The sequence below is a fragment of the Phocaeicola coprocola DSM 17136 genome (genome assembly GCF_000154845.1).
GTDB lineage: Bacteria > Bacteroidota > Bacteroidia > Bacteroidales > Bacteroidaceae > Phocaeicola > Phocaeicola coprocola.
Window position 1 is genome coordinate 1 of sequence record NZ_DS981511.1, and the last position, 43,748, is coordinate 43,748.

Annotated in this window: 34 protein-coding genes and 3 pseudogenes; 14 read left to right on the top strand and 23 right to left on the bottom strand. The window is 40.0% G+C overall.

Annotated elements, in window-relative coordinates:
• Positions 1-128 precede the first annotated feature (128 nt).
• Entirely contained in the window at positions 129-644 is a 516-nt protein-coding gene (locus tag BACCOP_RS18150) for an ATP-binding protein (protein ID WP_007567395.1), read from the top strand.
• A 64-nt stretch (positions 645-708) separates the two neighbouring features.
• Here the strand turns inward: BACCOP_RS18150 and BACCOP_RS18155 are convergent.
• The 8 genes and pseudogenes from BACCOP_RS18155 to BACCOP_RS18190 all read right to left on the bottom strand — a co-directional run.
• Positions 709-969 (bottom strand): annotated as a pseudogene (locus BACCOP_RS18155) (hypothetical protein); the annotation flags it as partial.
• Complete coding sequence (locus BACCOP_RS18160; protein ID WP_007571703.1) at positions 969-1,868, bottom strand: relaxase/mobilization nuclease domain-containing protein; 900 nt, start codon at positions 1,866-1,868, stop codon at positions 969-971. The gene BACCOP_RS18160 and the pseudogene BACCOP_RS18155, both read right to left, overlap by 1 nt.
• A complete protein-coding gene (locus BACCOP_RS18165) occupies positions 1,852-2,220 on the bottom strand; it encodes a MobC family plasmid mobilization relaxosome protein (RefSeq protein ID WP_007571706.1) in 369 nt (122 codons plus the stop codon). Before BACCOP_RS18165 ends, BACCOP_RS18160 begins: the two co-directional genes overlap by 17 nt.
• Positions 2,221-2,322: 102 nt before the next feature.
• Positions 2,323-4,122 carry a DUF3987 domain-containing protein gene (locus tag BACCOP_RS18170; RefSeq protein WP_040312248.1) on the bottom strand — a complete coding sequence of 600 codons (1,800 nt, stop codon included), beginning with the start codon at positions 4,120-4,122 and terminating at the stop codon, positions 2,323-2,325.
• A pseudogene (locus BACCOP_RS18175) lies at positions 4,073-4,670 on the bottom strand (BT4734/BF3469 family protein). The gene BACCOP_RS18170 and the pseudogene BACCOP_RS18175 overlap by 50 nt, the downstream one beginning before the upstream one ends.
• Positions 4,667-5,020, bottom strand: a complete 354-nt coding sequence (mads1, locus tag BACCOP_RS18180) for a methylation-associated defense system helix-turn-helix domain-containing protein MAD1 (RefSeq protein WP_007571711.1) — start codon at positions 5,018-5,020, stop codon at positions 4,667-4,669. The pseudogene BACCOP_RS18175 and the gene mads1 overlap by 4 nt, the downstream one beginning before the upstream one ends.
• Before the next feature lie 312 nt (positions 5,021-5,332).
• Positions 5,333-6,595: a site-specific integrase gene (locus BACCOP_RS18185; protein ID WP_007571713.1), complete on the bottom strand. Its 1,263-nt coding sequence runs from the start codon at positions 6,593-6,595 to the stop codon at positions 5,333-5,335.
• Positions 6,592-7,137, bottom strand: coding sequence for a helix-turn-helix domain-containing protein (locus BACCOP_RS18190; protein WP_007571716.1), 546 nt, complete (start codon positions 7,135-7,137; stop codon positions 6,592-6,594). The genes BACCOP_RS18185 and BACCOP_RS18190 overlap by 4 nt, the downstream gene beginning before the upstream one ends.
• A 541-nt stretch (positions 7,138-7,678) precedes the next feature.
• Between BACCOP_RS18190 and BACCOP_RS18195 the strand changes: the two genes are divergently transcribed.
• The gene (locus BACCOP_RS18195; RefSeq protein ID WP_007571720.1) at positions 7,679-8,434 is read left to right on the top strand and encodes a hypothetical protein; all 756 of its coding nucleotides are present in this window, start codon (positions 7,679-7,681) and stop codon (positions 8,432-8,434) included.
• Between the two features lie 35 nt (positions 8,435-8,469).
• On the opposite strand, the gene BACCOP_RS18200 is transcribed toward BACCOP_RS18195, so the two are convergent.
• Entirely contained in the window at positions 8,470-11,367 is a 2,898-nt protein-coding gene (locus BACCOP_RS18200; protein ID WP_040312250.1) for a TOTE conflict system archaeo-eukaryotic primase domain-containing protein, read from the bottom strand.
• A gap of 152 nt (positions 11,368-11,519) precedes the next feature.
• The gene (locus BACCOP_RS18205; protein WP_007565353.1) at positions 11,520-12,650 is read right to left on the bottom strand and encodes an ISAs1 family transposase; all 1,131 of its coding nucleotides are present in this window, start codon (positions 12,648-12,650) and stop codon (positions 11,520-11,522) included.
• Between the two features lie 363 nt (positions 12,651-13,013).
• On the opposite strand from BACCOP_RS18205, the gene BACCOP_RS18210 reads away from it, so the two are divergent.
• The 5 genes from BACCOP_RS18210 to BACCOP_RS18230 all read left to right on the top strand — a co-directional run bounded on the left by BACCOP_RS18210 (position 13,014) and on the right by BACCOP_RS18230 (position 20,060).
• Complete coding sequence (locus BACCOP_RS18210; RefSeq protein ID WP_007571724.1) at positions 13,014-13,220, top strand: helix-turn-helix domain-containing protein; 207 nt, start codon at positions 13,014-13,016, stop codon at positions 13,218-13,220.
• A 62-nt stretch (positions 13,221-13,282) separates the two neighbouring features.
• Complete coding sequence (locus BACCOP_RS18215; protein WP_007571726.1) at positions 13,283-15,988, top strand: type I restriction endonuclease subunit R; 2,706 nt, start codon at positions 13,283-13,285, stop codon at positions 15,986-15,988.
• A gap of 4 nt (positions 15,989-15,992) precedes the next feature.
• Positions 15,993-17,426 (top strand): type I restriction-modification system subunit M, encoded by a 1,434-nt coding sequence (locus tag BACCOP_RS18220; protein WP_007571728.1) that lies wholly within the window; start codon positions 15,993-15,995, stop codon positions 17,424-17,426.
• A gap of 5 nt (positions 17,427-17,431) precedes the next feature.
• Positions 17,432-18,592, top strand: a complete 1,161-nt coding sequence (locus BACCOP_RS18225; RefSeq protein ID WP_007571730.1) for a PDDEXK nuclease domain-containing protein — start codon at positions 17,432-17,434, stop codon at positions 18,590-18,592.
• Positions 18,593-18,653: 61 nt separating this feature from the next.
• A complete protein-coding gene (locus BACCOP_RS18230; RefSeq protein ID WP_007571732.1) occupies positions 18,654-20,060 on the top strand; it encodes a restriction endonuclease subunit S in 1,407 nt (468 codons plus the stop codon).
• A gap of 30 nt (positions 20,061-20,090) precedes the next feature.
• On the opposite strand, the gene BACCOP_RS18235 is transcribed toward BACCOP_RS18230, so the two are convergent.
• Positions 20,091-20,894 (bottom strand): tyrosine-type recombinase/integrase, encoded by an 804-nt coding sequence (locus tag BACCOP_RS18235; RefSeq protein WP_007571734.1) that lies wholly within the window; start codon positions 20,892-20,894, stop codon positions 20,091-20,093.
• A 6-nt stretch (positions 20,895-20,900) separates the two neighbouring features.
• Here BACCOP_RS18235 and BACCOP_RS18240 point away from each other — a divergent pair, with 6 nt between their 5' ends.
• On the top strand, positions 20,901-21,458 hold the full coding sequence (locus tag BACCOP_RS18240; protein WP_007571736.1) for a restriction endonuclease subunit S: 558 nt from the start codon (positions 20,901-20,903) through the stop codon (positions 21,456-21,458).
• Here the strand turns inward: BACCOP_RS18240 and BACCOP_RS18245 are convergent.
• A complete protein-coding gene (locus BACCOP_RS18245; RefSeq protein ID WP_235776978.1) occupies positions 21,453-21,884 on the bottom strand; it encodes a restriction endonuclease subunit S in 432 nt (143 codons plus the stop codon). The genes BACCOP_RS18240 and BACCOP_RS18245 overlap by 6 nt on opposite strands.
• 101 nt (positions 21,885-21,985) lie before the next feature.
• Between BACCOP_RS18245 and BACCOP_RS18250 the strand changes: the two genes are divergently transcribed.
• Positions 21,986-22,789, top strand: a complete 804-nt coding sequence (locus BACCOP_RS18250; protein WP_007571734.1) for a tyrosine-type recombinase/integrase — start codon at positions 21,986-21,988, stop codon at positions 22,787-22,789.
• A gap of 30 nt (positions 22,790-22,819) precedes the next feature.
• Here the strand turns inward: BACCOP_RS18250 and BACCOP_RS18255 are convergent, their stop codons facing one another.
• From BACCOP_RS18255 to dnaK, 10 genes are all read right to left on the bottom strand, one after another.
• Positions 22,820-23,977: a restriction endonuclease subunit S gene (locus tag BACCOP_RS18255; RefSeq protein ID WP_227994745.1), complete on the bottom strand. Its 1,158-nt coding sequence runs from the start codon at positions 23,975-23,977 to the stop codon at positions 22,820-22,822.
• A 136-nt stretch (positions 23,978-24,113) separates the two neighbouring features.
• Positions 24,114-25,661 (bottom strand): MobV family relaxase, encoded by a 1,548-nt coding sequence (mobV, locus tag BACCOP_RS18260; protein ID WP_007571745.1) that lies wholly within the window; start codon positions 25,659-25,661, stop codon positions 24,114-24,116.
• A gap of 149 nt (positions 25,662-25,810) precedes the next feature.
• On the bottom strand, positions 25,811-26,824 hold the full coding sequence (locus tag BACCOP_RS18265) for a DUF6371 domain-containing protein (protein ID WP_007571747.1): 1,014 nt from the start codon (positions 26,822-26,824) through the stop codon (positions 25,811-25,813).
• A 115-nt stretch (positions 26,825-26,939) separates the two neighbouring features.
• Positions 26,940-28,310, bottom strand: a complete 1,371-nt coding sequence (locus BACCOP_RS18270) for a DUF3987 domain-containing protein (protein ID WP_007571750.1) — start codon at positions 28,308-28,310, stop codon at positions 26,940-26,942.
• Positions 28,310-28,669 carry a helix-turn-helix domain-containing protein gene (locus BACCOP_RS18275; protein WP_007571751.1) on the bottom strand — a complete coding sequence of 120 codons (360 nt, stop codon included), beginning with the start codon at positions 28,667-28,669 and terminating at the stop codon, positions 28,310-28,312. Before BACCOP_RS18275 ends, BACCOP_RS18270 begins: the two co-directional genes overlap by 1 nt.
• A gap of 293 nt (positions 28,670-28,962) precedes the next feature.
• Positions 28,963-30,219 (bottom strand): site-specific integrase, encoded by a 1,257-nt coding sequence (locus tag BACCOP_RS18280; protein ID WP_007571752.1) that lies wholly within the window; start codon positions 30,217-30,219, stop codon positions 28,963-28,965.
• Between the two features lie 30 nt (positions 30,220-30,249).
• Entirely contained in the window at positions 30,250-31,974 is a 1,725-nt protein-coding gene (locus BACCOP_RS18285) for an ATP-binding protein (protein ID WP_007571753.1), read from the bottom strand.
• A gap of 3 nt (positions 31,975-31,977) precedes the next feature.
• Positions 31,978-32,997 carry an SIR2 family protein gene (locus BACCOP_RS18290; RefSeq protein WP_224262865.1) on the bottom strand — a complete coding sequence of 340 codons (1,020 nt, stop codon included), beginning with the start codon at positions 32,995-32,997 and terminating at the stop codon, positions 31,978-31,980.
• 131 nt (positions 32,998-33,128) lie between these two features.
• Positions 33,129-33,689 (bottom strand): helix-turn-helix domain-containing protein, encoded by a 561-nt coding sequence (locus BACCOP_RS18295; protein WP_007571755.1) that lies wholly within the window; start codon positions 33,687-33,689, stop codon positions 33,129-33,131.
• Positions 33,690-33,906: 217 nt separating this feature from the next.
• On the bottom strand, positions 33,907-35,814 hold the full coding sequence (gene dnaK, locus BACCOP_RS18300) for a molecular chaperone DnaK (RefSeq protein WP_007571756.1): 1,908 nt from the start codon (positions 35,812-35,814) through the stop codon (positions 33,907-33,909).
• 580 nt (positions 35,815-36,394) lie between these two features.
• On the opposite strand from dnaK, the gene BACCOP_RS21250 reads away from it, so the two are divergent.
• The 5 genes from BACCOP_RS21250 (at position 36,395) to BACCOP_RS18320 (ending at position 42,907) form a co-directional block, all read left to right on the top strand.
• Positions 36,395-36,925, top strand: coding sequence for an efflux RND transporter periplasmic adaptor subunit (locus BACCOP_RS21250; protein WP_007571758.1), 531 nt, complete (start codon positions 36,395-36,397; stop codon positions 36,923-36,925).
• 53 nt (positions 36,926-36,978) lie between these two features.
• Positions 36,979-37,434, top strand: a complete 456-nt coding sequence (locus tag BACCOP_RS21255; protein WP_007571759.1) for an efflux RND transporter periplasmic adaptor subunit — start codon at positions 36,979-36,981, stop codon at positions 37,432-37,434.
• 12 nt (positions 37,435-37,446) lie between these two features.
• Entirely contained in the window at positions 37,447-40,473 is a 3,027-nt protein-coding gene (locus tag BACCOP_RS18310; RefSeq protein ID WP_007571760.1) for an efflux RND transporter permease subunit, read from the top strand.
• A gap of 63 nt (positions 40,474-40,536) precedes the next feature.
• Positions 40,537-41,838 carry a TolC family protein gene (locus BACCOP_RS18315; protein ID WP_007571761.1) on the top strand — a complete coding sequence of 434 codons (1,302 nt, stop codon included), beginning with the start codon at positions 40,537-40,539 and terminating at the stop codon, positions 41,836-41,838.
• A gap of 13 nt (positions 41,839-41,851) precedes the next feature.
• Positions 41,852-42,907, top strand: a complete 1,056-nt coding sequence (locus tag BACCOP_RS18320; protein ID WP_040312252.1) for a sensor histidine kinase — start codon at positions 41,852-41,854, stop codon at positions 42,905-42,907.
• A 90-nt stretch (positions 42,908-42,997) separates the two neighbouring features.
• Here the strand turns inward: BACCOP_RS18320 and BACCOP_RS18325 are convergent.
• Positions 42,998-43,748: pseudogene (locus BACCOP_RS18325) on the bottom strand (IS66 family transposase); the annotation flags it as partial.

Here is a 43,748-nt window from a genome sequence, read left to right on the forward strand (position 1 = left end):
GGAAGAAACACATCAGTTGGACAAGCTACCCTGCGTGAAGCATGCAGATCATGCTCAGTACGACGTGACACGAGAGGGACACGCATCCAGCGTCTATAAAGAATGCCGGCTTCCGTCTGAGAGCCTCGATGGAAGAACTTGAAACGGACACGGCAAGGGGCATACAGACCTGCTCTGCAGCCGACCTTGCAACCGGAAATTACATCACGGGCGGAATGACGGTCATCATTACCGGACCGGCAGGAACCGGGAAGTCCTACTTTGCCTGTGCCCTGGGTGACAGGGCATGCAGGAACGGCCGGAAGGTACTGTACTTCACGATGAACATGCTCATCGAGAACCTGAAGCTTGCACATCTGGAAGGACGGGAAACAAACTTCTTCCGGAAGCTGAACGCACATGACCTGCTGATTATCGATGACTTTGGGATGGTCAAGCTGGACGGCCAGATACAGCATGACTTTGAACAGATCATAGATGACCGGTACAACCGGAAGGCACTCATCCTGGCCAGCCAGCTTCCCGTTGCAGACTGGTATGATGTGTTCCAAAGCGAGCTCATTGCGGAAGCCTGTCTGGACAGAATCGTGCATAAGGCAATAAAATTTGACCTTAAAGGAGAGAGCCTAAGAAAGAAGTATTAACTTTGCCAACAACACTGAATACTAACTGGGGACTGAACGGATATCACCGGAAATGCTGAACGGGTATCCGCCGGAATATGCATGAAAATGGCAATGTATCCGGCTGTTGATTCCAAATGTGTTTCTTCACTACTGACAGTGCATCGTTCCAGCAAGTACAGAAGCTTTTGGCAACTCCATTATAAATGGTCTTTTCATCCAAATCCACCTTTATATGTTGCTCCGGTTGGTTTGGAGTTACATTCTGCCTATTAACGCATTCCTTCAATTCATTGATACTTTGACGCAAATTTGCGAGATTTGCTGCTACTACATCTTCTTTCATTATCTTCTACGTTTTGAAGGTTTATAAAAAGGTTCGTTTCTTTGTTTATCCTTATCTTTATCATCCCGCCATCCCTGTTCGTTACTGGTTCCTCCGCCAGCACTAGGAACAATTGTTTGATGAGGTTGCACTATAAGTTCTGTTGCCACATTACCCAATGTTGCACAAAGACGGTTAAAACTTAGATCTGAATCAAGTTTAGAACCGGCAATGCTAAATTCATCCATACAAAAGGATATACCACGAATATTATCAGAGTTTTCTGCACGATTAAAACGTACATCTATTCCCTTTTCTTTGAGCATACGGAAAAAGTCATGCCATGAGCGAGATGCTGCTAAAGCATCAAGAGTTGAGGAACGAAGATTATACTTACGTAATTGATGAGGGCGCAAACGACTCTTGTTTCTGGCTTTGCTATTTTTAGGAGCAAAGTACAGTCCATATTGTTTAGTCAAAGTCCGACATACTTTAGTATTACGTATTCTTTCGTTGCTGTCAGAGATAAGATTACCGTCATTGTCTATCCGATTGAACACCAAATGACAATGAGGATGTTTCGTGTCGTGATGCCGGGCTATGATATATTGAGTATTGCGAATCCCCATTTGTTCCATCCATTTCTTGGCAATCTCCACCATAAGTTTATCTCCTTCTTCATTATCGGGAAAACGGTTAATGTCCTGCGAAGAAAAAGCAAGTGATACGTGTTTCACCGGATTTTTTACTTTCGGACGCATGGACGCTTGTATCTGAAAAGAATCGGCTATGGTTTTATTACTGATGGCACAGACACCTTCGTGTGCTAAAAGTATGGCACATTTCTTCTTGTTCTTTTGGTCATTGGCGTAATTTACTATTCCTCCGAAATCTGCTCTTGTTTTAATCTTCGCTATCATGGCTATTGTTCTTTACTTGAGTGATAATTCTACCGACTTCTGATATGATTGAAAAGCATTGTTGTTTGACTGCTTCTAAACCATAAGTGTGCATCTGATGGGCAATCTGATTGACATTATTAGCGATGCCGGAAAGATCACGGATTGCCGATACCATTTCAGGACTGATACGTTGACAGATCTGACAATCCATTGCCGCCTGATGGCAAAATTCATTGACAGACAATCCTGCCTGTTCCGCTTTGGATTGGATATAGATATAGTCGTTCTCGGTAAACATTACCCGAAAACATTTGGTACGTTTCTGATAGTTCGCCAACTTAGGGCGACCGCCAAGTTTCTTCTCCTTCATATTTATCTTAACTTTCAATGTTCATGAATTGATTTTTTGAGAGTGGCTGTTCCATCCGCTTGCCGCATAGGTTTTAGTGACACTAAAACACAAACTTGCCACTCAAAAAATCTTCCTATATTTCCCCTGCTCTATTCGGCATAGCTTGCCATCTTTGATAAAGGCTTCTATCCACTTGTTTGCAGTACTTCCATTTTCACCCAAAGCTAAAACTGCCGCATCATAATCCTTCTTTGTGAAAGTATCGGGTAACATATTATAAAGGGTATTCCTTCGTGCATAAACGCCAGTCTCTTGCGAAGCGGTATAGAATCGTTTGGACTGATTTCCTGATAAATTCTGATAAATGAATACGGCATGATAAAGTAAGGTTTCGCACATATTCATGGCTATAGAATAGTCATGGCAAACCAATCGCTCTGCCCCGTCAAGTAAGGAAGAATTACGATGTACATTCTCCAAATTCCGGACAGCGGTCAACACCATCATTATACGATAAGCAATCAGTCCCATCCGTCTGACTACTCCCTGCATCTTGTTATCCACTTCGTCACAACACTCCTCATTCACACGACTGAGATATTCAATAAAGTGTTCCTGCAAATCGGAGGGAAGGGAAAAAGAATAATTTCCCTGCCGTACAAATTCCTCATGCAGATGGCAGAATTTATCTCCCAATAGTTTGAACATTGAATTTTTAGATTGAGAAATATCGCTTGTAGCAAACACATTTCTTATACCTCGCTTGAAGCGGATGATATAGAAACAAAAGCGACTCATCAATCCGTTCTCTGCATCAGGTATCAATCTTCTTACCTGTTCGGGAGTTCCAGCCAAAGCTACGGAAACTCTCGGATTGGCTACTTCACAATACTCCCTGTCCTTGCGCCGGCTCAAACTGACCAATTCATGATGGAATGCCTTTCGCAACACATCGGAATAATTGCCATAGTCCGACTTCAATGTTTGGCTTAACGTGTCGCCCTCCGACTCAAACAATAGTCCAACTCCGTCATTATCTCCCAATATCTTCAAGAAAGAGCTTGCGCTGCTATTGGCAGGAATGACAAGCATACGCATGGGCGGCTCGGCTGGCATAGTCATTCCATTATCTTTCTTACCTTTGATATAAGCATTCATCGCTTCTTTATATTCCTGTTCCAATCGCTTTGAGAGTTCATGTAAATTGCGATTAATGGGTACTACCAGTTCTCTGCATAGGGTCAATGCCCCTTTTCCCATGCCTGCATCTGCCACAACAAACAGATATAGATTCGGATAAACAATGCGTTCATCGTACACACCACAAACATTATAAAAGCAAACCGACAAACACACAATAGTTCCAATCAATATCGTGTCACGGTCATCCACCGAAATGGAATTGTTGACAATCTCATTTAGAAAAGGAGGAAGATGCTCAAACACACATTCAGGAAATGCAGGAAGTTCTTCCTCTGACTTTATCCATTTGCCCGTTTTGCCATTTTGGATATTTGGCAAAATGGATAAATGTTCTTTGTTGGATGGAGCCAATGAGATTCCGGCTTGATTTGCCAAATGGAAGAAAGAACGGATAGTAATACCTTGCCCTTTGGATTGCAGACAATGCGTATATTGTTTGTCTGTTTCTTCCCTTTGATAGGTAGGGTAAAACCTGCTGATGCGATGATAATACTCCCGTCCGTTCTCTCCCAATCCATCAACAAGTGCAAAGCCCAATTCCACCCAATCTTTATAGTTGGGTGCTATATCAATGCCACGTTGTTCTATCTCCCGAACAACACTTTCTACATCGTCTTTTACCTTATTATATATAGGAGCAATATCAGGCGTATGTATTTGCTGTATTTCAGAAGGGACATTCTCCCAATCTTGGGCGGAAAATATTTTCTTCGACATCATCTTTGTATTTAGGGTTAATATATGCTTGTGGGTCGTGGGGTAAAAAGCATGAACGAGCCACATCACTGCCGGACATATCCACTGATGGCAAACCTGTTGCTTTGATACAGTTGGCGACAGCCTTGAAGTATCGGGAATGTTCCCAGCCCTTCAAGTCAACAGGTATTATCCACTTCAATCCACTACCAGATGGGCTGACAAATAACAGTTCCGTATTGAAATACTCATGATTGAGTAATTGCTGTTTTAACTCCACGATATTCCACATGGTCGAAATCCAAACACATCAATCCTGAGTGCATAATCAGTTCCTTCTCATTCCGTTTGCGGAATAATCCCGAAAAAGTACAATAGTCGAAATGAGTGGCTTTGTATCTTTTGGATTCGGGAGAAGATCGCATCGAACGCAGAGACTCGGTTTGTGGTTGCGCATAATGCCCGATGACATAGCGATACACATCCACAATGCCTACCGCCCTTATCGGTTCGATGTTTTGAATGGGCTTGCGAAAGAACGAAAAGCAATAATCTGTCGTTCCCATCATCTGATAATCTTTTTAGATTCGACAAATCGTCTGGCTTCTTCCATTAAGTCGACTTGGGTCTTGTGCGATTTGTTCTTCAACCAATCGTCAATCTCCGATTGCAGGAAAGCCAAAGCCTTATTTATTTTATGTACGGGAATCTGTTTGGTAGATACCCATCCATAAACTGTCTGTTTGGCTGGATGTGATGGCAGATAAGCACAAAGTTCATCTATATCCATCCATTTGGGTGAATTACTTGCCTGCTCATGTTGCAAGGCATTTACTTTGGATTGTAGTACTTCTACGGACTCAATCAGGTAGGACAACGCATTTGGCATTTCCTCCAATGAATTTACTTTATAAGCCATTTTCTTCGTATTAAAGTTGATGCCGCAAAAGTATAGGGATGTTTATGAGTGCTAAATAGGTGCTTGAAAGCCACCAACAAGCCACTTATTTGCCACCGACGGATTTAATTTTCATTAACCTAAGGATTGGTTGAAAGAGATAATAAAATGGAGAAAAAACATTATTGACACTAATAATATCATCCCTGAGAACGCCTATACTACAAGATACCCCTCAAAAAGGCGATGCTTCATGAGGGGTAAACGGTGGTGAATTTATCGTTGATATTATATAAGTCGCTGGTGCTCAATGGTGGAAATATCCACTATAACCTATAAAGCCAAATTTTCTATATGCAGCGTATTGGCAGCTTTCTCTTTTTGTTCATTTACGATATGCGTATAAATCTGCGTGGTTTTGACGTTTGTATGTCCCATCAAAGACTTGATGGTATATATGTCAACACCATTTTCCAACAATAGCGAAGCGTAGCTATGCCTGCCGCAATGGAAGGTGATATGTTTCTTGATGCCGGATGCTTCTATCCAAGCTTTCAATGGACGGGAAATCCAAGAGGCATCTGTCAATCCCTCAAAAACGAGTGCTTCATCATTACTTGGGCGTTCACCACATAGCTGAAGGGCTTGTTGGATGACTGGCTTATAATCAGGTCGTTTTGTTTTTTGCTGAATCACAATCGCTTGCCATGTACCTTTGCTTGTCTGTTGAATCTGTTTCCATTTCAATGCCTGAATATCGCTATGTCGCAATCCGGTGAGAATAGAGAACAAGAACGCGCGTTTCAATACATCATCTTTACATGGGGTATCAACCAACATTTGCACTTCATTCATAGTAAGTGCAACACGAGGTGTCTCTATGTTTGTTATTCCTTTTACTTTTGCGCTGATGTCAACCGTCAGATATTCATCAACGAACGCCTGCTTCAATCCGGCTTTGAGGATGGAGAAATAGGTGGATGCCGTATTCTGTGAGATAGTTCCTTTCTTATTGCCTCCCATCGGGGCACGTAACAGGAACATTTTGATGTCTTCAAGTAGTTTTACGGAAATCGTCTTAAACGGGATCGGGTTACCTTGCGAATAGATTTTCAATAATTCTCCCACACGGGTCCAGTTGACAATGATTGAATTAGAGCTATTGGGATGCCGTTTGCTGATGATGCGATTGAAGTACTTGATAAAGTCCTGTTCGCTTCGTTCATTTTGTGCCGCGATTTCGTTTTCCTTATCAGTGTAGAGGACTGCACTGTCATATTCGTGTTGGCGTAACTTACGCACATTGTCGGCATAGATACAAGCCTCTTGGTCTATCGTTGAACGGCATTGGATGATTCCATTCAAATCACGCTTAGGCTTATAGTTGAATGTTCCATCCGGCAAGATACGTGCAATGGACGACTTGTCCCAAACAGGTGTGGATATAGTCCGGTTAATAGATTCCACCACACGGCTTGCCCGTTTAGAACCTCTCTTGTAAACCGGGTACGACTCTATAATCAGACACCACTCTTCTTTGTAATTCGACCTTCTGAGCTTGACGGTCACTTTGGTATTAGGTAATGCTTTCTTCATAACGACTTATATAATTTATCAATTTCAGATTTGGGAACATAAACATAATTACCAATTTGGCGTGTAGGAATAGAATGACGGCGTATGTGCTTAAAGACACTGCTGTCATTGATATGGAACTTTTTGGCAATCTCTCCGATAGTGTAACAGTCTTTGGGTTCAAAGGACAATGCTTCCTTTTTTCTCTTTCTACTGCCAGCCTTTGTTTTGAAGTGTTCATCCATATACTGCCGACTAAGGCGTGTCAGACGCTGACCAAAATTGTATGATGGTATCAAGCCCTTCCGTATCATACGATAAAGTACATCTTTGCTAATACCGTAAATCAGCATAGACTCTTTAACTGTCAGATACCCCTTGTTGGATGGTATTCGCCTGACTAATGCTTGACGTATTGCCTCTTTCTCTTTTGCGATTTGCCTTTTCTTGTATGCCCTCTTGGAACAAGTTGGACAACAATACTTTGACATCAATGTGGGAGGAGTAAAGATTTTACCACACTCCTCACAACTTCTTTGAATGGTGTAATTTCCTCTTGGCATATTCTTCTCGTTATAAATGGTTTATATCAATCTAAGTTGTACCTTATCGCCAAATAAGACGTGTCGCAAATATGTCGCAAATAAGAGATAAAAAAGCCCATAGAAAACGCATAGCAACCATGAACCCCATAAACGCAAAAAGCGTGCAACTCATTGAGCTGCACGCTTTTGCTTATTGTTTATTATTTGTTTACTTATCGGAATCATTTAACTTCCTCAAAGATAATCATTACTGAATATCAATACATTATATATTGCTTGGTACAGATATGATTACTTTGCTCCAGTTACTACATATTTAAGCCTTAGAAAAAGCAGAAAAACCGCCACAGGAAAACTTTAACTTAGTTTAACTATGCTATTTTGTGTGATTTCTGTTTTCTCTTGTTTTCAAATAGTCTTGGATATTTTCTCTTGTTATGGTTTTGCTTTCAAAAATCACTGATTACTATGTGATTGCAAAAATACACCTACGATTTGTCTATCGTTTTTTATGAAAATCTATTGTACCTTTGCATAGGGAAAATAAACAATAATAGGTATGAAGCAAAAACAAGATATACTTCACTCTCTGATAATCGAGGTTACTATGGTGCTATTAGCTTCAATGATAGCGTTTCAAGTATGCAATATGCTTGGAATACGAATGAGTTTGATTCCATTAGTTATGGTCATCGGATATGTCATACAAAAACTACTACACCATCTTTGCATTATCTTAGCAAGGTATCTTGTTGATGCAATTCCTCCATCATTGCTAATATCTGTCAAAAAGTGTGTGAGTAAAAAGACACAGCCTTTAGCGTATTCACCTACCTCAAACAATGAAGAAGTCCAGAAAAAGCGACTGGAGCTATTTCATTATGAATACCAACGTGAGCAACAACAATACCAATGGCAAAAAGAAAGAGAAGAAGATGAAAAATTGAATGCTATCCTGAGATACACACGAGATACATTTAAACGGTTTGATTTGGAGGAAATAGAGATTTACCAAATATGCGAATCTGTCCGCTATTTTGCAATTAACCGTCAAGTGCTTTCTGCAACCGAAATTCATATCAAGAAGCGCACGTCCCTCACTCAAATCTCGTTGAAGAACTTTGCTTGGAATATCGCTTTTCAATATAATATAGGTAGAGATATGACTACATCATTTGTAATGGCGACATTTGCAGAGTGGTTTGCCAATTCCACATTTGATACTGTTAGAAAGAATCTGCGTACAACCACAGGACGGCATAAGATTGAAATAGACGAAAATATTTTGGCAAAGTACAATGTGCAGACCCATTAGCAAAATTAAATTTATGCATGTTTCGCATAATAAGATTAGGCCAACCCCTTATCATATATGACATTCAATAGTTCGTTTGCTAGTTTGGTATCTGAAATTTTAATGATACTGTCTTCTTCTGTTGAATATCCAAGAACATTAACACTACCATACCAGATGGCCGTTTTATCAATGATACAGGCGCATAACGATAGTTTTGGAACAATCCTTATGAATAACCCTTGATTCTTTAGATACTCGGTTTGTTCGTTCTCGGTTGTTGTAAAAATAGCAACATCAATACCATTTGCCTGAAGTTCAAGCAAGTTTTTTATAAGCGCGTTCCGCTCTACACGGTAAAGTCTTGGAGATGATATTACAACAGATTGATTTGAGCTTTTCATTTCTTGAACAATGGGATAACGGAACGTATTCCCATTGAAGATTTGCCCTTCACACGATGATAAATGCAAGTCCTCAGTCGCATCAAATAAAGTCGATACTTCTTTCGTAAGAACACGATAACCAATGGCTGAATATCCCTTTAGCCGTTTACGATACATACTTTCGCACACAGGTTCGTGTATGTCAATATAATCATAAATGCGAACATCTGTTTTACCTTCATTCTCTCTATGCAATCGACCTGCATATTGGGCAACCAATCCTTTCCACGAAATAGGAAGAGCAAGAAATAGTGTATCAAGCCTTGGATAATCAAAGCCCTCTCCTACATATTTTCCTGTAGCGACTATTACAAGAGGAGCGTCCCGTGGAATATCCTGTAGTTTTTGTATAATTTCACGTTTATGTTTGCTCGTACCCTCTCCTGTAAGTTTTATAACATTAGCTACTTGTGGTTCAAGCATTTTCGTAATCAACTCGACATGAGAAGTTCTACTTGTCAGTATAATTGGTGTACGACCTGAGGCTACTGCGTTAAGAACATCTTCTATGATGAGATTATTTCGCATCTCAGATTCCGCAAGTGATTGTGAGAGTGCCGTAAATGTATGTTTGTCGTCTGTAACGGGTCGATACGAAGTAAACCTCGGCACAAGATAACGTTGAAACGATTGTTTTTGTATCTGTGCCTTAGCATCAACTGAAAATCGAATCGGGCCACATTGCATAAAAATAATTGGCTGTAGTCCGTCTTTGCGAATTGGAGTGGCAGTAAGCCCATAAACATAATGAGCCGTAACGTGTTTTAGAACATTTTCAAAAGTTATTGAAGATACATGATGACATTCATCAACAATAACCATTCCGTAATCTTGTACAAAAGACTTGACTTCACCATCTTCAAAGCAAGATTGCATAAGAGCCACATCAACAACTCCATGCAATGTATTTGAAGTTGAATCAAGACTTCCGACTGGAGAAAAGACTTTCTTTCTACCACGTTTCTTAGGTACGTTATCCTCTATGAAATCAATATCAAGAAATTCAGAAAGGCGTTCGTGCCATTGCATAAGCAATGCTTTAGAATGTACCAAGATAAGTGTATTTATCTTTCTTTGGGCAATCAATGCTGCCGCTGTAACAGTCTTTCCAAAAGCGGTTGTTGCCGACAATACTCCATTTGTATGGGGCATAAGTGAATTAATGGCTTCTAACTGCTCATCACGTTCTTTACCCTTAAAGGCTATCGCAATAGATTTGCCATGGTTGGTTTTATCAATTATTTCATAATCAATACTTAGAGAAGACAACATGGCTATTATAGCCTCTTCGCACCCCCGAGGCATAACAAGAAACTCATCATTGAAATCAGCGCGACAGATAATGCGAGGAATGTTATATGTTGAAATACGCATTGCCTGCTTACTGTAAAAATCAGGATTCTTGAAGGCGGCAAATCGCTTCAACTGATTAATCACCTTGCTGGAAATTGAACTTAATGGGATATAAATATTGTCGGATTTGTTGATTTTAAGTTTACTATCAAAGTCTGTCCGTGCGACTTCTTGTACAATAGGTATTTCCCAAGGCTTTGCTTCCGAAGATGTGGCTAATGCTCCAAAATCCTCTTGTTGATGTTCAACCAACAATCTATCCACGACACATTCGTCAATTCTCTTGACATTGTACAAATATGCCCATTGGTCTTTGAATGGAAGAAATTTATCATCAACAAAAACGCTGTTTCCCACTTTTCTTGCTCCACCTTGTAATGGTAGTGCTATTAGATTTCCAAATCCTCCTTCCGGTATTCTATCTTGGTTTGGAAAGAAACGGTCGTATGAATCAAAAGAAATTCTTCCATTCCGCTTCATAGCTTCCGTAAGAATGATATTACCAAACCGTCTCACTTTAATAGCTGGAATCGCATCAGTGAAGAAGACCCATACATGTGCTCCATTTCCAGACCTTGAACGCTCAATGCTACATGGGACATTCCAATCTCGACAAACAGAAACGAATGCCAACACATCATCCTTATATCCGTGAGTGCAGTTTTTGTCATCAAAATCAGCGCACAGAAAAGAGCATTTATTATCCGGAGTAATGACATACAGGCCGATAACATCACATCCGTTTTCGTCTTTACCTTCCAAATGACGATATATGTCTTGGTTTGTCAATGACGCAAAATTACGGTTGGGACATTCCGTACATTTATGTTTTTTCTTGTCGCATATTCCTCTACGCCATTCGTTGATACAGACTGGTTGATAGCCACCTTTTTCTGTGGTTTTGCTGAACCATCGTCGTGCAAATACATCATCCCTTCCTTTGAAAAAGCTATGGAATAATTCTATTTTCTCATCAAGAGAGAAATATACAGGAGGAAATGAGATAGAAGAGAATACTGATTCCTCATCCATTCTGTTTGTAGTAGAATAGGCAATGCCGTATTGCCGAAGGATTGATTTCAATTCTTCGTTTTCCGCAAGAAGGCTGTCGTATTTTCTGACAAGTGTGTCGTATTTCTCCTTAAAGTTATCCATCATACGCTTAGAGATTCTTTTGACACTCACGGCTCTTTCATTTAAGCTTAGATAAAGGCACATAATTCCCCCACCCACTTCTTATGGGAAGTAGGGATTTTGTTATGATTGATACCCAAAACGTTACGAATCCTCTGAAATTACAAATTATCTCATTTTTGATCCAGCATATGTATCATTGCGGTAAAGTCCAAAGAAAGTTCTCTAATAAGTTCGGCCGTTCCCTTAGCCTTGTCGGAGAGCTTTTTCCTTTTACCTTTCCATATAGAAAGTATTGCCAGTACTATCCTCTGTATCGTGTCAAGGTTTCTGGCGGACCTTGCACTATTCCGCCTGATGAAGTCCTGCCTCAGGTTGCGGTCAAGGTCCCAGTGCATGCTTTCTATTGCCCAATGCATTCTGGCTATTGTACTCAGCCGCCTGGCACTTCCGTGAAAACTGGAGACATAGAACCTCCTCTCGGAAGATTTCTGACCATCAGATTTTCTCTCCGTTGCAGTCCGTATTTCGACAACCGTCAGATTTCCATTCCACTTTTTCCTGTCCGTAATCAGGTCATTTCCACGAAAGATACGGCATACTCTGGTCTCTATTCTGCCATGTTCAAGAAAAGGGCCTTCCGAATATACATCCACAGGCTCTGCAAGTTCGACATTGTCCTCAACCCCATATCGCAGAGTTCTCTGGTTTGCCTTCAGCTCGATAAGGAAATCACCGCCTTTTTCCCGGATTTTATCTATGATGGCTTTCTGGAAGGACATGGCGTCTGCCGTAACTATGCATCCTGACACATCCACCTTGTCCAACAGTTTGGGTACGGAAGTTATCTCGTTGCTTTTTTCTTCACACATGTCCGTGGCAAGGGTGAAACCTCCTTCAAGGGAATAGGCGGATACGATGTCGGGGGTGCGTCCGTTTTCAAGTACCGTCCCTCTCATTGCCTTGCCGTCAATACAGAGGATGTCTCCGGCACAACCGACAAGCTCATCATGGAAGGTGGAGGTAAATTCAGACATCCGCTCAGACATGGCTTCATCATCAATATGTTTGAATATACGGCAGAGCGTAGGTTCAGAAGGCACACCGTCCAACAAAATTCCTAAAGAGCGGAAGCGTTTCAGATTACGCTCGCCGAATCTGATTATATCCGGTCTTGTCATACACTTGCCCAGCCGTCCGAGTATTACAAGGAGAAGAATATCTTCCAGCTTGTATTTGTAGTTTCCCTTGTCTGTCCTGCGGTAATCCGGCACTGATTTCACAAATTCTTTCAGATGTTTCATTATGCTGCCACGACGGCAGAATGCATGTTTCTTTTTTATATATTAGACATGCAAAATGTTGCATATCAGCAAAATAAATCTTATTTTCGCATAGCGAAAATTAAGGCGGAAATCAAAAAACGACCTCTGTCGCATTTGATTTCCGCCTACAAAAATAATTTTATATGAACGATAAAAAGAAACACCGGAAGCGGTGCTTCCTGCATCGCTGTGCGCAAAAATAATGGTTTTTCGGAGAATAACAAGGATTATAGAGGTTGTTTTAAATGAAAGAGCCGTGGTTGACACTTACAAAAATACGAAAAAGGACCCAGACTATTGAATATAATTCACTATATTTGCAGAATAAAATTACATCTAAGAATGAAGCTAAATAGAATAAAGGCAGTCTTGACAGACAAAGGTATCTCGCAGACATGGCTAGCCAAACAACTTGACAAAAGTTTTAGCATGGTTAATGCCTATGCTTGTAATAGAATCCAGCCCAATTTGGATACGTTACAGCAGATTGCGGAAATACTTCAAGTGGATTTAAAAGAATTGATAACGGACAAAAACGAACGTCAATAGCGTTTGTCGTTATCAATTATTTTTACACTACAACTTCTGATAATATAAAAATATAGGAATATATGACACCGGAAGAAAAAGCTCGAATTAAAATTGACCAATGGCTGACCGAAGCCGGTTGGAAAGTTATAAACCGAGAAGAATATGAACCGACTTGTACGGCTGTAGCCATAAGGGAAGGATTGCTAAAAGGTAATCTTGAAGCCGATTATTTCCTTTTTATAAATGGAAAGGCTGTTGGTGTGCTTGAAGCCAAGCGTGAAGAAACGGACGCTTTCTCGGCAAAAGTGTGTGAGCAAGCTGCACTATATGCTAAAAGTGTACCCAATATCTACCAAACGTATCAGAAGCCATTACCCTTTATCTTTACCTCCAACGGCAAGGAATTATATTTCTGTGATTTTCGCGAAAAGGATGCTTGTTTCATCCAAATAATGACTATACCCACACCGCACGAACTGGTTAAGAAGTTGGGAATAAATGATTATTTTGCCGGACTACCTACTCTGCGCAAAAAAGGGTTGCGTAATTGCCAATATGAAGCCGTTACAGAACTGGAGAAAAGTTTTCGCACAGGTCAAAATCGTGCATTGATGGTTCTTGCCACAGGTGCAGGTAAAACATATACGGCTTGCCTTGCTGCATATCGTATGTTGTCATACACTCCTATGCGCAGAATCTTGTTCCTTGTGGATAGGAACAATCTTGGAAAACAAGCTGAAGGAGAGTTTGGCACATTCCGATTGACTGAAAACGGTGATGCTTTCAACACAATATTCACTGTCAACCGTCTTCGTTCTGCTTCCATTCCTGCTGATAGCAATGTAGTTATATCAACCATACAACGCCTTTTCTCTTTCTTGAAAGGAGAAGCCATAGAAGATACGGATGATGATGACGACAACGAACTAACGGAAGAAGTCGCCTTGCCTGATAATCCGAATTTGCCCCACGATTACTTTGACATGATTATCATAGATGAGTGCCACCGCTCTATCTATGGAAACTGGCGCAAGGTACTCGAATACTTTGACACGGCAAAACTAGTGGGACTGACGGCAACCCCTATTCCAGAAACAATAGCATTCTTCAATAACAATCGTATCGTCAACTATACTTTGGAAAAGAGTATTGTGGACGGTGTAAATGTGGATTGCCGTGTATATCGCATCAAGACAGAAGCTACCGAAAACGGTGGAGCTATATTGGAAGGAGAAAAAGTAAAAGAGGAGACTCGCTATACAGGAGAGATAAAAACAATCAGCAACAAAGAGACAAAGACCTACACCAATAAAGAACTGAACCGAAGCATTATCAACCCGGCACAAATCAAACTAATACTCTCCACTTATCGTGATGCGGTCTATACCGAGATGTTCAACGACCCACAGCGTGAACCAAATATGGACTATCTGCCCAAGACTTTGATATTTGCTCTCAACGAAGCCCATGCCACCAACATAGTGCAGATAGCGAAAGAAGTGTTTGGACGTACTGATGACCGTTTCGTTCAGAAAATCACTTATTCGGCAGGAGATAGCAATGAACTGATACGACAATTCCGAAACGATAAGGATTTCCGTATTGCCGTGACTTGCACATTGGTTGCAACAGGTACGGACGTAAAACCGCTGGAGGTGGTGATGTTTATGCGTGATGTAGAGTCCCAATCTCTTTATGTTCAGATGAAAGGTCGTGGCGTGCGTACCATCGGAGATGAGCAGCTACGCAATGTTACTCCAAATGCCTTTAGCAAGGATTGCTTTTACTTGGTGGATGCTGTGGGTGTTACAGAACACGAAAAGACTGTCCCTACAGCAACTGATGAGCCTACGACAAAGACCATTACCCTCAAAGAATTATTGGAACGGATTAGTCATGGTTATATCCCCGATGAATATCTGAAACGGCTTGCAGCAACACTTGCCCGAATCTATAACAGAGCTGATAATTCTCAACGAAAAGAGTTTGAGAACTTGGCTCACGGTGATATGAAGGAATTGTCGGCAAGAATCTACACTGCGCTTGAAAACGACACACTTCCTCCTTTTATAAATGCAAATGAACCCAATAGCGAACGCAAAGGATTGGTTTCTCCACTTGCAAATCATGCGGATGCCAGAAGATATTTGCTTATCCTTGCTGCCGGATTTGTCAATACATTGATGCCGGGCGAGGACACGCTTATCTCAAAAGGTTTCTCCGTAGAAGAAGCAAAAAGTACGACGGAGGCATTCGAGGAGTTCTGCAAAGAACATAGTGACGAGATAGAAGCTTTACGCATTATATATAATAATGAAGGAGAGCCAATCACTTATTCAATGTTGAAGGACTTGGAGAATAAACTCAAAATGGCGAATAACCATTTTACGTCCAAACAACTTTGGAACTCCTATGCCATAGTCAATCCAGCGGTTGTAAGACGTTCCACAACAAAGGAAGAAAGTGATGCCCTGACCAATATCATACAGTTGGTTCGTTTCGCTTACCATCAGATTGAAAAATTGGATAGCGTGGTTACCACCTCCAAGCAATACTTCAACTTGTGGCTGGGACAAACGCAACGTAACATAACAGACAAACAGCGAGAAGTAATCAGCCGCATTGTAGATTATATTGCATCCAATGGAGCTTGCACTATTAGAGACATCCGAGAGGACGATGCAACCCAAGCGGCTCAAATGATACGAGCCTTTGGTAATATGCAGAAGGCAGACGAGGCTTTGCACTCACTTTACACATTTGTAGTTTTAAGAAAATCAGCATAATATAATGGCAACAAATAACGCAACAGAGCAGTCGCTCACAAAAAAGGTTTGGAATTTGGCAACAACCCTTGCCGGACAAGGCATCGGCTTCACCGACTATATCACCCAACTGACCTATCTTCTGCTTTTGAAGATGGATGCCGAGAATGTAGAAATGTTTGGAGAGGAATCAGCTATACCCACCGGTTATCAGTGGATGGACTTAATCTCTCTTGACGGATTGGATCTGGTCAAGCAGTATGAAGATACGCTAAAGCAGCTCAGCGAACAAGAAAACCTAATTGGCACAATTTATACCAAAGCCCAAAACAAGATTGACAAGCCCGTTTATCTCAAAAAGGTTATCTCGATGATTGATGAAGAGCAGTGGCTCATCATGGATGGAGATGTAAAGGGTGCTATCTATGAAAGCATTTTGGAGAAGAATGGTCAGGATAAGAAGAGCGGAGCCGGGCAATACTTTACGCCTCGTCCATTGATTAAGGCAATGGTAGATTGCATCGCTCCACAAATGGGCGAAACGGTTTGTGATCCGGCTTGTGGTACTGGAGGTTTCCTGCTGACGGCATACGACTATATGAAAGATCAATCCGCCAACAAGGAAAAGCGTGACTTTCTGCGTAACAAAGCTTTGCATGGAGTAGACAATACACCATTAGTTGTAACGCTTGCTTCCATGAACCTCTATCTGCATGGTGTCGGTACAGACCGAAGCCCGATTGTATGCGAGGATTCTTTGGAGAAAGAGCCTTCCACGCTTGTTGATGTGATTCTTGCCAACCCTCCTTTCGGCACTCGTCCGGCAGGTTCGGTAGATATTAACCGTCCCGATTTCTATGTCGAGACAAAGAATAACCAGTTGAATTTCCTCCAGCACATGATGCTGATGCTCAAAACAGGAGGACGTGCTGCGGTGGTATTACCCGATAATGTTCTTTTTGAAGCCGGAGCAGGTGAAACTATCCGCAAACGCTTGTTACAGGATTTCAATCTTCACACCATCCTGCGCCTACCCACCGGTATTTTCTATGCTCAGGGAGTGAAAGCCAACGTATTGTTCTTTACAAAGGGGCAACCCACTAAAGAGGTTTGGTTCTATGACTATCGTACCGATGTGAAGCACACTTTGGCAACCAATAAATTGGAACGACATCACTTGGATGATTTCATTTCCTGCTACAATTCCGGTAACTTAGCCGAACGAAAAGAAACATACGATGCCGAGAATAATCCACAAGGGCGTTGGCGCAAATATGCTGTGGACGAACTATTGGCTCGCGACAAAACCAGTCTCGACATCACTTGGATTCGTCAAGGTGGCGAAGTGGACGACCGCTCATTATCGGAACTAATGGATGAGATAAAGGAGAAAAGCGATACTATCAGCAATGCCGTGGCAGAGCTGCAAAAGTTATTGGTAAATATAGAGGAGGACTAAATTTTATGGGCAAAGACATCATCACAAACAATCAAGAAATAAACAACTTGTTTCAAAAAGTTGTTGACCTTATCACTCAGGCAAGGAAACGTGTGGCGACAACAGTCAATATCGCTGAAGTCTATACAAAATTCCATATTGGCCAATATATAGTAGAATATGAACAAAAGGGAGAGATTAGAGCTGAATACGGAAAGACTGTACTGAAAGAACTCTCTAAACGTCTGACTGACAGATTAGGAGACGGTTGGGGATATTCAACTTTAAAAAACATCAAACAGTTCTATTTAGTTTATGCGAAAAGGCTAAACACTGTCGAGCCAATTGAAAACAGCAAACTTAGGTTGCAAAATGAGGAAAGGAAATACGATCAAGATTTAGTGCAGGATAAAAAGGACAAACACTGTTTAGCCTTTTCAGAAGAATCATTTACTCTTTCGTGGTCACACTATCTAATATTGATGCGTATAACAGACCCAATGGCTCGAAGATTCTATGAAATTGAGTGCCGACAACAAGATTGGAGTGTGCGACAACTCAGCCGGCAAGTGGCATCTTCGCTTTACGAACGTCTTGCGCTCTCACGTAACAAAGACGAGGTGATGCGGTTGGCACAGGAGGGACAAACCCTTGAAAAGCCATCTGACATTATCAAGAACCCCATTACATTAGAGTTTCTTGGTCTAAAGCCTGATGCTGTATACTCGGAAACTAAACTAGAGAATGCCATTATCAGCAAGATGCAGCAATTCCTATTGGAACTTGGCAAGGGATTTCTTTTTGAGGCTCGTCAAAAGAGATTTACATTTGATGAACAACATTTCTATGTTGACTTAGTGTTCTACAATCGCTTGCTACAATGTTATGTGCTTATAGACTTGAAGATAGAGAGACTTACCCATCAAGACTTAGGACAGATGCAGATGTATGTCAATTATTACGATCGCCACGTCAAACAAGATTTTGAAAAGCCGACAATTGGCATCCTGCTGTGTAAGGAGAAAAACGATGCACTTGTGGAACTTACCTTACCCAAAGATGCCAATATATACGCCTCGGCATATCAGCTCTATCTCCCTAACAAAGCTCTATTGCAGGCCAAGGTAAAGGAGTGGATTGAAGAGTTTGAAGAGAGTGAAGAAGAGAAACAAATAAACAAAAACTAATTGTGCAGCCAAGAACTGCACAAACTGTCCAACCAAAAATTGGACAAATAGATTAACTGGTATGGATACTAAGAAATTACGTCAAAAGATACTCGACCTTGCCATTCATGGTAAACTCGTCCCTCAAGACCCGAATGATGAGCCTGCATCTGTTCTCCTTGAACGTATCAAGGCAGAAAAGGAGCGACTGATAAAAGAGGGTAAAATTAAAAAGAGCAAAAAGTCTACAAAGGCTTCTGATACGCCCCATTATGAGAATGTACCGTTTGAGGTGCCGGAATCGTGGGTGTGGTGTAAATTCCAAGATTGCATGGATGTTCGTGACGGAACTCATGATTCACCTAAATATACTCAAGAAGGCTACCCTTTAATCACTAGTAAAGATTTTAAGAACGGACAATTTGACTTTTCAAAAACCAGATATATCTCAGAAGTAGATTATAAAAATATTATCAAACGCTCAAAAGTTGATATTGGAGACATATTGTACTCTATGATAGGAGGAAATATCGGAAGTATGATTTACATACAGCATGATAATTATTTTGACATGGCAATAAAAAATGTTGCTCTTTTTAAGCCTTATCAAAATAGCGACATTAGTACAAAATATATCGCTTATTTCTTAGAATCAAAAATAAAAGAGTATCAAGCAATAGCTATTGGTGGTGCGCAACCTTTTGTTGGATTAGATATTTTTAGGAACACTCTTGTACCATTACCTCCACTTGCAGAGCAACATCGCATTATAACAGAAATAGAGAAATGGCTTGCTTTGATAGACCAAATAGAACAAGGCAAAGTCGACTTACAGACCATCATCAAACAAACCAAAAGTAAAATTCTTGACCTTGCCATTCACGGAAAGCTCGTACCGCAAGACCCGAACGACGAGCCAGCCATTAAACTCTTGAAACGCATAAATCCCGACTTCACACCTTGTGATAACGGGCATAGTAGGAAGTTACCACAAGGATGGGCGTATTGTCAACTTAGTAATGTACTTAAAATCACAATGGGGCAATCCCCTAAAGGAGATTCATTAAATAATAAAAGAGGTATAGAATTTCATCAAGGGAAAATATGTTTTTCAGATAAATTTCTTTTAGAGTCTGGTATATTTACAAATGAGCCCACAAAAATAGCAGAACCTAATTCCATCTTATTATGTGTTCGAGCCCCAGTTGGAGTTGTGAATATAACAAAAAATCAAATATGTATTGGGCGTGGATTATGTGCTTTAACCCCTTTTGAAGGTAATGTGGATTTTTATTTCTATTTACTTCAAACCTTGCAAGATAGCTTTGATAATCAATCAACAGGGACTACGTTTAAAGCAATATCAGGAGAGATAATAAGAAATGAGAATATTATTTTACCGCCTCTTGCAGAGCAACAACGCATAGTTCAAAAAATAGAAGAATTATTTCATGTCTTTGACAACATTCAAAACGCCTTAGAAGTGTAATCCAATACACTTCTAAGGGTTGGTGTGATTTTACCAGTTCACCACCTTATCTACAATCTTCTGTTGCTCACTGGCTGTTCTACGAAGATAGATACGAGTAGTTTCTATGCTTTCATGCCCCATAAGGTCGGCAAGTAGAGCAAGGTCGTTAAAGCGGTCAAGAAAGTTCTTGGCAAAACGATGACGGAATGAATGAGGATAAACTACCTCCTTGTTCATTCCATATTTTTCAGCAAAATGCTTGAGTTGAGAAGCGATTCCACGAGTAGTAATACGCTGTCCGAAACGGTTCAGGAAGATATAGCCCGATGTCAAGCCTTGACTTTTCAACCACTTTTCTGCTTCTGTCCGTAAATTCTTGGGGATGTATAGCCGTCGAATCTTTCCACCTTTACTATACAAATCAAGATAGCCCACTTTGATGTGTTCCGCTTTGATGTGGAGTAATTCACTAACACGTGCTCCGGTGGCAGCCATAAACCACACAATAAAATACCACTCCTCATAACCATCAGCTTTAAGCCGTGCTTTGAGAAATTTGTAATCGGCATCGCTGATTACATTTTCCAAAAAGTTCTTTTGTTGCACCTTTACGAACTTCACTTTTAGTTTTTCTTGTTTCGTAAACTCCAAGAACTTATTGATACCTTGCAATCTCAGGTTCACAGTCTGCGGCTTGAAGTTCTCTACCAAATACCCCTTGTATGCCAAAAGGTTCTTCTTGTTTACTTCTCCATAATGGTTGAGGAAATACTGCACCGTCCACACATAAGAGGTGACGGTGTTCTTGGCAAGATTAGTTTTTGCCAAATAATTTTTGAATTTTGTTACCATATTACATTGATTTATAATGAATACAGTAACAATATAGCAGAACGTATCGGGCATTATACGCAGTTGCCTGATGGATGGACTGCTTGTAGGCTTGAACAAGTAGCAGACATATTGGATAATTTACGAAAACCGATTAATTCTAGTGAACGAGATTCACGTATAAGGAATAGGCAAATCGATGAATTGTACCCTTATTATGGTGCGACAGGTCAAGTTGGACTGATAGACGACTATATTATAAATGGCAATTATTTATTGCTTGGTGAAGATGGTGCACCATTCCTTGATAAAAATGCAATTAAGGCATATTCTATTAGTGGAAAAAGCTGGGTAAATAATCATGCTCATATCCTATCTCCTAAAATTGATTTTGAATTTCTACAGTACTCACTTAATCAAATTGATTATTCTGAATACGTAAATGGAAGTACACGCTTGAAACTTACGCAAACCGATATGCGTTCTATTAAAATAATGCTACCCCCATTAGCAGAACAAAAACGAATTAAGTCTAAAATACAGATTTTGTTTTCTCAATTGGATTTGATGATGGAGAGTCTATAAACTTTCCATTATCAAATCTAAAGACATAAACGCTTTAGTTATAGCCTTTATAATCTTTTGTTGTTCCTTGTAAGGTGGAATAGGAACTTCGATAGCTTTAAATATTTTCTTGTTCAAGTGAGGAATGGCAGACCCAACCTTACTTTCTCTCAAGATTTTCCTATGCAAGTTGATAACTTGTAGTACATATTCTTCGTTCATATTTTCGTTGATACGCAACTGCTTGAAAGTACTACCTTGATAGCCGTCAATCGAACTCCGGAAAACCTCACCAGAGTTCTCGCCATCAACTAGAATCAAGAGAGTGTTTGCAGTTACAAACTTGCCGGAAAGCAAAGACTTTGCCTCCCGTTCTCCACGCAAAAATTTTACATCAAGATTGATTCGTTTAATGCCACTTTGCTTTTCTCCATCTGTTAATTGCATAAAGTTTGCATAGATGCAATTTGCCATCCATCAGGCAACTGCGTATAATGCCCGATACGTTCTGCTATATTGTTACTGTATTCATTATAAATCAATGTAATATGGTAACAAAATTCAAAAATTATTTGGCAAAAACTAATCTTGCCAAGAACACCGTCACCTCTTATGTGTGGACGGTGCAGTATTTCCTCAACCATTATGGAGAAGTAAACAAGAAGAACCTTTTGGCATACAAGGGGTATTTGGTAGAGAACTTCAAGCCGCAGACTGTGAACCTGAGATTGCAAGGTATCAATAAGTTCTTGGAGTTTACGAAACAAGAAAAACTAAAAGTGAAGTTCGTAAAGGTGCAACAAAAGAACTTTTTGGAAAATGTAATCAGCGATGCCGATTACAAATTTCTCAAAGCACGGCTTAAAGCTGATGGTTATGAGGAGTGGTATTTTATTGTGTGGTTTATGGCTGCCACCGGAGCACGTGTTAGTGAATTACTCCACATCAAAGCGGAACACATCAAAGTGGGCTATCTTGATTTGTATAGTAAAGGTGGAAAGATTCGACGGCTATACATCCCCAAGAATTTACGGACAGAAGCAGAAAAGTGGTTGAAAAGTCAAGGCTTGACATCGGGCTATATCTTCCTGAACCGTTTCGGACAGCGTATTACTACTCGTGGAATCGCTTCTCAACTCAAGCATTTTGCTGAAAAATATGGAATGAACAAGGAGGTAGTTTATCCTCATTCATTCCGTCATCGTTTTGCCAAGAACTTTCTTGACCGCTTTAACGACCTTGCTCTACTTGCCGACCTTATGGGGCATGAAAGCATAGAAACTACTCGTATCTATCTTCGTAGAACAGCCAGTGAGCAACAGAAGATTGTAGATAAGGTGGTGAACTGGTAAAATCACACCAACCCTTAGAAGTGTATTGGATTACACTTCTAAGGCGTTTTGAATGTTGTCAAAGACATGAAATAATTCTTCTATTTTTTGAACTATGCGTTGTTGCTCTGCAAGAGGCGGTAAAATAATATTCTCATTTCTTATTATCTCTCCTGATATTGCTTTAAACGTAGTCCCTGTTGATTGATTATCAAAGCTATCTTGCAAGGTTTGAAGTAAATAGAAATAAAAATCCACATTACCTTCAAAAGGGGTTAAAGCACATAATCCACGCCCAATACATATTTGATTTTTTGTTATATTCACAACTCCAACTGGGGCTCGAACACATAATAAGATGGAATTAGGTTCTGCTATTTTTGTGGGCTCATTTGTAAATATACCAGACTCTAAAAGAAATTTATCTGAAAAACATATTTTCCCTTGATGAAATTCTATACCTCTTTTATTATTTAATGAATCTCCTTTAGGGGATTGCCCCATTGTGATTTTAAGTACATTACTAAGTTGACAATACGCCCATCCTTGTGGTAACTTCCTACTATGCCCGTTATCACAAGTGATTTCTGCCTTCGAGTTGATGCGTTTGAGCAGTTCTGAGGCAGGTTCATCGTTTGGGTCTTGTGGTACGAGTTTGCCGTGAATGGCAAGGTCAAGAATCTTACTCTTGGCTTGCTTGATGGTTGCCTGCAAATCTTCCTTTCCACTTTCTATAACGTCAATCAAAGAGAACCAGTGTTCAATTTCTTTCACAATACGCTTTTGCTCAGCAAGAGGTGGCAATGGAATCATGCCATTACAAGCATCTGTTGTACTCAAGCGTGGCATCTTAACACCATATCCACATTGTTGCGTATAGTCAAGAAAATATGCCGAACGCAGTACATGATTAAGATAATATGAAGAAACATTACAGTATGAATTGAATGGCATTATTTCAGTTGTACAATATCCTGATTGTGGTGCGACCAAGACCTTATTCAGATATGTGCGTAATTTAGAGTATAGGATATCTCCTTTGTTGAATCTGTGCCGTACTCCTTTAATACTTCTTTTTGATCTAGAAAGTGTTTGAATGATTTTTGCTGTATCCTTTTCTAAATCTTCAAGTTCTAAAACCCAGTCGTCATCGGTTATGCTATCAACGGAAACATTATTACATTCGCCATAATTACTAATTTCTCCCAAAGTTGTCCACACCCACGAACTTGGTACCTCAAACGGTACGTTCTCATAATGGGGCGTATGTATTGTACATAATGAGTTAAAAACATTTAATGTGTTGCAACTTTAGTTTTTAATTACAGCACATCAAATAGGACGTTTATCTTCTCCTATAACTTTTCTTTTTATTCTGAATCTTAACCATTCCTATCGCAAACATCAGACACCTTCTTCGATAGGCTTCTTCCTCTTCATCGGGTTGACGACCATCCCATCGGATATCAGATGAAGAGTCACCTCCTCCAGAAGATACACTGATAGGAGTTCCACCTGCTAAAGCATCCGCTATGGCGAATATCTTTGACCGGAGTGATGGATTCGACAGTTGGTCAAGTATGGTGTCCAATATTGATTTTAACTCATCGTTGTTCTTTGAAAGTTGTTCGACATCCCTTTTTAACCGATAAAATTCCCCATACTCTGCCAATACATTTTGCTGTGCAGTCTTCACTTGTCTCTCCGCTTCATTTCTATAGAGAGCCTCTATTTGGCGGACGATCGAATTGAAACGCTTGGCTATTTCCTGATTCTGTTTCTCAATCCATTTGTCCGTAATAAACAGAGGATATTTCCCCGAAATACAAGGTGGATCAAAATCAATTTTGTAGTTTCTGAAAGGCTGTATTACAGAGCCAGCTTTTTCAAGGTCTTGGGTCAGTTTGTTCAATTCCTGCTCTTTTGTATGGAGTTTGTCAGCCTTGTCTTCAAGTTTGGATTGGTATTCTGAAATCTGTTTCTGTATATCCGCCTTTTGAAATTTGTATTCTTCAAGAGCTATTTTACCGGAAGCCAGTTCCTTGTCAATCTGTTCAAGTTGAGATTTAGACTTGAATATTTGCGATTCCAGTCTGTGTATCATAGTCTGTAATCCCTTAACCGCTTTCTCCGCCTGTTTTGCCTCTTTTGATAGCTTACGAATATAATCGCGTTTGTTCAAATGCTGCACATTGCGCCCATATATGCTGTCTCCTCGTTCAAGTCCGTATTTACTTCCGACCTCCTCATACAGCGATGTGTGCATTTCTTTCAATATCTGCCCATATTCAAACCTGTTCTTTCCGAACTTTGCAGACCACATGACACACTCACGACCGCTTTTAGGCCGGATACCGACTGGCACAACTAAAGCATGAATATGCGGGCTGCTCTCGTCAAGGTGAACCTGAAAGCCGACAATGTTTTCCTGACCATATCTTCGGGAACACCAATCATAAACATCCTTCGCCCAAAGTTCTATTTCCTCGCAGCGGTGCAGATGGCTGTTGTCTGATCCTTTCTCTAAATTGACGGTCTGATTGCCAAAAGCCATCTCAAGTGTACGTTCATGATTGCCGCCAAAGACAAATTTGGCGCAACAGTTCGGTTGAATCTTACTGTCCGGTTTGAATGGCTTCCAACCTAATTCCAACAATCGTTCCTGCAAACGGAGTTCAAGAGACTTCTCTTGATACCCCAACGGATGTATTTTGCCATCGGGACCAATCTCAAAATTCAGCCTCATTCTGGTCTTGTCATAATTGTTGGTAGGGTCTTGATTTTTACAATCGACCTTATCTTCGTTCCAACGCCTTTCGTTCTCGTTGGCTTCTGATGTGCCAAATGATTTGGCAGCTTCAACGTGCATTGCTTGTTTTATATCAGTATTCATAATCTCGTTTTTATACGTATTTCTAATAATTGGAGCTTGCTCCTGTGCCTATTCACATAGTGTGGCAGTAGCCGGATTTTATTGCTATCAGGCAAAAAGTCCTTATTGTGTTATGGACTTTCTATAAGTGACCGGAACAAGTTCCTTCGTTATTCAATAAGTTCTAACCCCAATTCATCAATGAGCGTCTGCAAAGCCGGATTGCGCTGTATCATCTTTGAAAGAATCATTTGTGGTGTATCGGTCATCAAGAGGAAATCGGCAATGTCCAATCCTTTCTTTCGTTGTTCATCAGTAGCGCATTGTTCTAATGTGTCACTCATTATAACCTTTGAGCAAACGGAGAAGAGCATAGCCATCTTGGATTGCCAAATCTCTTTTGCTCCTAAGTCCGGACACAACATTACCGTCCGACCTTTTAATACACCAACCGCATCTGCTTTGAAGCAGCCGTGCATTCCACCAGTAGCCAGCCATATAAATTCCGGCATATAATGAGTGGCTATCAAAGCAGACTTCTCACTCTCTACTATAGCAATCGGTTTGGCAGGATTATCAGACAACAGATGCTCACCAAACAAACATTGCTTTAGATTGTAGTCGACAAGGTTCAACTCGGTATGTACCCAACTTACATAACTTCTCGGCTCTTTTGTCCGATGTCCTGTTGTTGAATCATACAACATTATCTTTCCGGTTCGCACGTAGCCTTGCCTATCAATCTGCCAGTAGACAGTAGAGCCGCCCCATTTTTTTGATGTGCCAACACGATATAAATGGAATATTCGCTTTGTTTCATCCTTGCCCAATATACCTACCAGATAAATGTACAAAGGATTCATTGTGTAATTGGTAAGTGTTCGCTCCATTAGTTCTTTATCAATAAAGGAAGTAGGTGGCAATGAATGTGGCTGTGGCTTAGCATGTTCAATGCCATAATTGGAACCTTTTTCTATCAGCGTTGGATTATCCTTGAAATAATCAGAGGGCGTATAATGGTATTTGCACGACTGCTCATGGTCGCATCTGCCTACATAGTCAGGAAACGAAACTTCCCCTTGAGTATCAACGTAACGTATAAAACATTGTTTCTTTCCACACTGAGGACATGAAAGTTTAGAGCCTCGCTTATATTTTTGAAGGGTAAATCGGTATTCATTCATGCTTGATATTTTTTATAATTGCAGTCCGTGCAGTTTGCAGTTCTTGCAGTTTTGCAGGAAAACGGATGATACGAAAGTGCAAACTGCAACAACTGCAAGATGCAATGGGGATAGGTTATTGCAGTTTCTCATATTCCCCTCTCTTAATTTTCTTGATTATCTTATTCGTGGTAAGGCTGACCAAAGAATACATTACAGAGCGTTCGGAAAGCCCCACTTCTTTTCCTGCTTGAATGGCATCGGCAGTTGTGAATGTTGCAGAAAGACAATCAAGCAATTCTTTCTTTTGTGGTTCAATGCCCTCTACCAACATATATTTCTGAATGTCGGCATAACAACTTTCAAAGTAATCGCTTAATGCAATAGCTGATTTGATTGAATCGATGTCCACAAAATCTTTATGAACCTCACCACAAGCCCAGCGGAAGATTTGCATAACCAAAGCCAATCGTGCTGTAATCATCGGAGCTTTCATTATTCTGCTATCCACCAAGCCGTCATCTTGGATTTGATTGACTGCATGAATAGCATCATTGCGCCAATTGGTAAAATAGGCTTTTGCTTCCGAAGAAAAGTCCAAAATGTCAGGAACTATTTCGCCATCCTCATTTACTATAAAAGGCAAACTCATCACTTTGTTGATGATATTTTCCCACATAGACGAGTATTTGTCAAAAGTGGTAAAAGCGTTTTCTTCATCTTGCCAATCTGATATTTCCTGTGAAGACGGATAAACAAAAATTATTCTATCAATCAACCCATTGTCCTTATAGCCTTTATCTGTAAGTTCGTGCATTCGGGTGGTCTGCATCGTACCTACCATATTTATAAAAGGATGCTCTATGTGAATAGGTATGGGCATACTGCATCTGGAAATGTCTAAAGGTTTTCCGCTGAATGCAGTCAATAACTGTTCAATAAGTTGCCCTTTGCTGTATTGATTCACAGCATTGAACATTCCCATAATTTCATCCACATATACCACAATACCACGCTGGTTGTCATCAAGCGCACGCATTAAAGCTTCTGGGGTAAAGTCGGATATTATGGTTCTTCGCAAAATCGGTTTTTCTGGCAATGGAGTGCAATTTTCCTTCTTCCCTTTGTTGTCCTCTACCATATTATTATATTGCTCCATATCAGACTTGAATTGTTTGACAGCTTTGGCATCATGCTTGCGAATTGGGCGAAAAGCAAAGTCTAACGGGGGAGTTTTGCCCATTCCGGGGCGGCCAACCAATATCATATAGAGGGCAGGATTACTTATCCAGCCACCACGAATACGGATATTGACAGCATTACCGATGGCTGTTGAAATTGCCGCCAAAAGAGAAGCCATCATATATTCAATGGAATAATTCTCTTGTCGTGCCAATGCCAATACCATATCCTGAATTTTAGCAGGAAAAGCATTCAAAGGAATCTTGTCTTCAAGTATCCCTCCAAATTCCATTCTGATTGCATTGCATAAATCGAGTGAATCCATTAGAATCGGTTGTTTCTTTTAGACTTTATGAATCGGGCAGCTTCGTCCTCCAAGTCTTTTTCGGACTTTACCTTGCCATCTCGAAGCCACGCATCAATCTTCGATTTTAGAAACATGATACGTTTACCTCTTTTATGAAATGGGATTTGGTGGCAGCTTGTCCATCCATATACTGTTTGCTCTGCCGGATGACTGGGAATATAATCGCACAACTCCTTTAAGTTCATCCATTGCTCGGTTGGAATACTCGGACTTTGAGTGTTGAGACCGTCAATCTTAGAATCCAGTTCATTCAATTTATCCATCATCCACGACATTGCCTTGGGTAAATCTTCAAAAGTAATGTTCTTTTCACTCATACTGCTATCTGATTTATGTTTGATTTTTCGGCAAAGTAATCGTGATTTAGCATACTGATTTTATGATGGACTGTGTCACATAAAGAAACAGCAGCGAAACAGAAATACCATAAGGAATATGTATTGATTATCAATGCAAATGATGAAAAACGTCAGTAGTAGTTTTTTATGGTAATGTACCCAATCATAAGGAAATCATTAGGTGGTCATAATAACAGCTCATAGGTAAAAACAAAAAGCCACCCACGCAGAATCTACGCAGATGGCTATGCCTATCAAGTGGGACAACACTTTTATTCCGTTTGTGATAAAGCTAATTTGATAGTTTCTGTTGCTTTCTCCTTTTTCTCATCTACAACCTTGGCATACACTTGAGTGGTTCGTACATTGGTATGCCCCAACATTTTGCTAACGGTATAAATGTCCGTTCCTCCAGCCAGTTGAAGGGTAGCGTAGCTGTGCCTAAAGCAATGGAAGGTAATGTGCTTGGTAATTCCGGCAGCTTCAACCCATTTTTTAACAGGGCGATTTATCCATGATGGGTCAGGTAATCCGGCAAACACTAATAATTCTCCTTCTTTTTGCTCTCCGCAAAGATTATATGCTTGCTCTGAAATTGGCATATACTCAACACCTTTTGTCTTTTGTTGCGTAAAGTTCAGCCGATAACCACCATTGAATTGTTCCACCTCCGACCATTTCAATTTCTGAATGTCGCAATGTCGGATTCCTGTTAATGCTGAAAAGAGTGCGGCTCGTTTCAATAATGGGTCACACGGAGTTTGTGCCAGTCGGTTCAACTCTTCTATTGTCAGGTATTCTCTGCGACTCTCCCTTTCCTGAATGCCTTTGACTTTCGCTGCAATATCAATAGTCAGATAGCCATCTATAAAGGCTTGTTTCAATCCTGCCTTGAAAATTGAGAAGTATGTTGATGCTGTATTTTGAGAAATTGTACCTCGTTTAGTACCACCTTGCGGTGCGTTCATTATGAATTGACGGAACGATTCAACCAGCTTTAAGTCTATCTGCGAAAAGAGAATGGTATCACTTTTTGCAAATATCTTCAGTAACTCATGTACTCGCCTCCAATTGACAATAATAGAATCGGAACTATGGGCATGTCTTGTTCGTTGCACATGGTCGAAGTACTCAATAAAATTACTTCGGGAGCGTTCCAACTGCTCCGCCTGTTCTGCATCGGTATCGGCATATAAAGCTGCATTGTCGTATTCCTTTTGTCTTAGGCTTCTGACTTTATCGGCATAGATACATGATTCTTGGTCTATTTGCGACTTGCATTGAATAACACCGTTTAAATCTCGCTTCGGCTTATAAGTAGTTTTGCCTTCGGCATTAGTCCTTGCATTGCGTGATTTATCCCAAATAGGTGTTGTAATGGTACGATTGAGATATTCACGCACTCTTTGTGGCGTATGTTTTCCAGATTGGAATACAGGATAAGATTCCACATAAAGATACCATTCATCACGATATTCAGACTTGCGGAGCTTTACCGACACACGTGTATTAACTAATGCTTTCTTCATCGCTTCATATCCTTGACATAGTAATTACTTTCACTTAGATTGTTTAATCATATTGCATATAGCTTCTGACAAATCTTGATCAGAATTATCTTTCCCCCAAATACTCCAGAAAGGAACTGTTTGACTTGATGGTTTGATTGAAGGTTCATTTATTTTTACTCTAGACGGTAATAATGTAGCATCACCAACAATAATTGCTTCTGCGATGTCAAGCAAAGAAAGATTGTCGGCAATATTACCAAGATTATCTGGTAGTAGTCGTTTAATCACATTTTGATCATCCACATTTGTAAGTCGAAGACTAATAAAATTATTACATTGGCTTAGTACTGTACGATTTACTTCTGAAGGTCTTTGACTGATTATCACAAGACCAACTCCATATTTTCGTCCTTCCTTCGCTATTCGTTCAAAACTTTTCAAACCTATTTCTGCAACAGCATCTTGTGAAATAGATTGCTGAACATATAAGTGTGCTTCATCACATAATAGTGCTATTGGATGACGATGTTCCATTGAACTCCATTGTTGAACAGTAAATACAATTCTTGCCAATAGACCAATTACTAAAGGAAGTACATCTGATGGTACTTCTGACATATCTATAACCTTGACCCCACCATCAGCCTTCATCAGAACTCTGGCGAAATCTTTGAGCCAATTTTGCGATTTTTCTTCTGTTTGTAAACTGAACATAAATCCCATTCTCTTATCTGAAAGTTTATTCTCCAGTCTTTGATTGAACCGTGTTAACTTCCCATTGTATGGGCCTAGCTTTTCAGAACCGGCTCTTGCACCAGGTACCATTTCTTCGTCTTTGGACTTTAGCCGAGTTAACACTGTTTGCAAGTCGTAAGCTACGGGACTATCAACAGTAATCAGATGTTCATATATTGTTCCTTCTACACCTTTTTCTTTTTCGGCAAGAACTTCACGAGAGAATATCATTGCTTGATTTGGTGCATTTTGGTCACTACGATCTAATAACAATGCCTGCATTTCCTCATAATTTAAGAGCCAATAGGGTACCATAAGTATATTGTTGTTGAGTTTTTCAGAGGTAGCCAAATCTCCTGGTGTTGCAATTTTATATTGTTTGATGCCATCTATTTTGAAATCAGTAGAGGAGTATTCTCCGTGGATATCAAACAAAATTGCATTAGAATGTTTTAATTTAGCCATTTGTTCAACAATACATGCAACACAAAAAGATTTACCACTCCCTGTAGAACCCACAATAGCAGCATGTCGTTGAAATAGTTTATCTCCATCCATATATGCTATAGAACTTTCATCCATTGTATATTTCCCTATTGCAAGAGGACTGATGGAAGTCGCTAATTTGTTGGATATTGTTTGCATGAGGTCTGTGAGACGTGTTCCTTCAATCTTATAACATAAGGCACTTATAGATGGAACTGCACTAACGTTTCTTCTGAACACGTTACTTTGCTCTCCAGCTTTGTCCATAAATTCACCCACAAAAACTAACCTAACTTGGTTAAATGCCGAAGAAGTATCTTCTTCATCCTCGTCATCATTCAAAGTCATATCAGTAGCCTTGCGATAGATTTTTACTATCATTGCTATAATGTAACGACCAGATTTCGGACTTTGAATAGCTATAAGTTGATTAATTTGTAACTGGGACAGAACATCGTCAGAATCTATAATGGCTGTTGCCATACCTGTGTCTACACTATTTATTGAGCCTATTGACTCACCTTTATCATATCTTAATACTATACTTTCCATTTTTTATATTTCCATTAATCCTTCTATAGTCCAATATATTTTGTCATCAACAATTATAGAATCACTATTTGTATGAAAAACAGTACCCTTAGCACCATCACTACAAATAGCGATATAATCATATCCTTTATCTATTACATTTTCTTTTATTGAATTTGTAATTTCTTTGGTAACAATCAGTATTTTTGCCTTTCTCTTTTTGGCATATTTAAGCAACATTTCTTGAACATGTTTGTCATTAAAACCATAACCAATACAAACATAGTTTTGGGCACTTTCAAAGATTTTGTCCACAGCTGATAAAAGTTGTCTATGTGGTTCCTCTTGAGTACGTTCGTATTTATTAGTTCCTGGAGTTACGATACATGGTGTAAACCCTAATGGAATATTGACAGAATTGGGGATATTGCAAATGATTCCATCTCTCCTATACCAGTCTAGGGAACCGTGAACTTTCAAGATATTAATAAATCCAGTATAATCAGCCTCCGGCTTTTTAGGATTTAGCATAATATTATCTTTTAACTTTCCCATCAGTCCGTGAGTAAAACCTATATTAATGTAAGCGTCAGTTTGACAAGCTGCATACTCGGCAATCCTATCATAATTGGTTGAGATTACATTTAGCGTTTTATTCGGATCTCCATATATAATATAATCAAATAGTTGTCTTAGATTAATATCTTCTCCACTTATAAACCTTTCATAGACTTTTGCATCGGATTCAATAATAACCTTCCAGACAATATTTACTATATCTGCTTCAACAATTTCAGGAACCTTAACATCCAGCAATGCAGCTTCCAAACCTACACCTGAATCTAAAAGCTTTATGAAATCACTAACGACATCATTAGTAGCTGTATCATAATATGGATTTGATTTAAAGAAGTTTTTTAACTCATTTGCTAAAACACCCATTCCTGGTATGCCATAGGAAACAGATGCTCCACTTCCCAATACAATTACAGGATTGGAACTTCGTATGTTTTGAATATCTTGAAATATGTCTTTCTTTTCCATATTCATTAAAAACATTTATTTGATAAAAATCTCAATTAAAGTACTACGTTGTATGCATTTATGCGAATTTCTATCGTTGTGCAATTACTTAGTTGAGATATTTAATCGATACTCATGTACTAATGCTTTCTTCATCGCTTCACACCTTTATATAGATTATCAATTTCTTTCTTTGGTACATAAACAAAGTTACCTATCTGTCTGGTAGGAATGGAATACTTGCGTATATGAAGGTAAACAGTGCTTTCATTCACAAGAAACTTTTCTGTGATTTCGCCAATAGTATAACAGTCCTTTGGCTCCAGACTATACAGCTTGGCAATAGGCTTTGGCTTTGTGAGAGTTTTCTTTCGGAGAGGATAGAGTTTCATCAATTCTTCTTTTGATAGTAAAGTCTGCCTTTCTCCGGCATTCACACTTGGGATTGTACCCTTACGAATTAAACGATAAAGAGTTTCCTTGCTTATGCCAAACAAAGCGTATGCTTCAGGAACTGTGATATACTCTTTGGACTTGGGTATCTTCTTAACCACTTCGTCCAACCTTTGCAATCTCTGTTCTTCATCCTTACGCCTTTTCCACGCAATCTTGGAACATTTGGGAGTGCAATACCACGATTCAATGGTTTTAGCTACAAAGGTTTCTCCACAAACCTTGCATTGACGTGTTATTTCAAATTTTGCTGCTGGCATAACCTACATTTTACTTATATTCTTCATTCTCAATACCGCTGTTTTTATAGGTGTCACATTATCTACTTTTAAGTGTCGGTACAATTATGGTACAAATATATAATAAAAATCCGAATAACAAGCAAAGTCAAGGAAAAGTGATATAAAAAGAAATAGGGCATAACTCATTGAGTTACACCCTGCATTCCTATTTTTAGTTATCGTTGTTTATCGCAACTTACTTGACTTCCTCAAAATCAGCATCCTGGACATTATCATTCTTTCCGTCATTCTGAGTATTTGCCTGACCTGCATTAGGACCAGCCTGAGCACCGCCTTGTGCACCTGTCTGAGCATACATTTCAGCACTTGCAGCCTGGAATGCAGTCTGAAGTTCAGCACTTGCAGCATCGATACCAGCCAAATCCTGTGCTTTGTGAGCATCTTTCAGTTTCTGAAGAGCAGCTTCGATAGGAGCTTTCTTGTCAGCTGGAAGCTTATCACCAAGATCCTTCAACTGATTTTCAGTTGTGAAGATCAAGCTATCTGCCTGGTTCAATTTATCGATACGTTCTTTTTCTTTCTTATCTGCTTCTGCGTTTGCTTCAGCTTCAGCTTTCATACGTTCAATTTCTTCCTTGCTCAAGCCAGATGAAGCTTCGATACGAATAGCCTGTTCCTTACCTGTTGCTTTATCCTTAGCAGAAACTTTCAAGATACCGTTTGCATCGATATCGAAGGTTACTTCAATCTGAGGAACACCACGACGAGCAGGAGCAATACCTGTCAGGTTGAACTGACCGATTGATTTGTTCTGTGCTGCCATAGGACGTTCACCCTGAAGTACGTGGATTGTTACTTCTGTCTGATTGTCGGCTGCTGTAGAGAATACTTCACTCTTCTTGCAAGGGATAGTAGTGTTAGCATCGATAAGTTTTGTCATCACACCACCCATTGTTTCGATACCCATTGACAGCGGAGTTACATCCAACAGAACTACACCCTTGATTTCGTCTGTCAAAACGGCACCCTGAACAGCTGCACCTACTGCAACTACTTCGTCTGGGTTAACACCCTTAGAAGGAACTTTTCCGAAGAAGTCTTCTACCAGTTTCTGAACGGCAGGTATACGAGATGAACCACCAACCAAGATAACTTCATCGATATCTGAGTTGCTCAAACCAGCATCGCTCATTGCTTTCTTACAAGGTTCAAGACAAGCCTGAATCAAGTTGTGAGCCAAAGCTTCGAATTTAGCACGAGTCAATGTCTTAACCAAGTGTTTAGGAACACCAGCTACCGGCATGATATACGGCAAGTTTATTTCTGTTGATGTAGAAGAAGACAATTCAATCTTAGCTTTTTCAGCTGCTTCTTTCAAACGCTGCATAGCCATCGGATCAGTTGTCAGATCTGCACCTTCATCGTTCTTGAATTCCTGTACCAACCAGTCGATGATAACCTGGTCGAAGTCATCACCACCCAGGTGAGTATCACCGTTAGTTGACAATACTTCGAATACACCACCACCAAATTCAAGGATTGAGATATCGAATGTACCACCACCAAGGTCGAACACTGCAACTTTCATATCCTTATTTGATTTGTCAACACCATATGCAAGTGCTGCTGCTGTCGGTTCGTTTACGATACGTTTTACTTCCAAACCTGCAATCTGACCAGCTTCTTTAGTAGCCTGACGCTGTGAATCTGAGAAGTATGCCGGAACTGTGATAACAGCTTCTGTTACTTCCTGTCCCAGATAATCTTCAGCAGTCTTTTTCATTTTCTGAAGAATCATTGCTGAGATTTCCTGTGGAGTATATAAACGTCCGTCGATATCTACACGCGGAGTATTGTTGTCACCTTTTACTACTGAATAAGGTACTCGTGAAATTTCTTTCTGAACCTGATCGTAAGTTTCACCCATGAAACGCTTGATAGAATATACTGTACGTTTCGGGTTTGTAATAGCCTGACGTTTAGCCGGATCACCAACCTTACGTTCGCCACCATCAACGAAACCTACTACTGAAGGAGTGGTACGTTTACCTTCGCTGTTGGCAATTACCACCGGTTCGTTACCTTCGAATACTGCAACACATGAGTTTGTTGTTCCTAAGTCAATACCAATAATCTTTCCCATAATTGTATCTATTTTATTTATTTTTATTCAAGTTTACTCTGTAATACCGAAGCATTACGCCATAATTAAAACAAATGGCGTGCCAGAAAGAAAACTTCTTTTTTTCTCATAGCCGACGGACATTTTGGCAGTCCGTTATGACAAAGCAGACAAAGCATACGCCAAAAATTACATAATCTCACCTAAAATCGACAGAATTTGGCACAAGTCATTTTCCAGTATATGCCATGTTTAAAAGAATTCATGCAGAAGTTTTCAAAAAACATCCTGAAATGTTTCTCAATCTTTGTACAAAAAATCAGAAAATTTGTACAAAACATCGGAATTTTTGTACGAAAAGAGTGGAACATTTGTACAAAAAATAAAAAAACATCGAGATAAATCTCTGTAAAGATCTAAATGCTTCTATATAAAGCCCTTCATATATATTATATATAAGGTGAAACTGCCCAAAAGTATTCAGTTTTGCTTTTCTACGGTTCAGTATCTTCTATCTACGGTTCAGAAACAACAATATTGAAGCCTTATTTACCTTGACTTACTTTTGCATTACTAAATAATCATTCAGAAGAACATTAAGATGAAAAAAGCACTTTTATTTCTCGCATGTATGGGGTGTTTCATATCGTGCGACAACAATTCAAACAAGGAGCAGCAAGCTCCTAATGTAAAAGTTATCCGTGCCGAACAGTCGGATACATCTTCCGAGCGCAGCTATTCATTCATTTCACAACCTTACCGGACTACAGAACTTTCTTTCAGAGTAGGTGGTCCGGTATATACTTTCGATACACAAAGCGGACAGTTCTTCCGTAAAGGAGAGCTAATTGCCGCTATCGACGACCGTGACTTTCTGATTCGCAAACAACGCGCAGAGGCTATCTATAAACAAACGGAGGCTGACTACAAACGTATTTCAAATCTATATGAAAAAGGAAGTATATCAGGAACAAGTTACGAAAAAGCCAAGGCTGACTACGAAAAAGCCAAAGCAGACTATACAACATCCGTCAATGAATTAAAAGATACCAAACTGTATGCACCTTTCGATGGATATATCCAAAAAGTTAACATAGAGCGTTATCAGGACATCAAGGCCTCTGTCCGGTAGTAACATTTATCGACCTTTCCAAAATCAAGGTTGAAGCCTATATTCCGGAAGATATGGCAGTAAATGTCCGAAAGCAGTCTGCCCTCCCCTGCTCTATCACATTCAATGCTATACAGGAAAAAACATTTATATCGGAAAAGACTTATATCACACAAAGCGCAAGCGACAACAACATATCTTATTTATTTACAGCAATAATCAACAATGCAGACAACAGCTTATTGGGTGGTATGGCAGGCTCTCTTTTAATCCCTAGCTTTAGTTCATCTTCATATTCATACCAGAGCGTGGTCATCCCCCAAACGGCTGTTTGTCATACTGACGAAACGGGTTCTTTCGTTTGGCTCGTGAACGAACAGAACCGGGTTGTAAAAAGGTCTGTAAAAACAGGCAAGCTAAGAAAGAATGACAAAATAGAAATTCTGTCAGGACTTTCTGCCGGTGAAAGAATTGCCGCAACACGGCTGACTTATCTTTCGGAAAATGAAGAAATAACCATTCAAGACTAAAACGAAATACTGATGAAAGGATTAGTAAAATTTTTCCTGACGAACAAAGCCTTAAGCTGGCTGATACTGATACTGATTTTGAGTGGAGGCATATTCGCATATAACAATATGGGAAAGCTTGAAGATGCACCATTCACAATCAAACAAGCACTCGTAACAACTTCTTATCCGGGTGCTTCTCCAATGGAAGTACAACAACAAGTAACCGATGTACTGGAAGAATCGATTCAGTCGCTGGGTGAACTTTATTATCTGAAGACGGAAAACCGGGCAGGGCTTTCTAAAATTACCGTTTATGTGAAAAAAGAAATACGCGCCAAAGATATGCAACAGCTTTGGGACAAACTTCGCCGGAAAGTAAACGATGTACAAAACAAGTTACCCGCCGGTGCAGGTCCATCGGTTGTAAATGATGATTTTGGTGATGTCTTGGGAGTATTCTACGGCTTAAGCAGTGAAACACATACTTATCGCGAACTGGAAGACTGTGCAAAAAAAATAAAAAATGAACTGTTGGACGTAAAAGACGTGGCTAAAGTCGAACTGTTCGGTATTCAGAACCGGACAATCGAAGTAACGGTCAACCCTTCACTACTTTCTCAAAGTGGAGTAATGATGGCCGACATAGCCTCAGCCTTTGAAAGACAAAACAAGGTAGTCGATGCAGGTGCGATAGAAACATCTACCAATCGTCTTCGAATTGAAGCCGATGGAAGTTTTACAAGTCTGGAAGAAATAGAGAATCTGACTGTCGTTTCGCGTAAAGGTGAATATTTCCGGCTGGGAGAAATTGCAGAAATCAGAGAAAGCTATTCGCGTCCGGCAAGAAACCTGATGAGAATCGGAAATATTCCAGCTGTAGGTATCGCAATTTCAACAGTATCCGACGGGAATGTAGTAGAGATGGCAGAACTTGTATCCCAGCAAATTGATAAGCTGAAAGCTGATATGCCGGAGGGATATAAACTGGACATTATTTATGATCAAGGATATGAATCGGCTGTAGCTAACGATGGATTTGTAATGAATCTCATTGTTTCTGTACTGACTGTAGTAGCTGTACTATTGTTCTTCATCGGATTCAAAAACGGATTTCTAATAGGTAGCGGACTGATTTTTTCCATTTTCGGAACACTGATCTACATGCAGGCTACTGGAATTGCCCTGCAACGAATGTCGCTTGCAGCCATCATCATTGCAATGGGTATGCTGGTAGACAATGCCATTGTGGTATATGATGCAGCTTTAGTTAATATGCAACATGGAATGAGAAAGCGTGTTGCCATACTGAACGCCGTATCAAGTACCGCCATGCCTCTTCTCGGAGCTACACTGATAGCAGTACTTACCTTTTTGCCGGTATATCTTTCTCCACATATCACAGGCGAGATTCTTTCATCGCTGTTTATTGTAATAGCGGTGTCTTTGCTGCTCAGCTGGGTACTTGCCATCACACAAAATGTATTTTTCGTTCAAGAGTTCGTAAGACGTCCACGACCGGAAGAACTGAAAAACGAATTATTCACCGGACGTATATACGACTTTTTCCGTAAAGCACTAAGTTTCACGATACGGAAACGATATACAGTAGTAGGATGCATGGTTGTACTGCTAGTTGTGGCCGGATGGGGATTCAGATATATTCCTCAACAATTTATGCCACTATTAAACAAGCAATACTTTTCCGTAGACATGTGGTTGCCCGAAGGTACACGTATCGAAGAGAGTGAAAAACAGGCTGCACAACTGACGGAATACCTGCAAACATTCGATGGAGTAAAGAAGGTTTCTACTTATATCGGGCAAACTCCTCCAAGATATTATCTGGCAAATGCTGCTTATGGTCCGCAACCTAATTATGCTCAATGTCTGATAGAGGCAGAAACTCCTGAAAAGTCACGCGAATTACAGGAAATTTTATATCACAAGCTTCCTGAAAAATTTCAGGATGCACTTATACGAGTCAACAGTTTCGAAATCAACAGCATACCTCAGGCTTTAATCGAAGCCCGGTTCTGTGGAGATGATCCGGCTGTATTGGATTCTCTGACAAACATTGCTATCGGTATCATGCGTAAGAATCCGAAAGTGCTGAATGCACGCAACGAGTGGGGAAATATGGCTATGATGATAAAAGCGGGCTACGATCCGGTAAAAGCCGGAAGACTGAATATCGGACGGAGTGATATGATGAATGCTGTCAAATCAGTTAGCGACGGAACGGCCATAGGTATTTACCGCGATAATGACAAAAAGGTTCCCGTACTACTCCGCACAAAAGAAGAGGCATCATGGGATACAGAAAAACTGGAAGATCCGCAGATATGGAATGGATCTAACTCTGCTCCGTTAGGACAAGTAACCGATGGCATCAACATCGCATGGGAATATCCGCTTGTGCGTACATACAACCGACAGCTTTCCATGGCTGCCCAATGTGACGTGAAACGTGGACATACCATGAAAGAAGTACACGCAGAGATACGGGAAGAAATAGAAAACATCAAACTGCCCGAAGGCTATAGTTTTTTCTGGGATTCACAATATAAAGATCAGAAAGAAGCCATGGCAGCATTGACCAAATATTTTCCTTTGGCCATTATCATGCTGATAATCATTCTCGTCATGCTTTTCGGAAATTTCCGGCAGCCACTTATCATTTTCCTTATTCTACCGTTGTCACTCATCGGTATGGTATTCGGATTATTGCTCACAGGATTCCAGTTTGGTTTCTTCTGTATAGCCGGATGGCTCGGATTATTAGGCATGATTATAAAGAATGTTATTGTATTGCTGGATGAAGTAAACGTACAGCGAAGAGCAGGTATCGCGCCATATACGGCAGTCATCGAAGCTACAGTTTCCAGAGTACGCCCTGTACTGATGGCTGCACTGACAACTGTATTCGGAAGTATTCCGCTTTTATTCGATGTCGTATTTGGTGGCATGGCAGCAACAATCGTATTCGGCTTGTCGTTTGCCACACTGCTTACATTATTTGTGACTCCGGCTCTATATGCTATTTTTTACAAAATATAGTGTCTATTGCGTTTTCTCGAAATTTATGTGGAACTTTTTCTTAACTTTACAAATTACAAGAGGATGAATAAATGGATTATATTGTGCCTGATGTGTGTTTCTGCACAAGCTCAGGCACAACACAACAAACTTTTGCAAGTATATCGCACCAAGGTGAAAGCATATAACCAAGACATAAAGGCAGCAGGATATGCAGCTTCCATACAACAGGAAAAAGAGAAATCGGCAAAAGCTGATTTCCTGCCTTCGCTGTCTGGTAATGCCAACTTCAACTATACCGGTAATCCGGCAGAACTCTCTGTAGCTATCCCTTCACTTAATGAGCCTGTTAGCTTTCAGGGACGAAATGCGAAATATGGGGCATCGCTTACATTAGCCCAGCCTATCTATTCAGGAGGAGCTCTACAGGCTGGATATGACAAGGCAAAAAAAGAAAATGAATCGTCACGTTATGAGCAGATGCGTGTGACAAACAATATCATATATGATGCTGATGTATATTATTGGAACAAAGTCGCACGTCAGGAAATGGTGACAGTGGCCGAAGAGTTTAAAGAATCGGTCGCAACGTTGGTTGAGGTAGTAAAAGACCGCGTAGAAGAAGAATATTCCGACCGCAACGATTTACTTATGGCAGAAGTTAAACTGAATGATGCTGAATACCGGCTGATACAGTCGCGTAATGACGCAGAAGTAGCACGTTTATCTATGAACTCTTTCTCCGGCATTCCATTCAACCAAGAGCTGGAAACAGACTCCGTCGTTGTGCCATTGACAGAAGTTCAGCACTTTCCGGGAACGGTAGAAACAGCTATGGCATCAAGACCGGAACTGCGAATAGCAACCAATAAAGTCGATATTCAAAGATCAGCTTCGAAAACCGCTAATGCACAATATTTGCCTAAACTGTCGGTTGGTATAGATGGAAGTTATTCATCACCGGGATATGATTTCAAATCGGATCTGGATCCTAATTACGCTGTATATGCCAAGTTAAGCGTACCTATATTCGAATGGGGTAAACGTAGACATACCAAAAAATCAGGGAAATATAGTGTAAACATGGCAATCGAGAATCATCATAAGGTGGCCGACAATATTCGTCTGGAAATAGAAACCGCCTTTTATACCTACTCGCAAGCTATAGAAAAAGTTAGACTCATAGAAAGTTCCCTGTCGAAAGCTGCCGACAGCGAAAAGATGGCAATGGACAAATATAAAGAAGGTAATATTTCCATCCTTGAAGTTATCAATGCACAATTATATCATCAGGATGCCAAAATCAATTATATTCAGTCGAAGCTAAACGCTCAGATAGCTAAAAGCGGACTGGACAGAGCCACAGGGAAAATAGACATACAATAATAGAATGATACAAATGAAAAGCAGACTGAAAGACATAAAGCGGTATTTGTGGGATGTACTTTTATTCTCCGGAATAGGATGCTTCTCTTATTTTCTATTGGTATATTATGCAGATATTCCTTCCCAATATCAAGACCGGCTGATGACTTTTCAGGCTTTTTCTGCCGTAGTTGTATTATTTAACGGGGTTGGACTCAGCGTAAAATACATAAACGAGAAACTGATGATGTATTATCAGTTTTTCTTAAAGAATCATCGCATGCTGTCTATCGGATTAATAACTGCTGCAATCATTCTCTTCATATCCAATTACCTGTTGCTGGTTTCTACCAAACTGCTCATAGAGTCACCTCATCCTTTTATGCTGAAAGATAAAGGATTGTATGTCATGCTTACAGTGTGGTTTATAGAACTCATCATTGTAGGACAATTCATGCTGAACCGTTTTTACGTAGATCTGGTGAAGCTATATAAACGTGCAGAAGAACTGGAGGAAAAAACAGCACAAGCCCGGTATATGGCGCTACAAAACCAGCTGAATCCGCATTTTTTATTTAACAGTCTGAATACACTTATTTCTGAAATAGAATATAATCCGATGAATGCCATAGAATTTACACGAAACCTCGCCGATACATACAGGTATATTCTTTACTGCCAGGACAAGCATACCATTCCGCTCAGAGAAGAGCTTGACTTTCTTAATACTTATATCCTACTTCAAAAAGTCCGTCTGGGAGATTGCCTAAATATAAACAATAAAATAGATGAAAAATACTGGGATGTACCTATTCCTCCTTTAACACTACAACTTTTAATAGAAAATGTCATCAAACACAATATCATAAGTCTCAGTAAACCCATGGAAGTAAAACTGACCACCGAAGTACGTGACAAAGAGGTCTGGCTCAGTGTTTCCAATCCTATAAAACTCAAACAAGGGGTTGCCTCATCGGGAAAAGGGCTTATGAATCTCTCCCAACGCTATAAGTTATTATGCAACAGGGAGCTTATCATAGAAAACAACAAGAATAAATTTGTCATTAAAGTACCTTTATTATATGAATAAAATGTAACCATTCTATTTTCCGCCACGACAATTTTATCGGCTGTTTTTCAGCCGATAAAATAAAAATGTCCGCAAGAAAATAGTTTAGTTTTAACATTCCGATTTATAAAAACATGGCAGAAGGACCTTCTTGTCGCAGTCCTTACCATGAAGAATACATTCAAACAAGTGCTTCAGGTAATCCTGAGGGGCTATATCATTAAGCTTGCAGCTTTCTATCAGAGAAAAGATGAATGCCGAGTTTCCTGCTGCATCCTCACTGCCTATGTTCATACAGTTCTTGAGCAGCAGCTTTACAGGTTTCATCCTTTGCTCACAGAGGTTGTTCGATATTTCCGCAGAACCGTCCTTGAGGATATTTTTCAGGGATTTCCACTGGTTTATCGTATAGTTCACAGCCTTTCTCATCAGTTCGTTTGCCATGAGTTTGGTATCCTGCATCATCATGACCACCTTATGATGGATACGTTCAAGAATAGGTCTCGTAAGCTTAAGTCTTTTTTCCTTAATCTGCTCACCGCTGAGTTTCATTGTGCGGAACAAGTCTTCATTTCTGAACATATCACCGATAGGGTCTATTATATCCATCGCAGTTCTGTCTGATGGCAAGGCATCGACCCACAGCCTCCTGCAGTGTGTCCAGCATCCTATATGAAGCACCTTTGAGTCTTCTCCGTCGAACATCCTGTAAACCGTATATCCGTCTGTAGATACAGATCCCATAAATGTTCAAGGAGGTCTTTGCTACATCAGAGGCTCTGCTGCCGTTATTGTATGATAGTAAACACTTGACATGCTTGCAAAAAAGCCATAAATACTTTCTCCTGTAGCCTTGCCTTCG

Bases quoted from the DNA above. Each gene is read 5' to 3' on its own strand.
- mobV (WP_007571745.1), bottom strand. From the start codon at position 25,661: ATGAATACTGATATAAAACAAGCAATGCACGTTGAAGCTGCCAAATCA.
- BACCOP_RS18195 (WP_007571720.1), top strand. From the start codon at position 7,679: ATGAAGCAAAAACAAGATATACTTCACTCTCTGATAATCGAGGTTACT.
- BACCOP_RS18225 (WP_007571730.1), top strand. From the start codon at position 17,432: ATGGGCAAAGACATCATCACAAACAATCAAGAAATAAACAACTTGTTT.
- BACCOP_RS18210 (WP_007571724.1), top strand. From the start codon at position 13,014: ATGAAGCTAAATAGAATAAAGGCAGTCTTGACAGACAAAGGTATCTCG.
- BACCOP_RS18160 (WP_007571703.1), bottom strand. From the start codon at position 1,868: ATGATAGCGAAGATTAAAACAAGAGCAGATTTCGGAGGAATAGTAAAT.
- BACCOP_RS18275 (WP_007571751.1), bottom strand. From the start codon at position 28,669: ATGAGTGAAAAGAACATTACTTTTGAAGATTTACCCAAGGCAATGTCG.
- BACCOP_RS18320 (WP_040312252.1), top strand. From the start codon at position 41,852: ATGAAAAGCAGACTGAAAGACATAAAGCGGTATTTGTGGGATGTACTT.
- BACCOP_RS18245 (WP_235776978.1), bottom strand. From the start codon at position 21,884: ATGCAATTAACAGATGGAGAAAAGCAAAGTGGCATTAAACGAATCAAT.
- BACCOP_RS21255 (WP_007571759.1), top strand. From the start codon at position 36,979: ATGGCAGTAAATGTCCGAAAGCAGTCTGCCCTCCCCTGCTCTATCACA.
- BACCOP_RS18290 (WP_224262865.1), bottom strand. From the start codon at position 32,997: ATGGAAAAGAAAGACATATTTCAAGATATTCAAAACATACGAAGTTCC.
- BACCOP_RS18250 (WP_007571734.1), top strand. From the start codon at position 21,986: ATGGTAACAAAATTCAAAAATTATTTGGCAAAAACTAATCTTGCCAAG.
- BACCOP_RS18265 (WP_007571747.1), bottom strand. From the start codon at position 26,824: ATGAATGAATACCGATTTACCCTTCAAAAATATAAGCGAGGCTCTAAA.
- BACCOP_RS18315 (WP_007571761.1), top strand. From the start codon at position 40,537: ATGAATAAATGGATTATATTGTGCCTGATGTGTGTTTCTGCACAAGCT.
- BACCOP_RS18280 (WP_007571752.1), bottom strand. From the start codon at position 30,219: ATGAAGAAAGCATTAGTTAATACACGTGTGTCGGTAAAGCTCCGCAAG.
- BACCOP_RS18215 (WP_007571726.1), top strand. From the start codon at position 13,283: ATGACACCGGAAGAAAAAGCTCGAATTAAAATTGACCAATGGCTGACC.
- BACCOP_RS18220 (WP_007571728.1), top strand. From the start codon at position 15,993: ATGGCAACAAATAACGCAACAGAGCAGTCGCTCACAAAAAAGGTTTGG.
- BACCOP_RS18310 (WP_007571760.1), top strand. From the start codon at position 37,447: ATGAAAGGATTAGTAAAATTTTTCCTGACGAACAAAGCCTTAAGCTGG.
- BACCOP_RS18285 (WP_007571753.1), bottom strand. From the start codon at position 31,974: ATGGAAAGTATAGTATTAAGATATGATAAAGGTGAGTCAATAGGCTCA.
- BACCOP_RS21250 (WP_007571758.1), top strand. From the start codon at position 36,395: ATGAAAAAAGCACTTTTATTTCTCGCATGTATGGGGTGTTTCATATCG.
- BACCOP_RS18170 (WP_040312248.1), bottom strand. From the start codon at position 4,122: ATGTCGAAGAAAATATTTTCCGCCCAAGATTGGGAGAATGTCCCTTCT.
- BACCOP_RS18295 (WP_007571755.1), bottom strand. From the start codon at position 33,689: ATGCCAGCAGCAAAATTTGAAATAACACGTCAATGCAAGGTTTGTGGA.
- BACCOP_RS18200 (WP_040312250.1), bottom strand. From the start codon at position 11,367: ATGGATAACTTTAAGGAGAAATACGACACACTTGTCAGAAAATACGAC.
- BACCOP_RS18230 (WP_007571732.1), top strand. From the start codon at position 18,654: ATGGATACTAAGAAATTACGTCAAAAGATACTCGACCTTGCCATTCAT.
- BACCOP_RS18235 (WP_007571734.1), bottom strand. From the start codon at position 20,894: ATGGTAACAAAATTCAAAAATTATTTGGCAAAAACTAATCTTGCCAAG.
- BACCOP_RS18205 (WP_007565353.1), bottom strand. From the start codon at position 12,650: ATGAAACATCTGAAAGAATTTGTGAAATCAGTGCCGGATTACCGCAGG.
- BACCOP_RS18150 (WP_007567395.1), top strand. From the start codon at position 129: ATGGAAGAACTTGAAACGGACACGGCAAGGGGCATACAGACCTGCTCT.
- BACCOP_RS18270 (WP_007571750.1), bottom strand. From the start codon at position 28,310: ATGGATTCACTCGATTTATGCAATGCAATCAGAATGGAATTTGGAGGG.
- mads1 (WP_007571711.1), bottom strand. From the start codon at position 5,020: ATGGCTTATAAAGTAAATTCATTGGAGGAAATGCCAAATGCGTTGTCC.
- BACCOP_RS18185 (WP_007571713.1), bottom strand. From the start codon at position 6,595: ATGAAGAAAGCATTACCTAATACCAAAGTGACCGTCAAGCTCAGAAGG.
- dnaK (WP_007571756.1), bottom strand. From the start codon at position 35,814: ATGGGAAAGATTATTGGTATTGACTTAGGAACAACAAACTCATGTGTT.
- BACCOP_RS18190 (WP_007571716.1), bottom strand. From the start codon at position 7,137: ATGCCAAGAGGAAATTACACCATTCAAAGAAGTTGTGAGGAGTGTGGT.
- BACCOP_RS18165 (WP_007571706.1), bottom strand. From the start codon at position 2,220: ATGAAGGAGAAGAAACTTGGCGGTCGCCCTAAGTTGGCGAACTATCAG.